The organism is Erwinia sp. 198 (assembly GCF_003937915.1).
Lineage (GTDB): Bacteria > Pseudomonadota > Gammaproteobacteria > Enterobacterales > Enterobacteriaceae > Erwinia > Erwinia aeris.
This window is the reverse complement of the sequence record NZ_RHUM01000001.1, coordinates 171101-227948: the sequence shown is the minus strand read 5'-3', so window position 1 is coordinate 227948 and position 56848 is coordinate 171101. Positions and strand designations below refer to the sequence as shown.

Here is a 56848-nt window from a genome sequence, read left to right as displayed (position 1 = left end):
GGTGCGATAGCACCGATAGTAGCCAGAAAACCGTTGCCGCGACCGGCGTGGCGGCTGAAGAAGGCAACGCGGCGCTCCAGACGAAACGAGGTGCGCTCTTTAATCCCCTCGTTGTCGGCGGACTGCTGCGACAGCTCCAGCTCGTTTTCGGCTTCTTTCAACAGCTGCGTGGTCACGCTGTTAGCGTTAAACGTGGCGCTGATATCGCTCGCCTCCTGCAGGGAACGAACGCCCGCCAGCGCCTGCTGCTCGCGCTTCAGGCGGCGTTTCGCCGAGCTGAGCTCCGCGCTTTTGCTGAAGAAGATGGCCCAGGTAACGACCGAAGCCAGCAGCAAACCGATCATTACCACTTTTACCACGATGTCCGCATGGTGATACATGCCCCAGACGGAGAGGTCCGTCTGCATCAAATCATTCGTCACGCTGTCTCTCCAACGTCAGTTACCGATAGCGAAAATACAGGGCGGATCATACCAAATCGAACCCGAATTGATAGTAGTTATCATTACTATTTACCCTTAACGCAATACTTTTTACACTTTTCCCCCTCTCTCCTTTTTATCGCCAGGGTTTTTCCTGAAACTTTGTCACGTAGCGGGATGACGAATTTCGCCCCGCCGCCAGCCGTGTTAACGTTAAGCGAGATCCTTAAACCGAGCAGACCGATGACCAGTAAACATATTGAAACGGCGTTAATCAGCGCCGGCCGCCGCAAACGCTATACTCAGGGCTCCGTTAACAGCGTTATTCAGCGCGCCTCCTCGCTGGTGTTCGACAGCGTGGCCGAGAAGAAACGCGCCACGGCCGGGCGAGCGGAAGGCGAACTGTTTTATGGTCGTCGCGGCACGTTGACCCACTTCTCGCTGCAGGAAGCCATGACCGAGCTGGAGGGCGGCGCAGGCTGCGTGCTTTATCCCTGCGGCGCGGCAGCGGTCGCCAATGCCGTTCTCGCTTTTGTTTCTGCCGGGGATAACGTGCTGATGGCCGGTTCCGTCTATGAACCAACCCAGGATTTCTGTAGCAAAATCCTCAGTAAAATGAACGTGACCACCACCTGGTTCAGCCATACCGCCGGCGCGGAAATCGGTGAATTAGTCAAGCCCGAAACGCGGGTCGTTTTTCTGGAGTCGCCGGCTTCCGTTACCATGGAAGTGCAGGATATTCCGGCGATCGTCGCGGCCGTACGGGCCAAAGCGCCGGAAGCGGTCATTATGGTCGATAATACCTGGGCTGCGGGCATTCTGTTTCGCGCGCTGGATTTTGGTATCGATATTTCCATCCAGGCCGGAACCAAATATTTGATTGGTCATTCCGACGCGATGATCGGCACCGCTGTCGCCAACCAGCGCTGCTGGGCGCAGCTGCGTGAAAACTCTTATCTGATGGGGCAAATGGTAGACGCGGACACCGCCTATATGGCCAGCCGTGGCCTGCGCACGCTGGCGGTACGTCTGCGCCGGCACGAGGAAAGCGGGCTGCGGGTCGCGCGCTGGCTGGCCGAGCGTCCGGAAGTAGCCGTGGTTAACCATCCGGCGCTGCCGCAGTGCAAGGGCCACGAGTTCTGGCGGCGGGATTTTACCGGCAGCAGCGGCCTGTTCTCCTTTGTACTGAAAGCGCGGCTGAGCGATCGGCAGCTGGCCGATTTTCTTGACCACTTTGAACATTTCAGCATGGCCTACTCCTGGGGCGGTTTCGAATCGCTTATTCTGGCGAGTCAGCCCGACGAGCTGGCCGCCATCCGTCCGGCTGGCGGCGTAGACTTCAGCGGCACGCTGATCCGGCTGCATATCGGGCTGGAAAACGTTGACGATTTGCTGGCGGATTTGACCGCCGGTTTCGCGCGCATCGCCGGATCGTTAAAAAATTAAACAAAAAGGCAACAGCTCTGGCCTGCGCCACGTTGTGACAGGCCATTTACGAGTACACTAGTGCTATTGATGCGGTAAACAGGATAAAAAATGGCGGTACTCCATGAGATTGTGCAGGCGCTTTGGCATCAGGATTTTGCTGCCCTCGCCAATCCCGATGTAATCTGGATCGTTTACGGAATAATGTTTCTCACGCTGCTGCTGGAAAATGGTTTGCTGCCCGCCGCCTTTCTGCCCGGCGACAGTTTGCTGCTGCTGGCCGGCGCGATGATCGCCAAAGGCGTGATGGGCTTTATTCCTACCGTCGCGATCCTGACGCTGGCGGCCAGCCTGGGCTGCTGGCTGAGCTACCTGCAGGGCCGCTGGTTAGGCAATACGCGCCTGGTCAAAGGCTGGCTGATGCACCTGCCCGCGCAGTATCACCAGCGCGCCTGGAGCCTGTTTCACCGGCACGGGCTGATGGCACTGCTGATTGGGCGCTTCCTGGCCTTCGTGCGGACGCTGCTGCCGACGATGGCAGGCATCTCCGGCCTGACGCAGACGCGTTTCCAGTTTTTTAACTGGCTCAGCGGCCTGCTGTGGGTCGGCATCCTGGTTTCGCTGGGCTATGCGATAAGCCAGGTACCCTTTATCAAGCGCCATGAAGATCAGGTAATGTCCATTCTGATGATCCTGCCGCTGGCGCTGCTTTGCATCGGCCTGATCGGCAGCCTCGCCCTGTTCTTTAAGCGGAAAAAAGCCGCTTAGCGCGACCTGCCTTGCGAGGGTCGTCCGACGGCCCTCTTATTCCATCTGACGCATTCTGCCGATCTCTTCCCCCGGCGTGACGCCAAAATAGCGCTTAAACTCGCGGGAAAACTGCGAGGCGCTTTCATAGCCGACCCGCATCGCCGCCGCGCTGGCTTTCAGCCCTTCATGCAGCATCAGCATTCGCGCCTGATGCAGTCGGTAGCTTTTAAGATACTGCAACGGCGAGGTGCTGGTGACGGCTTTAAAGTTGTGGTGAAAGGCGGAGACGCTCATATTCACCTCCGCCGCCAGCCGCTCCACGCTCAGGTTGTCGGTATAGTGATGCTCGATCCGCCGCAGCGCCCGCGCTATCTGGCTGAACTGTGTGTGCCGACTGACCAGCGCCATCAGCGCGCCACCGCACGGCCCCAGCAGCACATGATAGAGAATTTCCCGCACGATTTGCGGGCCAAGCACGCGCGCGTCGCGCGGATCCGCCATCGCATCCAGCAGGCGCTCCGCCGCACACAGCATAGGCTCGGTCAGCGGCGACGAGTGAATGCCGCGCGTCTGCGGCTGCGGCTGGAAGCTGTCGTCATCGCCAATATCAATCAGCAGATCCTGGAGCTTAACCGGATCGACATTCAGCAGCATGCCTGCCAGCGGCGCTTCCGGCGTGGCAAACGTTTCGCACTCAACCGCCAGCGGTACGGTCAGCATCAGGTATTCTGTCGCGTCGTAATGGAAAACATGGTTGCCCAGATAGCCGGTTTTTCTGCCCTGAAACAGGATTACGATGCCGGAGGAATAGAGTACCGGTGTACGCCCGCTGGGCTGGCTGGCGTGGAAAAGCCGGATATCGGGCAGCAGCGTCTGCACATCCGGTTTTGCGTCGATCAGTTGCACGACCTGGCGGGCAAGCCGGGCGCACAGCATAGTGCGATCCATGATGTTCACCTGAAAAAAAGCGGAGCTGGCATCATGCCGAAGCCTGCCGTAATCGTCCAGCCTCCTGGAGAAACAGGCAAGAAGAAAGCAGAAACGGGCAGGAGGTATGACGGGACTGGCCGTTACGCTGCCAACCGGCTCAATAATCCGAATTGCGCAAAGGGTTAATAATTTCAACTAAACTAACACCAGCAGTCGCAACCAGACTTAGCGTCACTTCCCGGCGCAGAGGCGTCGGCACTATAGCTGCAAAGGAGAGAACAATGGCAGAGCAACCCGTAATCAAGCTTCACGATGGCAATATGATGCCCCAGCTCGGCCTGGGCGTCTGGCAGGCAAGCATTGACGAAGCGCGTCAGGCTGCGCTGAAAGCGCTCGATGTGGGCTATCGCTCGATCGATACCGCCGCCATCTATAAAAACGAAGAGGGTATCGGTCAGGCGCTACAGGAAACGTCAGTCGCGCGTGACGATATCTTCGTGACCACCAAGCTGTGGAATGACGATCAGCTGAACGCGCCGCAGGCGCTGGAAACCAGCCTGAAGAAATTGCAGCTGGAAAGCGTCGATCTCTATCTGATGCACTGGCCTTGCCCGGCGAAGGACAACTACGTTGACGCCTGGAAAGCGATGATCGAGCTGCAAAAACAGGGGCTGACTAAAAGCATCGGCGTCTGTAACTTCCAGGAAGCGCACCTGAAACGGCTGATAGATGAAACGGGCGTGCGTCCGGTGATCAACCAGATAGAGCTGCACCCTATGCTGCAACAGCGCACGCTGCACGCCTGGAACGCCATGCATCAGATCCAGACCGAATCCTGGAGCCCACTGGCTCAGGGTGGTAAAGGCGTGTTCGATCAGGCCGTGATCAAAACGCTGGCGAAAAAATATGGCAAAACGCCTGCGCAGATTGTTATCCGCTGGCATCTGGACAGCGGCCTGGTGGTGATCCCGAAATCGGTCACGCCTTCCCGCATTGAAGAGAACTTTAAGGTCTTCGATTTCCGTCTGGAAAAACCGGAAATCAGCGAAATCGCCTCGCTGGATGCCGGCAACCGTCTTGGCCCTAACCCTGACGAGCTGAACTAAGCGCCCGGCCGCCCGTTGACAGAAAACAGACGGGCGGCCGCCTTTTTAACGCGCAGCCTGCCTTTATCAGGCATTAAAAAAAGAACTGTTTACGCAATGCTCTATTAATTTAAACCTCAGATAAACCACTTTCATTATTCTTGCTGAATAATGTTAATATAATTATTAAGCGCCAGCAGCGGCAAAGCTTTCACCCTCATCTGAAAAGTGAATAAATACAGCAAGGTAAATTTAGTTTGCTAATAAATATTTACGCCAATTTTAAAAAATAAGGCACTGATAGTGTTTATAATAGGTTTGGCTAATCAAAACGGTATTTATTATTATTAATAACCGAATTAAGTTATTCACAAAATCAGTATACTAAAGCCGTCAATATTTTTGAGGAATTAACTGGAGAAGCATAATGAAAAAGATTATTTCGGCTGCCCTGCTGTTGCTGATGACGGGTTCCGCTTTTGCCGCACAGATTGTGCCGCGTAACGAACTGGATAATTACGTAAAAAAAGAACGCGTATCCATTTCTAACGTAATGGGAGGGAAAGCAAAAGCGCTTGAGGCACTGCGTGCGGAAGTGGATAAAAAAGGCGGCGAATATATGTATATTACCTCGCTGGATCGTCCTGGCGATTCCAGCCACTGGCGCGGTACGGCTATCGTGCTGGAAAAGAAATAATCGTTCTCCAGCCCCCGGCCTTAATTCGCCCCGCCTTCTTTGGCCGCCGGCGGCGCGCCGACCGCCTTGATCCTTGCAAAACCTCGCTGGCTGGCCGCTCCGGTCAACCAGCGCTTTACGCTACGGCGCTGGCTGTACCTGCAGCTGGCCCGCCGTTCCACGATCGGCCATTTCCAGCGTCTGGCTATAGTAGACAAACGGGAAGTGGTCGGAAGAGGACTGCGTAAAGGAGACAAACAGCTCCACGCTGCCGTCAACCCAGACGGTATCCTTCCAGCCGCGATCTTCCGCCATCGGCTGTGCGCCGTTAACGTTCTTAATCAAAAACATCACGCCCTGCATATGAAACGCCTGCGGCATGTCGGCATGAATAATCCAGCGTTCAAAACTGCCCTGCTGCGCCTGGACGTCGATGCGGCCCAAATCCCACAGCGCGCCGTTGATACCCGGCTCCGAGTCGCCCAGACGGAATTCTCTCGTGCGGCTGACGCCGCCTTCAATGACCTGATCGGCCAGCAGACGCATCGGCAGCGTGTCGGTCACCAGCGGCAGCAGGCCGGTCGGACGCAGCGTCAGTACCAGCGTCGAGGTCAGAATGCTCGACGGCTCGAACAGCCCGCGCAGCCTGTCGACAATGCCTGCCGCCTGGCCCGCCGTTATCGACACCTCGTCACCCTGGCTCATATCCACCAGGATTTCCCGGCGCTCGCCCGGCGCCAGAGAAAGCTGCTGCACCGCCACGGGCGCAGGCAAAAATCCCTGATCGCTGGCGATGACGTTAAAAGGCCGCTTGTCGCTCATGGCTAGCTGGTAGCGACGCGAGTTTGAAGCGTTAAGCAACCGCAGGCGTACCCAGCCGCGAGAGACTTCCACATAGGGATTCTGCGTACCGTTCACCAGCAGGGTATCGCCCACAAAACCGCCGTTGGCTGGCGGGCTGTAGTCTGGCGAACCGAAGTTATCGATACGCTTGTCCTGAATAATCAGCGGAAAATCATCCACGCCGTAGTGGTTCGGCAGCGGCAGCGTTTTGCTGACCTCATCTTCCACCAGCCACATGCCCGCCAGGCCGTTATAGACATGCTCTGCCATATGATTAGGCGTGTTGGCGTGATACCAGCAGGTCGCGGCGGCCTGGCGCACCGGGATCACCGGCGCCCAGTCGACCCCAGGCGACATCATGCGCGCCGCGCCGCCAGCGAGCGCGCCCGGCACCTGAAGCCCGCCAACGGTCATCGCTACCGCTTCGTTCAGCCGGTTGCTGTAGATAAGCTTGACGTCATCGCCGCTCCAGACCCTGACCGTCGGCCCCAGGTAGAGACCGTTAAAGCCCCATACCTGGGCCTTGCTGCCGCTGGTAAACGACCAGTGGCTGCGTTGCAGCGTCAAAAAGATAGGCTGTCCACGGCGGGATTCGATAAGCGGCGGCACCGGCAAAGGATTACCCGGCCCCGCGGCGTATACGCGTGCAGGCAGCGCACCGGCGCACAACGCTATGCCCGATGCCTGAATAAACTGACGTCGACTGAAGGACATAAAAACTCCGTAACCCAAAATGCGGCCCGGCGGGCCGCTATCCATTTTTTATGATTGTTTGCCGTGTGCCGACCGCAAGGCGATCGGTTTACTTTTCGCCTGCGGCTTCCCGCGCGGCGACTTCCGCGTTGAGTTCAGCCAGCTTCTCCATCATCAGCTCGCGGCAGTGGGTCGCCAGCTTGCGCACGGATTGATCGGCGAAGGCGGCGGTATCGATCGGCGGCAGCATCTCGATAATCACCAGACCGTTATGCAGCCGGTTCAGCTTGATTTTATCGTGCGTATTGCTGACCACGATAGGAATAATAGGTACGCCTGCGGCCATAGCGGCGTGAAACGCGCCGGTTTTAAACGGCAGCAACCCGCGTCCACGGCTGCGTGTCCCTTCCGGGAACATCCAGAAGGAGATCTTCTTCTTTTTAAACTGCTCGATCAGCTGGTTAATCGTGCCGTGCGCTTTGTTGCGGTTGTCACGGTCGATCAACAGGTTGCCGGTCAGCCAGTAAAGCAGGCCAAAGAACGGGACCCACAGCAGCGTTTTTTTGCCGACCGTCACCGTGGTCGGCTGCACGACTTTTGCCGCCGTGATCATATCGTAGTTGTTCTGATGGTTAGCGATGTAGATCGCATTAGGATAGTTTTCCGACCCTGCCGGCTTGCGGATTTCCACCTTCAGACCAAACAGCGGCGACAGGCGACCGAACAGATGGCCAAACGTCGCCACGTGGCGGGGATTACGGGGACTGAACAAACACCAGATGCAGCCGAAAACGCACACCAGGATTGAATAAACGATCGTCACGACGATCCGAAAAATTGACAGCATCACATCCTCATTATTGCCGGGCCGGAGACGCCTTAAGGCAGGCGCTCCGGCATTACGCCTTATCGGGCGCGCCGGGTGAAGTATATCCTGAAATCAGCAGGCTATGCTGCTTTTCACCGCGCCGCGCGGCCCGGATCACTCTTCGCTTTCACTGGCCTCAGGCCGTGCAGGCCCGTCAACCTCTACCCGATCGATACGCTGCAGGCCACGCGGCAACAGCGTGCCGCGACGGCCGCGCTCGGCACGGAACTTCTGCAGATCTTCCGGCCGCAGCGTCAGCTTGCGTTTGCCGACGTGCAGCGTGATGGCGGTTTGCGGCGTCAGCAGCAGTAGCCAGGCCAGTTTGTCGTCGCCCGCCGCCGCTTCCGCCGCGGGGATCGAGACAATCTTGTTGCCCTTGCCTTTGGACAGCTGCGGCAGATCGGCCACCGGGAACATCAGCATCCTGCCCGCGGCGGTAATCGCCAGCAGCAGGTCGTCCTCGTGATGGATCGCCTGCGGCGTCATCACTTTGGCGTTCTGCGGCAGCGTCAGCAGCGCTTTACCGGCACGGTTGCGCGACACCAGATCGCTGAAGGTGCAGACGAAGCCGTAGCCCGCATCCGACGCCAGCAGCAGCTTCTGATCGTCCGCCTCCATCAATACCTGCTCCACTACCGCACCCGGCGGCGGCGTCAGCTTGCCGGTCAACGGCTCGCCCTGCCCGCGCGCGGAAGGCAGCGTCACCGGATCGAGCGTATAGCTGCGGCCGGTGGAGTCAATAAAGGCCACCGGCTGGTTGCTCTTGCCGCGCGCCGCCGCGCGATAGCTGTCGCCCGCCTTATAGCTCAGGCCGCCCGGATCGATATCGTGTCCCTTGGCGCTGCGCACCCAGCCCATCTGCGACAGCACAATGGTCACCGGCTCGGACGGCACCAGCTCGTTTTCGCTGATCGCTTTGGCCTCTTCACGCTCGCGCAGCGGCGAACGACGATCGTCGCCATAGGCTTCGCTGTCGGCCTGCAGCTCTTTTTTCAGTAGCGTGTTCATTTTGCGTTCTGAAGCCAGAATGCCCTGCAGCCGGTCGCGCTCTTTCCCCAGCTCGTCCTGCTCGCCGCGAATTTTCATCTCTTCCAGTTTGGCAAGATGACGCAGCTTCAGTTCCAGGATCGCTTCCGCCTGGGTTTCGCTGATGCCGAAACGTGAAACCAGCACCTGCTTCGGCTCGTCTTCGCTGCGGATAATGTGGATCACCTCATCAATATTGAGGAAGGCAACCAGCAGGCCTTCCAGAATATGCAGCCGCTTCAGCACTTTTTCCAGCCGGAAATTCAGGCGGCGGCGCACGGTGTCGCGTCGATAAACCAGCCATTCGCTGATGATTTCAAGCAGGTTTTTTACCGCCGGACGGTTATCCAGCCCGATCATATTCAGGTTAATGCGGTAGCTTTTTTCCAGGTCGGTGGTGGCGAACAGATGGTTCATCACCTGTTCCATATCCACCCGACTGGAGCGCGGCACAATCACCAGACGCGTCGGGCTTTCATGATCGGACTCGTCGCGCAGGTCCTCCACCATCGGCAGCTTTTTATTGCGCATCTGCGCGGCTATCTGCTCCAGCACGCGCGCGCCGGAAACCTGGTGCGGCAGCGCGGTAATAACCACGTCGCCCTCTTCTTTCTTCCACACCGCGCGCATACGCACGGAGCCACGGCCGTTCTGATAGATTTTGCGGATTTCGGCGCGCGGCGTAATGATCTCCGCTTCGGTCGGATAGTCCGGCCCCTGCACGATATCCAGCAGCTCATCAAGCGTGGTTTTCGGCGCATCGATTAGCTTGATGGCCGCGTTGGCGACTTCGCGCAGGTTATGCGGTGGAATATCCGTCGCCATTCCCACGGCAATCCCCGTGGTGCCGTTAAGCAGAATATTCGGCAGGCGCGCGGGCAGCATTGCCGGCTCCTGCATGGTGCCGTCGAAGTTCGGCACGTAATCCACGGTGCCCTGGCCCAGCTCGCCTAACAGCAGCTCGGCGTATTTTGACAGGCGTGACTCGGTGTAACGCATCGCCGCAAAGGATTTCGGATCGTCCGGTGCGCCCCAGTTTCCCTGACCGTCCACCAGCGGATAGCGGTAAGAGAAAGGCTGCGCCATCAGCACCATCGCCTCATAGCAGGCGCTGTCGCCGTGCGGATGATATTTACCCAGCACGTCGCCCACGGTACGGGCCGATTTTTTAAATTTGGCGCTGTTGTTCAGGCCCAGCTCCGACATCGCGTAGACGATACGGCGCTGCACCGGCTTCAGGCCATCGCCGATATACGGAAGCGCACGATCCATGATGACGTACATGGAATAGTTGAGATAGGCCTCTTCCGTAAACTTATGCAGAGCGCGACGCTCTGCCCCATCCTGAGTCAAATCGCTCATTACTTTTTGTTCCTCACATCATGGCGTCACGGGCGCGCCACATCGGGGCCGTTTGGCGGGAATAGTACCTTATCCGGGCCGCTTCTGTCACAGATAACCGTGACGGCATACGCTTTCCTGCATGGCGTGATTATTGCTCACAGCGCAAAAGTATTGTGATCAAAAACTCATTTTTAACCCCTGCCTTCGCGCGTACACTGAGGCCAGTTTTGAATACTGGAGAAGAAGATGCGCATTTTTATTATTGATGCCGGAAAAACCTTTGCCCATTCCAAAGGCGAGCTGAACCATACGCTGACCGACGTGGCCGCGACTTACCTGCGCGAAGCCGGTCATCAGGTTGACGTTACCGTAGTGGACAACGGCTACGTGGTGGCCGACGAGATCCAAAAATACCTGGCCGCCGACACGGTTATCTATCAGATGCCGGGCTGGTGGATGGGCGAACCGTGGATCCTGAAAAAATATATCGATGAGGTCTTTACCGAAGGCCACGGCACCCTGTACGCCAGCGACGGCCGCACCCGCTCCGACGCCTCGAAGAAGTATGGTTCCGGCGGGCTGGTTCAGGGTAAAAAATATATGCTTTCCCTGACGTGGAACGCGCCGCTGGAAGCCTTTACCGATCCCGACCAGTTCTTTGAAGGCGTGGGCGTGGACGGGCTTTACCTGCACTTCCACAAGGCGAATCAGTTCCTGGGGATGGAAGCGCTGCCGACCTTTATCTGCAACGATGTGATCAAGCAGCCGGATGTCCCACGCGATATCGAGCGTTATCGGACACATCTGGGCCAGATCTTTGCTTAACTGTTAAGACTGTTCTCTTAAAAGGAAAGACCATGCTCACCGTGATTGCTGAAATTTGTGTCAGGCCTGGCCGCCGTAGCGCGGTCATGCAGGCGATTGAACAAGTAATCCCGACGGTGTTAGAGGAAGAAGGCTGCGGCAGCTACCGGATGCTTGTGGATCACCAGGCGCAGGTGCCGTGGAAACAAAACTCGCCCGATTCGGTGTTTATGGTCGAGCAGTGGGATTCTTTACGGCATCTGGAACGGCATCAGCAGGCCGCGCATATGGAGCAGCACCGCGGGCGCATTAAAGATGACGTGCTGGACGTAAGGATTTTCGTGCTGGAACCGGCGTAAAGTAGCAAGGGGGCGAACCGGGTTCGCCCCCTTTTTTTATGGCTGGCCAGCGTAGCGATAGCTGTGCCGTCAGCTTTATTATTGATACCGATCGGGCGCTGCCGCGCAAGGTAATGCGGGCGGCGATGCCTCCAGCTGCTCGCGGCTCCACTGCAGGAAATGGCTTACGCGGGGAAAGCGGGCAAAGCCGCGCGGCCAGACCAGATGATGCGCGTTTACCGGCAGGCTGTATTCGTCGCCAAACATCTTGACCAGCGTGCCGCTGCGCAAATACTCCGCCGCCAGCAGCTCGCTTTCAAACACCACCCCATGCCCCAATCTTGCCGCCTCCAGGCTCATATAAGAACGATCGAAGCGAAACAGCCAGTCTTTGGTCGGCTGCGCTAATTGCATCGCGGCAAACCATTGCGGCCACTGAATTAAAGGCGACTCGGAAAGGATCAGTGCATGATTAATTAATTCCGCTGGCGTCGCGATCGGATGCTTTATCAAATAATCGGGCGACGCGAATACCGACATTTTTTCATGGCGAATGGTTTTAATTTCCAGTGATTTCCAGTCGGGAAAGCCGTGGCGCACCGCGATATCAATATTGTCGCGGCTGAAAGAGAGATTTTCGTAGGAGCAGGAAAGCGTGACCTGTATTGCAGGATAGCGTTCGCGGAATTGATGCAGGCGCGGCAGCAGCCAGAGCAGGCCGAAGCTGGGCGCGCAGTGAATGCGCAGCGCGCTGCGCGCTTTCTCATTACCGAGACGGGTGCTGGCCTGGGTCAGTCCCAGCAGCAACGGGCTGATTTCTTTCAGATAGTTTTCACCGGCCAGCGTTAACGTCATGCCTTTGGGCGAGCGGTTGAACAGCAGGCAGCCCAGCTCTTTTTCCAGTTTTGCCAGCTGATGGCTGGCGGCAGAGGCGGTAATATTCACTTCTTCCGCCGCACGCGCCACGTTGCCATAATGCGCAACTTCTTCAAAAATCCTGAGCGATTTTATGGAAGGGCAAAAATCTGCGTTTTTTTCCATGCGGCTCCTTGAATGCGTTTTGTGACAGATGCCCGCTTTTTTCCGCGAGAAATGTTAACTGCATCAAATCCATCTTTCTATTCAGCATCGAATGAATTTTTTTGCATTGCCAGTTTAGCCGTAATTTCCAATTCTGAATGTGACCCTGCCGGTAGCGATACCGAACCACTAAAAAAGATTATTACGGAGTGGATTATGTTGCTGAAAAATAAAGTTGCGATTATTACGGGCGCCGCCTCTCAACGCGGTATTGGCCGTGCCACCGCCGCCTGTTTCGCCCGTCACGGCGCGCAGGTCGTTATTCTGGATCTGGATGAAAACGCGGCGCGATATGCGGCAGAAGAGCTGGGCGCTGGTCATCTGGGCCTGGCGGCCAACGTAACCGATCCCGCCGCGGTGCGTCATGCCGTTTCCCGCGTGGTCAGCGAGTTTGGCCGCATCGACGTGCTGGTGAATAACGCGGGCATTACGCAACCGGTAAAAACGCTGGAAATAAGCATCGAAGATTATAACCGTATCCTGGACGTCAATCTGCGCGGCACGCTGCTGATGTCGCAGGCGGTGATCCCGACCATGCAGCAACACGGCGGCGGCAGTATTGTTTGCCTCTCTTCCGTTTCCGCCCAGCGCGGCGGCGGCATTTTCGGCGGCCCGCACTACAGCGCGGCGAAAGCGGGCGTGCTGGGCCTGACCAAAGCGATGGCGCGCGAGTTTGGCCCGGATCGGATCCGCGTCAACGCCCTGACGCCGGGCCTGATCCAGACCGATATTACCGGCGGTCTGCTGCAGGACGAGCGGCGTCACGCCATTATCGACGGCATCCCGCTTGGCCGCCTGGGCGCGGCAGACGACGTGGCTAACGCCGTGCTGTTCCTCGCCAGCGATCTCGCCAGCTACCTGACCGGCATCACGCTGGACGTTAACGGCGGTATGTTGATCCACTGATCGGCTCCTTCCAGCAGGCTTCTTTCACTCCGGGAGTGAAAAGTATGACAACGCTTAATCTCAGCGCGACAACCGTCGCGCGCGATGCGACCTATCGCAAAATCGCCTGGCGGCTGATGCCGTTTTTAATGCTTTGCTATCTTTGCGCCTATCTCGATCGGGTCAACGTCGGCTTCGCCAAGCTGCAAATGATGGACGATCTGGCCCTGAGCGAAACGGTGTACGGCCTGGGGGCAGGCATTTTCTTTATCGGCTACTTCTTTTTTGAAGTGCCCAGCAATCTGATCCTGCATCGCGTCGGCGCACGACGCTGGATTGCCCGCATCATGATCACCTGGGGGCTGATTTCCGGCCTGTTCGCCTTTGTGGAAACGGCCTGGCAGTTCTATCTGCTGCGCTTTTTGCTCGGCGTGGCCGAAGCCGGACTGGCACCTGGCCTGCTGCTCTATCTTACCTACTGGTTTCCCTCGCATCGCCGTGCCCGCATGACGGTGCTGTGGTTTGTGGCTATCCCGCTTTCCGGCACGATTGGCGGCCCCCTTTCCGGCTGGATTATGGAGGCCTTCGCCGGTTTTCACGGCTGGGCAGGCTGGCAGTGGATGTTTGTGCTGGAGGCTATCCCCACCATGCTGATGGGCTTTGTGGTGCTGATGGTGCTCAAGGATCGCGTTGAGCAGGCGCCCTGGCTGGACGAGAGCGAAAAGCGCATGGTGCGTGCCGATTTGGATGAGGATAACCAGCAAAAAGCGCATCACGGCACGGTGAAAGCTTTTGTGGCCGACAAGCGGCTATGGCTGCTGGCGCTGATCTACTTTTGCGTGGTGATGGGCCAGTATGCGCTGACCTTCTGGCTGCCGACGCTGGTCAGGAATTCCGGCATCCGCGAGCCGCTGCATATCGGCCTGCTGACCAGCCTGCCCTATCTCTGCGCCATTGTTTTTATGCTGATGGCAGGCCGCAGCGGCGATCGGCATCGCGAGCGGCGCTGGCATCTGATCGTGCCCATGATAATCGGCGTGCTCGGACTGACGCTGGCGACGTCGCTGGGCCACAGCGTACCGGTCTCGCTGTTTTTCCTCTGCGCGGCCGCCGCCGGCATCCTTTCCGCCTCCTCCCTGTTCTGGATGCTGCCGACCAACCTGCTCGGCGGCGTCTCGGCGGCGGCAGGCATCGCCGCGGTGAACTGTATCGCTAATCTGGCGGGCTTCTTTTCACCGTGGCTGATCGGTTCTATCACCACCGCCACCGGCTCGCCCGCTTCGGGCATTTATTTTATTGCTGCTGTTTTGCTGCTCGGCGCGCTCTGCGTGCTGCGTATTCGCGCAGCAGACGTTAACCGCTAATCAGGAGATAAGATGAACAGCGTTTCTGCCACACTCACGCTCAAACAGCGCGCAAACAATATTCGTCGTCATGCGCTGTTAATGGGACAGGTTCAGGGTCAGGGCTATATCGGCCAGGCGTTAGGCGCCGCCGATTTGCTGGCCGTCAGCTATTTTCACGCGCTTAATTTTCGTCCTGAGGCGCCGGAATGGGAAGCGCGCGACCGCTTTTATCTCTCTATTGGCCACTACGCCATTGCGCTGTACGCCGCGCTGCTGGAGGCGGGCGTGCTGCCCGAAGCCGAGCGCGAAACCTATGGCAGCGACGACAGCCGTCTGCCGATGTCCGGTATGGCCGCTTACACCCCCGGCATGGAGATCACCGGCGGCTCGCTTGGGCACGGTCTGGGCATTGCGGTTGGCGCATGCCTGGGGCTGAAAAGCAAAGGCTCCCCCTCCTTTGTTTATAACCTGCTTTCCGACGGCGAGCTCAATGAAGGATCGACCTGGGAAGCGGCAATGTCGGCCTCGCACTGGCGGCTGGATAACCTGATCGCCCTGATCGACGTCAATAATCAACAGGCCGACGGCCACAGCTCGGCAATCCTGGCGTTCGAGCCGATTGTCGATCGCTGGCGGGCCTTTGGCTGGCACGTACAGCGCGTGGACGGCAACGATATCGCCGCGCTGACCGCCGCCTTTGACGCCGCCCGCGCCTGGGCGGAACCGCAGCCGCGCGTGATTATCTGCGATACCAAAATGGGTAAAGGCGTGCCTTTTTTAGAAACGCGCGAGAAAACGCACTTTATCCGGGTAGATGCCGATGAATGGGACAAAGCCCTCACCGCGCTTGAGCAAGGGGAATAACATGACTACCGCAACGAAGAAACGCCTGACCACCTCGGCCATGATCGCCTCCATCGCCGCAGAAGGCCAACCCGTGCAGTCGGCCCCTTTCGGCCATGCGCTGGTAGAGCTGGCACGCCAGCGCGCCGATATCGTCGGCTTAACGGCCGATCTGAGCAAATACACCGATCTGCATCTGTTTGCCGAAGCCTTCCCGGCACGCTTTTTCCAGATGGGCATGGCGGAGCAGCTGTTAATGAGCGCCGCAGCGGGCATGGCGCGGGAAGGCTTTACGCCTTTTGTCACCACCTATGCGGTATTCGCCTCGCGCCGCGCCTACGACTTTATCTGTATGGCGATAGCGGAAGAGAACCTGAACGTCAAAATCGCCTGCGCGCTGCCCGGCCTGACTACCGGCTACGGGCCAAGCCATCAGGCGACCGAGGATTTGGCTATCTTTCGCGGGATGCCAAACCTGACTATTATCGATCCCTGCGACGCGCTCGAAATCAGCCAGGCGGTGCCCGCCATAGCCGGGCATCATGGCCCGGTCTATATGCGCCTGCTGCGCGGCAAAGTGCCGCTGGTGCTGGATAAATACGGCTATCAGTATCGCCACGGCAAGGCGCAACGGCTGCGCAGCGGCAAACACGCGGTGATTATCAGCAGCGGGCTGATGACCATGCGCGCGCTGGAAGCCGCAGAAGAGCTGGAAAAAAGAGGCGTTGAGGTTGGCGTGGTGCATTCGCCGATGATCAAGCCTCTGGATGAAGCCACCATCCTGCGCGAGGCGGGCGAAGCGGTGAACGAGAACCGGCTGGTGATCGCGGCGGAAAACCATTCCATTACCGGCGGGCTGGGTGAAGCGATAGCGGCGACGCTGATGCGCCACGGCGTGACGCCGCGATTCAGACAGATTGCTCTGCCGGACGCGTTTCTGGCGGCGGGCGCGCTGCCGACGCTGCACGATCGCTACGGCATTTCGACGGCAGCGATGGTTACGCAGATTACAAACTGGCTGGAAGGGTAACGGAAAGCCCCGAAGCGCCGCATAAGCGCCGCGCTTCGGGATGGGGTGCAGAAGAAATTAAACCTCGATTTCCGCCATATGGCCTTTTTCCTGCAGCCAGTTGCGGCGATCTTCCGAGCGTTTCTTCGCCAGCAGCATATCCATCACTGCCAGCGTCTGTTCCACGTCGTCGTCGTCGATGGTCAGCTGCACCAGGCGACGAGTGTTGGGATCCAGCGTGGTTTCACGCAGCTGTAGCGGGTTCATCTCGCCCAGCCCTTTAAAGCGCTGCACGCCCGGCTTGCCCTTTTTACGCTTCAGCTGATCCAGAATGCCCGCTTTCTCTTCCTCATCCAGCGCGTAGTAAACCTCTTTACCCAAATCGATACGGTAAAGCGGCGGCATCGCCACGTAGACGTGACCATTTTTCACCAGCGTGCGGAAGTGCTTCACGAAAAGCGCGCAGAGCAGCGTGGCAATATGCAGGCCGTCGGAGTCCGCATCGGCCAGGATACAGATTTTGCCGTAGCGCAGCTGGCTCAAATCTTCGCTGTCGGGATCGATGCCGATAGCGACGGAAATATCGTGTACTTCCTGCGACGCCAGCACCTCGTCCGAAGAGACTTCCCAGGTGTTGAGGATTTTGCCTTTCAGCGGCATGATCGCCTGGTATTCACGATCGCGCGCCTGCTTGGCCGATCCGCCTGCGGAGTCTCCTTCCACCAGGAAAAGCTCCGTACGGTTCAGATCCTGCGCGCTACAGTCCGCCAGCTTGCCGGGCAGCGCCGGGCCGCTGGTGAGCTTTTTACGCACCACCTTTTTCGCCGCGCGCATCCGGCGCTGGGCGCTGGAAATCGCCAGCTCGGCCAGCATTTCCGCCGCCTGCACGTTCTGGTTCAGCCACAGGCTGAAGGCATCTTTCACCACGCCGGAGACGAAGGCCGCACACTGGCGAGACGAGAGACGCTCTTTGGTCTGACCGGCAAACTGCGGATCCTGCATTTTTACCGACAGCACGTAGGCGCAGCGATCCCAGATATCTTCCGCCGACAGCTTCACGCCGCGCGGCAGGATATTACGGTATTCGCAGAACTCGCGCATCGCATCCAGCAGGCCCTGGCGCAGGCCGTTGACGTGCGTGCCGCCCTGCATGGTCGGGATCAGGTTGACGTAGCTTTCCGTCAGCAGCTCGCCGCCTTCCGGCAGCCACAGCAGCGCCCAGTCCACCGCTTCGATATCGCCGGCGAAAGAGCCGACAAAAGGTTTTTCCGGCAGCGTCGGCAGGCCGTTAACCGCTTCCGCCAGATAGTCCGTCAGGCCGTCGGCGTAGCACCAGCTCTGCTCGGTGTTGTTTACTTTATCTTTAAAAACGATTTCCACGCCCGGACACAGCACCGCTTTCGCCTTCAGCAGATGGCTAAGGCGCGATACCGAAAAGCGCGGGCTGTCGAAGAACGACGGGTCCGGCCAGAAGCGTACGCGCGTGCCGGTGTTGCGTTTGCCGACCGTGCCGGTGACGTGCAGATCCTGCACTTTGTCGCCGTTTTCAAACGCCATCTCATACACTTCGGCATTACGGCGCACGGTGACTTCCACGCGCGTTGACAGGGCGTTTACCACCGAGATACCCACGCCGTGCAGGCCGCCGGAAAACTGGTAGTTTTTGTTAGAAAATTTGCCGCCCGCATGCAGGCGACAGAAGATCAGTTCAACGGCCGGTACGCCTTCTTCGGGATGGATATCGACCGGCATACCGCGACCGTCGTCAATCACCTCCAGCGACTGATCGGCGTGCAGGATCACTTCGACGCGTTTGGCATGGCCCGCCAGCGCTTCATCCACGCTGTTATCGATCACTTCCTGGCCTAAATGGTTAGGACGCGACGTATCGGTATACATGCCCGGACGGCGGCGAACGGGTTCAAGGCCGCTGAGTACCTCAATGGAATCAGCGTTATAGCTGGACTGAGTCATTGTATCAATCTTGATGGCTGTAAATGAGTGAGCCCCACGTCCCGCTTCAGGCAGCGAGGCCTAAAAAGTCCAGGATCGGGGAAAAATGGCGTTCGAATCCGATAAAAGCATGATTTCCGCCCTCTTCAACCGTCTGGCGGCAGGCGCTGTAGTAGCCTACAGCCTGGCGGTAATCGAGCACTTCATCGCCCGTTTGCTGCAGCAGCCAGAGCAAATCCGGCGACTCTAACGGGTCAATCTGCATCACTTTCAGATCGTAAATGTGGCGTGACTCTAACACATATTGCTGCCCGGTGTACGGGTTCTGATTCAGACCCAGATAATCCACCAGCAGCTCAAAAGGCCGCACCGCAGGATTGACCACCACCGCTGGCAGCATGAAGCATTGCGAGAGCCAGGTCGCATAGTAGCCGCCCAGCGACGAGCCGACGATCCCCACGGCTTCGCCCGATAATCCCATGATCAGGCTCTCCAGCATCAGCGCCGCGTCCGCCGGGTAAGGCGGCAGCTGCGGTACAATAACCTGGATTTCCGGATGCCGCGTGGCCAGCCACTGCCGGAACTGCGTCGCTTTAGCCGACTGCGGCGAGCTATTGAAACCGTGCAGGTAGATCAGCGTGGCCATCTCAGTATCCTTCGGAGTCGGGATCGGGGCTGAAGGCGCGTGTCGTCAGGCGCTCAACGCGGGTTTCCACCCGGCCATCCGTATACAGATCCAGCCAGCGCCAGCCCGGCGCTTCGGAATCGATAGTAAAGTTGGTGCAGTGCGGTCGGAACTGCACGCAGGTCGACGGCGTCGCCAGCAGGCGGCGCCCGTTCCAGTTCAGATCCAGATCCTGATGAATATGCCCGCAGAGCAGCGTCGACGCCAGCGGATAGCGCTGCAGCACGGCCTCCAGCATATGCGAATTGCGCAGGCTGTGCTGATCGAGCCAGGTGCAGCCCGACGGCAGCGGATGGTGATGCAGCAGCACCAGCGTATGGCGTTCCGGCGCCTTCGCCAGCGCTGTATCCAGCCATTCCAGCTGATAGTCGCTCAGCTCGCCGTGCGGCACGCCGAAAACCTGGCTGTCCAGCAGAACGATCTGCCACCGGTCGCCCAACAGCACATGCTTTTCGTCAGCGATTTTCGCTTCGGCCAGCGTGTTGAACATCGCAGGCTGAAAATCATGGTTGCCCGGCAGCCAGACGCACGGCGCGGGCAGACGCGCGATACCCTCAGCGAAATGCTGATAGGCTTCCGCGCTGTGATCCTGCGCCAGATCGCCGGTCGCGACGATCAGATCGAACGGCTCCTCACAGGCGGAAATGGCCTGCAGCACCGCATCGAAACTGGCCCAGGTATTCACGCCCAGCAGCGTTTCATGTTTACCGGCGAAAAGATGGGTGTCCGTTATTTGCAGTATTCTTGCCCGACCATTCGCCACAGGAAGTTTTAACAGGCTATCCAATCACAATCCTTAGGGTTAATGCCGTCACGGCAGAGGCTCACCACACCGGAACGGCCATTGCGCCATGCGCTAAACAGTAGCGCAGCCAGTCTGCAAGAAACTGGTTTATCTGATGCTTTTCGTCACGCTGATGCAGCTTTTTATTCGGATAATCATAGCGCGCTTTGAAGCGATAGATCTGCTGTGTCGAACACACTTCCGCCACCATTGCGTCATGGTAGAGCCGCACGGACATGGCGGGCAGGCTCCAGTAACTGACGGCGGGCGCGGTCTGTTTGATTTCCACCAGCGTAGTGTAACGCGTCGATTCCTGGATAGTCACCGTATAACTTGCCTCGTTGACCCGCCAGGTGACTGACTCACCCGCCCGATCTTCTTTCGGCAGCAGCCGACGCAGCTGCGCGAAATTGGTTTCGCACAGGCGCATCATTTCAGGAAAATCAGGCACGTAGCGCTTTATCATTCGTTTTTCCACTCGTCTCTTAGTTTTTTATGATGCAGCTCCAGCCATTGCAAAGCGATGACGGAGGCCGCGTTGTCTATTTTCCCCTCTTCCACCCAGCGGTAAGCCTGTTCGCGGCTGACCACATGTACAAGAATATCCTCATTCTCTTCCTCCAGACCGTGGTTTCCCTGCGCCACGCTGGCATCCACTTCGCCTACCAAAATCTCCAGCCGCTCGCTGGTGCCGCCGGGGCTGGCTAAATAGCTGAGCACCGGCTTCACGCGGGCTGGTTCGATCCCGGCTTCTTCTACCGCTTCGCGCCGGACGACATCTTCCGGCGTTTCGCCCGGCTCTATAATACCGGCCACCAATTCTAACAGCCAGGGCGTCGGGCTGCTGTCAAAAGCGGGAATGCGGATTTGTTCAATCAATACCACCCGATCGCTCACCGGATCGTAAGGCAGCAGGACGGCGGCATGGCCCCGCTCAAAAACCTCCCTGGTGACTTCTTTACTCATCCCACCGTTAAACAGCCGATGGCGAAAGCGATAACGAGTGAGTGAAAAAAAACCTTTATAACACGGCTCACGTGCAATAATTTCTACATCGTTTTTTGTGAAAGTCACCGGGTATTTTTTGTCGCTGCTCACGGTTTACGCTCCTGTAATGGTGGTGGCGAAAGCGGGAAAAGAGTGTCGAAATCCGCCCAGAGTGTAGTTCTTAATGATTAAATTGAGTAAATTGTGGCAACATGGCACTTTCAGCCAACTTATCTCTTTCATTTACTCTGGTAGAATCGGCGATAATTTTTTTGGCTTACGACAGCGCTACCATAGCAATATTGCTGCATAACAAGGAATGCAAATGAAGAAACTGCTCCCTTTACTTATCGGCCTGGGCCTGGGCGGCTTCAGCGTCGCCAGCCAGGCGGAAAACCTGCTGCAGATCTATCAGCAGGCCCGGTTGTCTAACCCCGATCTTCGCAGTTCTGCAGCCGATCGCGATGCCGCGTTTGAGAAAATCAACGAAGCGCGCAGCCCTTTACTGCCTCAGTTAGGTTTGGGCGCAGATTATACCTACAGCAACGGCTATCGCGACAGCAGCGGTCTGCACAGCACCGCGACCAGCGGCACGCTGCAGCTGACGCAGACCATTTTCGATATGTCGAAATGGCGCGCGCTGACGCTGCAGGAAAAAACGGCAGGCGTACAGGATGTTACCTACCAGGTCGCCCAGCAGAATCTGATCCTTAACACCGCTACCGCTTATTTTAACGTACTAAACGCCATCGACACGCTTTCTTATACCGAAGCGCAGAAACAGTCGATCTACCGTCAGCTGGATCAAACCACGCAGCGTTTCAACGTCGGCCTGGTGGCGATTACGGATGTGCAAAACGCGCGTGCGCAGTACGACAGCGTGCTGGCCAACGAAGTGACGGCCCGCAACAATCTGGATAATAATCTGGAAACGCTGCGTCAGGTCACGGGTAACTACTATCTGAGCCTGGCTTCGCTGAACGTCGATAGCTTCCGGACGGAAAAACCGCAGCCGGTCAACGCGCTGCTGAAGGAAGCCGAAAGCCGCAACCTCAGCCTGCTTTCCGCTCGTCTGAACCAGGACCTGGCGCGCGAGCAGATCCGCCTGTCGGAAACCGGCCATATGCCAACGCTGGATCTGACTGCGCAAAGCGGCCTGTCGAACAATAAATATGGTGGCAGCCGCGCCAACAGCGCAGCCTATCAGGACAGCATCAGCGGCAACAACCAGGTGGGCCTGAGCTTCACGCTGCCGTTATATAGCGGCGGCTCGGTCACCTCGCAGGTGAAACAGTCGCAGTACGCTTTTGTTTCCGCCAGCGAACAGCTCGAAAGCGCGCACCGTACCGCAGTACAGACCGTACGTTCATCCTTTAACAATGTTAATGCGTCCATCAGCAGCATCAATGCTTACAAGCAGGCCGTGGTTTCGGCGCAAAGCTCGCTGGATGCAATGGAAGCGGGTTATCAGGTGGGTACGCGCACCATCGTTGACGTGCTGGACGCGACCACCACATTATATAACGCCAAGCAGCAGCTTTCCAACGCGCGCTACAGCTACATGATCAACGAGCTGAACATTAAATCGGCTCTGGGTACGCTGAACGAGCAGGACCTGCAGATGCTGAACAGCCGCCTGGGTAAAGAAGTCCCAACTTCACCAGAAGCGGTAGCACCGGAAAACACTCAGCAGGATGCAGCGGCGAACGGCGCGCAAACGGCGGCCTCGCCTGCCGTGCAGCGTGCTGCGGCCCCGGCGGCGGCTCAGGCTTCCGCGCCGCACAGCGGTAACCCGTTCCGCCATTAAGCATTTTGGGGCAGCCTGGCTGCCCCTTTTACTTTCAAACGTATAGCTAAGTAAAGATCCCCTTCACATTGCCGCTCGTTGCTTCAATTTCCACCGCCGTTCCCCTATTCTAAGCATTACCTTTGGGCTCAGGACAGAATGTCATGAAACGGACAAAAAAAATTAATCATGCCTCCTTTCGCAAAAGCTGGAGCGCACGCCATCTCACTCCGGTAGCGCTGGCGGTAACCGCCGTATTTATGCTGGCCGGTTGCGAACAATCGGATGAAACCGTCTCGCTTTATCAAAATGCAGACGACTGCTCTACCGCCAATCCCGGCAAAAGCGAACAGTGCACCACGGCCTACAACAACGCCAAAAAAGAGGCGGAAAAAACCGCGCCGAAATACGCGACTCGTGAAGATTGCGTGGCGGAGTTCGGCGAAGGCCAGTGCCAGCAGGCGCCCGCGCAGGCTGGCGTCGGCACCACCAATGCTGAATCCCAACAGAGCGGCAGCTTCTGGATGCCGCTAATGGCCGGTTATATGATGGGTCGCCTGATGGGCGGTGGCGCAGGCTTTGCCCAGCAGCCGCTGTTTACCTCGCGCTCGCCAAACAGCCCGGCCAGAGGCCAGTTTGTTGACGCCAGCGGAAAAAGCTTTGGCACCGCGACGCCGGGCCGCACCATGACCGTGCCGAAAACCGCGCTGGCGCCGAAACCGGCCACCACCAGCACCGTGACGCGCGGCGGCTTTGGCGAAAGCGTGGCGAAGCAGTCCGCTATGCAGCGCAGCAGCGCAACGTCCGGCTCCAGCCGGTCTTTCGGAGGTTAAGCGTGCAGCGTCTGGCGATTGCAGAACGTCCCAACTGGCGTGAAAAAGCCACTGAATATGGCTTTCGCTTCCATACCATGCACGGCGAGCCTTACTGGTGCGAGGATGCTTATTATCAGTTTACGCTGGCGCAAATCGAGAAGCTGGAGGCGGTCACCGCCGAGCTGCATCAGATGTGCCTGCAGGTGGTGGACAAAGTGGTCAACAGCGAAGAGCTGCTGGCGAAATTCCGCATCCCGAAACATACCTGGGATTTTGTTCGCACCTCGTGGAAGACCAGCCAGCCTTCGCTCTACTCCCGGCTGGATCTGGCCTGGGATGGGCAGACGGATGCCAAACTGCTGGAAAACAACGCCGACACGCCGACCTCCTTGTACGAAGCCGCTTTCTTTCAGTGGATCTGGCTGGAAGATCAGCTTAGCGCTGGCAATCTGCCGGCCGGTAGCGATCAGTTCAACAGCCTGCAGGAGAAGCTGATCGACCGCTTTGCGGCGCTGCATCAGCAGCACGGCTTTAGCTGGCTGCACTTTGCCTGCTGCCGCGATACGGATGAAGATCGCGGCACCGTGCAGTATCTTCAGGATTGCGCGACGGAGGCAGGGCTACCAAGCGAGTTCCTCTATATCGACGAAATCGGCCTGGGCGAAAAAGGCCAGTTTACCGACGTGCATGACCAGGTAATCGGCAATCTTTTCAAGCTTTATCCCTGGGAGTTCATGCTGCGCGAGACGTTTTCCACCAAGCTGGCCGATGCCGGCGTGCGCTGGCTGGAACCGGCGTGGAAAAGCATTATTTCCAATAAGGCGCTGCTGCCGATGCTGTGGAAAATGTTTCCCAATCATCCTAATCTGCTGCCCGCTTATTTTGCTGAAGATAACGTGCCGGCGATGGCTAAATATGTGGTCAAACCGCTGTTTTCACGCGAGGGCGCTAACATCCGCATTGTGGAAAACGGCAAAGAAATCGCCCGCGTGGATGGCCCCTATGGCGAAGAAGGCATGATCGTGCAGCAGTTCCATCCGCTGCCGAAGTTTGGCGATAGCTATACGCTGATCGGCAGCTGGCTGATTGACGATCGGCCAGCCGGGATCGGCCTGCGCGAAGATCGCGACCTGATCACCCAGGATCTCTCCCGATTCTACCCGCATACCTTTATCGAATAGGTTCTGGCGGATCTTATCCTACCCGTACCGAAAGCATGCTGATTGCTGCCATTTCCAGCCCGTCTGCGGGCACGGAAATGGTTTCGCCCGGCTCCCGCGCGCCCAGAACGTAAAGCAGCGGCAGATAATGCTCCGGCGTTGGGTTAGCAAGCGCCGCGCCCTCATGCTGCATAAAATTAACCAGTGGATGATCTTCCACTGGCCCTTCCCAGGCCAGATGCTCACGCACGTAGTGATTGAATGACACAGCCCAGCCGTGCGGTTTCGCACTGTCGTCCCGACTTGCCATCCGCAGGTTATGCACCACGTTGCCGCTGGCGACAATCATGTAGCCGCGTTCGCGCATCGCGGTCAGCCTGCGGCCCAGTGCAAAATGGTAAGCGGCGGGTTTGGTGCCGTCCACGCTAAGCTGCACCACCGGGATATCGGCCTGCGGATACATTTTTATCAGCACGCCCCAGGCGCCGTGATCCAGCCCCCACGCCTGATCCTGCACCACCTCAACCGGCGCCAGCGCGTCCGCTATTTCTTTCGCCAGCGCAGGCGAGCCGGGTGCAGGATAGCGCGTATCAAACAGCGCCTGTGGAAAACCGCCAAAATCGTGGATGGTGCGCGGCTTTTCCATCGCGGTCACCGCCGTTCCGCGCGTATACCAGTGGGCGGAGACAGCAATAATTCCCTTCGGACGCGGCAAGTTCTGCCCCAGCTCGCGCCAGCTTTGCGTATAGGCATTTTCTTCCAGCACGTTCATCGGGCTGCCGTGGCCCAGAAAAAGCGCGGGCATCAGTGATTTCATAACTCTCTCCGGACATTAAAGCGATAACGAATACGTTACGCTCTTTTTAGCGCCGGGAAAGCCGGATAAGCATGATGAAGATCGTCAGGAAATTTGATGGATCGGAAATGACATTTCCTGACGTTGCACATACTTTTTCTCTGCTAATGTATAGCAAAGGCTATACTTTCTCGGGAACAGGAGAGATGATCGTGTCCATACCTTTACTGCTGACTCTGCTGGCCGGCGGCGCCACGTTTATCGGGGCCTTTCTGGGCGTTATCGGCCAAAAGCCGTCGGCGCGAGCGCTGGCTTTTGCGCTGGGCTTTGCCGCCGGTATTATGCTGCTGATTTCGCTGATGGAGATGCTGCCCGCTGCGCTGAAGGCGGAGGGAATGTCACCGCTGCTGGGCTACGGCATGTTTATCGTCGGGCTGCTGGGTTATTTTGCGCTGGACAGGCTGCTGCCGCACCATCATCCCCAGGATCTGATGGCGGGTAAATCACCGCAGGACCTGCGTCGTACCGCGCTGCTGCTGACGCTTGGCATCAGCCTGCATAATTTCCCGGAAGGTATCGCAACCTTTGTGACCGCCAGCAGCGATCTGGAGCTGGGTATGGGCATTGCGCTGGCGGTAGCCATTCATAATATTCCCGAAGGGCTGGCCGTCGCCGGGCCGATGTATGCCGCGACAGGATCGAAAAAGAAGGCGTTGTTCTGGGCAGGGATTTCCGGCATGGCGGAGATAGCCGGCGGCATTATTGCTTTCATGCTGATGGGGCCGTGGCTGTCGCCGCTGGTGATAGGCGCGGTAATGGCGGCCGTCGCCGGTATCATGGTGGCACTGTCCGTTGACGAACTGATGCCGCTGGCGCGCGATATCGCGCCGGATGTGAATCCCAGCTATGGCGTACTCTGTGGCATGACGGTAATGGGGCTGAGCCTGACGCTGTTGGAAAGCGCCGGCCTGAGCTAAAGACCAACGGTGAGGCAAATTTTTCCGCACGTGGAAACCAGCGCCCATCGGGCCAGCTATGCGAAAAGCAGACACTATCGGGCCAGCCGGGCGCTGTCAGGCCGGTGAGGCGGAGAACCGGGCGCGGAAAAAGCCGCAGCGCGAAAACTATCGCGCCGCGCGCCTGCACGACATTAGCGATGCGTACAGAAGCGCGGCAATGCGCCTAGCTTGCCTGACGCGTTTCGCGGCTGCGGCGGTAAGCGACCAGATCTTCGATGGTCACCACCGGCATCGCGTGCTGTTTCGCAAAGGCGATGGCTTCGGGCGCATGAGCCATGGTGCCGTCGTCGTTGGTCAGCTCGCACAGTACGCCTGCAGGTTTGAAACCGGCCAGCGTCACTAAATCAATAGTGGCTTCGGTATGGCCGCCGCGCGTCAGCACGCCGCCTTCACGAGCGCGCAGAGGAAACACGTGGCCCGGACGATGCAGATCGCCCGGTTTAGCATTATCGGCCACGGCCGCACGAATGGTGGTGATGCGATCCGCAGCGGAAACGCCGGTGGTCACGCCTTCCGCCGCCTCAATGGTAACGGTAAAGCCGGTGCCGAAAGAGCTGGTGTTGTTCTCTACCATCATCGGCAGTTCCAGCTGGCGGAGGCGTTCTTCGTTCAGGCACAGGCAAACAATGCCGCTGCCGTGACGAATGGTCAGCGCCATTTGTTCGACGGTCATGGTTTCCGCGGCGAAAATCATATCGCCTTCGTTTTCACGATCTTCATCATCCAGCACCATGACGCCACGGCCATTGCGCAGCGCGTCGATAGCGCGTTCCACACGCTGTTCAGGCGTGCCAAATTCAGAAAGAAGCGTCTGATTCATGGTAAATAATCCTTTGTGTAATATGGGTTACCAGAACCAGGGCGAGCTTAGGAGTGTCTTGCAGCGACAAAAAATAACGGCGTGGCGGGCGTAGACCCGGCAGGATACGTTACTCTCTCCCATCCGGACTTTAACCGTCGGCCCCGGAATTACACCGGATCTGCTGACCTTCAGACCAGGAAGATCTGAAGCGCTCGCGGGCTTTCAGCCGTAGCCGATTTACCGCCGGTGGGGAATTTCGCCCCGCCCTGAGAATAAGCCTGATTACTATAGCGCCGAAAAAAAAGCAGGGCAACGAACAAAATAAGCAAATCGTTAGCCATTTTGCCGCTTTCACGTTTTTGGGTTTAACCTTTGTAGTTATGGCATTACACTTAACGAAACTTTGTCGCTATCAGGAAGCCACCATGATTGACCCGAAAAAAATTGAACAACTTGCTCGTCAGGTTCATGACTCTATGCCAAAAGGGATCCGTGAGTTTGGCGATGATGTCGAAAAGAAAATCCGCCAGACCCTGCAGTCACAGCTGACCCGTCTGGATTTGGTTAACCGCGAAGAATTCGACGTGCAGACGCAGGTGCTGCTGCGTACCCGAGAAAAGCTGGCCGCGCTGGAAGCCCGTATCGCCGAGCTGGAAAGCCGTGGCGTGGATGTGCCGAAAGCGGATATGCCGAAAGAAGTGCTGAAAACGGAAGATATGCAGTAACGCCGAAGGCGAAACCGTTTAAAAAAGGCGCCGTGTTCAACCGGCGCCTTTTGTGGTTTAAGGACGGGCCTTTTTTGCCCGCGTCCTCATCAGCTTTTAGCCTGAATGGCCTTAATGATATTGCTGGTGGAGATGCCATCTTCAAAGTTCAGCACGCGCACTTCGCCGCCGTTTGCCCACACCTCTTTGCTGCCCGCGATCTCTTCCGGCTTGTAATCCCCACCTTTTACCAGCAGATCCGGCAGGATATCGGCAATAACCCGCTGTGGCGTATCTTCTTCAAAGGCCACCACCCAGTCGACCGCTTCCAGCGCGCCCAGCACGATCATGCGGTTTTCCAGCGGATTGACCGGACGGCTCTCGCCTTTCAGCCGTTTGGTGGACGCATCGCTGTTGACCGCGACGATCAGGCGATCGCCCAGCTTGCGCGCGTTGGCCAGATAGGAGACGTGGCCGGCATGAAGAATATCGAAGCAGCCGTTGGTCATCACCACTTTTTCGCCGCGACGACGCGCCAGCGCCACCGCCTCTTTCAGCTGCGCCTCGCTCATCACGCCGAAACCGGCCTCGGGCCGTGCACGAATAGCGTTTTCCAGCTCGACTGGCGAAACCGTTGACGTTCCCAGCTTGCCCACCACCACGCCTGCGGCGGCGTTAGCCAGGAAGCAGCTCTCTTCCAGCGTGTTGCCTGCCGCCAGCGCGGCGGCCAGTACGCCGATCACCGTATCGCCCGCGCCGGTCACGTCATAGACTTCCTGCGCCTGGGTTGGCAGATGCACCGGCTCTTTGCCCGGCTGCAACAGCGTCATGCCGTTTTCAGAGCGCGTCACCAGCAGCGCCGACAGCTCGAACTGCTGCATCAGCGCCATGCCGCGCCCGACAATCTCCGCTTCGTCTTTGCACTTACCGACGACGGCTTCAAACTCGGAAAGGTTCGGCGTCAGGATGGTTGCACCGCGATAGCGCTCGAAATCGGTTCCTTTTGGGTCGACCAGCACCGGTACCTTCGCCTCGCGGGCGATGGCAATAATGCTTTCCACGCTGTCCAGCGCGCCTTTAGCGTAATCGGAAAGCACCAGCGCGCCTGCGGAGGGCAGCGCCTCGCGGATCCGCTGATGCAGCGGCTCAACGTCGATCCCCCCGAAACCCTCTTCAAAATCCAGACGGATCAGCTGCTGGTTGCGCGACAGCACGCGCAGCTTGGTGATGGTAGGATGCGTGGCGACGGTAACAAAATCACACTGCACGTTAACGCCGGTGAGCGCGTCGTTCAGCGCGCGCGCCGCATCATCCACGCCGGTCAGGCCGACCAGGCGGGAACTGGCGCCGAGCGAAGCGATATTCATCGCCACGTTGGCCGCCCCGCCGGGACGCTCTTCCACGTTGTCCACCTTAACCACCGGCACCGGCGCTTCAGGGGAAATACGGCTGGTTGGGCCATACCAGTAGCGATCCAGCATCACGTCGCCAACAACCAGAACACCCGCACGGTTAAAATCGGGCAGCGTCATTTTCATTCCAGATACTCCAGGCTGCAGTCAGTCAAAAAATAGTGCGCGCGATGATAGCACATGCCGGCAATCGCGCCCATTGCGCCACGATCACGCCTCCAGCCAGCGCTGCCAGCTGGCGTTGACCACCGACTGCTCCGCGCTGAACGCCTCCGGCGCAAGCTGGCCCGGTAAAGCCTGAAGCGCCAGCCGGTGCAGCTCATTACGCAGCGTAACGTAAGCGTGGGTCAGCGAATACGCCTCCTCCTCGCTCATTCTGCGGTGGCGCGCCAGCAGCGCCAGGATGCGTACGTTATCCGACCAGCTCGTCAGCTCTGGCTCCGTCGCGGCATAGCGTAAGACCAGATATTGCGTAATGAATTCAATATCGGTAATGCCGCCGCGATCCGCTTTGATATCCCAACGCCCTTTTTGTCTGTTGCCCAGATGCGCGCGCATCTTCTCGCGCATTTCCCGCACTTCCGTTTTCAGCTTTTCCGGCTCGCGTGGTAAACACAGAATGCTTCGGCGGATCCCGGTAAAGCGCTGGCTTAACGCCGCGTCGCCAAAAACGATGCGCGCCCGTACCAGCGCCTGATGTTCCCAGGTCCAGGCTTCATGACGCTGATAATCATCAAAAGCCGCGAAGGTGCTGACCAGCATGCCCGCCGCGCCGGAAGGGCGCAGCCGTGCGTCCACCTCGTATAAAATGCCGGACGAGGTGCGGGTGCTGAACAGGTGCATGATGCGCTGCGCAAGCCGCAGATAAAACTGGCGGCCATCAATGCTGCGCTCGCCGTCCGTCACCGCTTCTGCCGGACAGTCGTGCAGGAACACCAGGTCGAGATCCGAACTGTAGCCCAGCTCCCAGCCGCCCAGCTTGCCGTAGCCGATGACCGCGAAGCCGCGCGCCTGCGGCTCGTTAAGATGCGAAGGCCGCCCGTAGCGCTGCACCATCATCTGCCAGGCCTGCTGCACCACCTGTTCCACAATGGCTTCCGCCAGCCAGGTAAGATGATCGCTGACCTTCATAACCGGCAGCGTGCCCGCAATATCGGCCGCGGCGATGCGCAAATGCTGCGCCTGCTTAAACTGACGCAGCGCTTCCAGCTGCTGCTCTTCGTCCTCTTCCGGGATGCGCAACAGATACTGCCGCAGCTCGTCGCGATAGGCATCCGTGGCCGTGGGCTGGTAAAGCGTGGCGGGATCCAGCAGCTCGTCCAGCAGCAGCGGATAGCGCGCCAGCTGATCGGCCACCATTGGCGAGGCCGCACAGAGCCGGATCAAATGCTTAAGCGCACCCGGATATTCCGTCAGCAGTTCCAGATAGGTAGTGCGTGTCACTATGCCCAGCAGCAGCGGCGTCAGACGACCAAGCGTGACGTCGGCATCTTCACGCGGGCAAACCTCGGCCAACAGGCCCGGCATCAGCAGATCCAGCGCCTGGCGACCGCGTGGGCCAATGGTGCGTTTATCCACGTCCTGGCGGAAATCGCCAACCGCGCGTAGCAGCCGCTGTTGCGCTTCAGCGGTAAGATGAGGCACCAACGCCGCCAGCTCCGGTTCTTCCAGGCGATCCTGCCACAGGATGCCATAGTCGTCCGTGTCTTTGCTGTCGCCCGCTTCCGGCGCGTCATCGCCGATCAGCTCGTCGAAAATGGCCCGTACGGCGGCCATATGCTGTTCCAGCTGGCCGTACATCTGCGGCCAGCCCGTGGTGCCCATCGCCCACGCCAGCCGCGCACGGTTAAGATCGTCCGCGGGCAGCGTTTGCGTCTGTTCATCATTAATGCTTTGCAGCAGATTTTCCAGGCGGCGTAAAAACAGATACGCCTCCTGTAGCCGTAGCGCCTGCTCTCCAGGCAACAGATGCAGATCGCTGATGGCCTGAAGCGTGGGCAAAAAGGCCCGCAGCTGTAGCGAGCGCTCACGTCCGCCGCGGATCAGCTGGAAAACCTGCACGATAAATTCCGTTTCGCGGATGCCGCCCGCGCCCAGCTTGATATTGTCTTTCAGCCCGCGCCGACGCACTTCCCTGGCAATCATGCTTTTCATATTGCGCAGCGACTGGATCACGCTGAAATCGATATAGCGGCGATAGACAAAGGGCCGCAGCATTTGCTCCAGCTCCTGGCTCCAGCGATCGTCCGCGCCGCCCATCAGCCGCGCTTTCACCATCGCGTAGCGCTCCCAGTCGCGTCCCTGCTCCTGATAGTAATCCTCCAGCGCGGCGAAGCTCAGCACCAGCGGCCCGCTGTCGCCAAAAGGACGCAGGCGCATATCTACCCGATAAACGAAGCCGTCGATGGTCGGCTGATCGAGCACTTTTATCAGCCGCTGGCCCAGTCGGGTAAAAAACTGCGCGTTATCCAGCTCGCGGCGCCCGCCCTGGGTGACGCCGTTTTCCGGCCAGGTAAAGATCAGATCGATATCCGAAGAGAAGTTCAGCTCGCCGCCGCCCAGCTTGCCCATCCCCAGGATCAGCAGCGGCTGCGGCTCGCCCTGCGCGTTAACCGGGGTGCCCAGCTCGCGGCAGCAGGCCTGCCATAACCAGTCGCGCGCCGCCACGATCAGCGTTTCCGCCAGCACGCTCAGCTGCCGTAACGTTGCCTGGGTGCTGCTGAGCGACAGCGCCTGCATCCAGGCAATACGCGTCAGCATATGGCGGCGAAACAGGCGTAGCTCGCGCATAAGCGCGGCTTCGTCCGCGACCTGCGCCATCTCTTCCGCCAGCCAGTCGGCATAATGTCGCCACTCTTCCGGCTCCGGTGCCTTTTGCTGCAGTTCCTGCTGCCATTCAGGGTAGCGCGTCAGGTTTTCACTGATGAAATCGCTGAAGGCCATAGCGGCACGCAGCGCGGGATCGTCAGCGGTAACCGGTAGTGCGGCAAGCAGCGGCGGCAGAGGCGGTAAAGTCAAAGGCGACATAGGTAACTCCCTGTGAGGGCGGTCGAAATCAGGCGCCGCCGTTTTTCCAGAAAACCGGCTGCTTCAGCGCCTGATGGCGATACGACTCCAGCCAGGCTTCCTGATGCGTTTTAATCGCGTGGGCCAGCTGTTCCCACGCGCCCAGCCAGGCCGCCACGGCGGTTTCGTCATAGGCCCCGGCCAGCAGACGTGCGGCAAGCAGCTGGCGCTGCAAACGGGTCAGCTTGTCCTGATACTCACTGGTCTGACGCACGTGGGCAAACGTCTCTTTCAGATCGGCAGAAACGCGGCCCAGCATGATGTCGCAGAAGCGCTTAAAGGAGCCTTGCAGCCTGCTGTCGGTTTTGCTGTCGATAAACGGACGCCAGCCCTCGCTCGCTATCCAGTTAGTAAGCGCCAACTGGGTTTGTAGCCACAGCGGCGTAAAACAGAGCGACGGCTGCGGCTTTTTCTCCGCCAGCGTTTCTTCCAGCTCGTTCAGCTTCTGACGCAGTTCGCTGCTGGCCTTACGCGGCACCAGCGTGCCGAATAGAGCAAAACCCTGACGCAGCGTTTCCAGCGCTTCGTTGATGCCACGCAGCGCAGCCGGAGTGCCGCGCAGCCACAGCTCTTCATGATACTGCCACTGACTAAGCGCCAGCGTAAAAGCGCCCAGCATCCCCTCTTCAACCGTGGCTTTCGGCTTCACTTTCAGGATTGGCAGCGGGCGCAACTCGCGCTGGATCTGACCCTGCGCAAGGCCGTAACCGCGCGCGGCTTTGCTCAGGCTGCCCAAACGCAGTCCGCCCATGTCCGCCAGTTCAGCCGCAAAGGCCATAAGGTCGGCACGTTCGCCGGTTTTCAGCTCCAGCTCGATTTCATTCAACGGCTCGCTCAGCTCGCCCGCCTGCACTTCGCCGTGGTCAAAAGCCACTTCAATCTCGCTATTCAGGTAAGTAACCACCCACTTTTCCCGTATAAAATGAGTGCTGAACAGCGGCTGCAGCTGCGCCTGTAGCGCCGCCACATCACAGCCCTGCGGCCAGATTTCCGCCGGCAGCAGCGCGATGGCCAGTTCGGGCTTTTGCAAGGCTACATTGTATTCCGGGCGCTGATGCAGACCGCCGACGGTTTTCCCCGCCGTTTTCAGCGTCATTTCATAGCTGTCACCGAAGCCGCGAATACGCAGCCCCATATCCCAGCGACGCAGCTGGCGATCCGGCGTTTCAAAATAGATGTTGGTCAGTTTCTGCGGCGCGCTGTGCACGTTTGGCCAGGCCGCAAGACGAGCCGGCAGCTTTTCGGCACCTTCGGGCGTGGTAATGAACTTTAATTCAATTTCTATGGTCATATTTTCTTAATCAGATTAGCGGCACGGTCAACAAAGGCCAGATTATACCCTGCGGCCTCGGCTTTTATGCAGTGCGAAGTCGAAAACCGCTGGTAACGGGCAAGCCAGAGATGACGAAAAGAGTAATGCACAATCGCCCTGGTTGTCCCGCTTTTCCTGGCGCTTTGCGCATCAGGTCGAGTCCAGGATAGTTCTCATTCAGCTTTATGCGAGCCATCTCCAGACTGTGCCATTACTTTTTTTTCCGCACTCACAAAAAAGATACCGAATGAAAAAAACGCATTTACTTGGCCTCACTTTACTGACTTTCAGCGTTGCCGCCTCGCTTCATGCCGAAGAGAAGCGCTATATTTCAGACGAACTTTCCACCTGGGTACGCAGCGGTCCCAGCGACAGCTACCGCCTGACGGGCACGCTGAACGCGGGTGAAGAAGTGGCGTTGGTACAGACCAATAATGATACGCATTATGCTCAGATCCGGGATGCTAACGGCCGTACGTCATGGATCCCGCTGGCGCAGCTCAGTGAGCAGCCAAGCCTGCGCACTCGCGTCCCACAGCTGGAACAGCAGGTAAAGGATTTGACCGATAAGCTGGCCAATATCGACGGCAGCTGGAACCAGCGCACGGCGGAAATGCAGAAGAAAGTCGCGGGCAGTGATGACGTGATCAACGGCCTGAAAGCGGAAAATCAGAAGCTGAAAAACGAGCTCATCGTGGCGCAGAAAAAAGTCAGCGCTGCTAACGTGCAGCTTGATGACAAGCAGCGTACCATCATTATGCAGTGGTTTATGTATGGCGGCGGCGTAGCCGGGGTCGGTCTCCTGCTCGGTTTGCTGTTGCCGCATATGATCCCCAGCCGCAAGAAAAAAGATCGCTGGATGAGCTGAGGCTTTGCCGGGCATCTTGCGGTGCCCTTCTCCTCTTTTTGTCCACCGGCCAGGCGCTTCACAACGGTAGGAGAGCTTCTACACTTCACGTATGATGCCAGAAAAATTTAGTCCGGGAGCCTGTAGTGAAGAGTTATCTTGTCGGTGGCGCGGTACGCGATGCCCTGTTGAATTTGCCGGTCAAAGACAAAGATTGGGTGGTGGTAGGCGCTTCGCCTGCCGAGATGCTGGCGCTCGGCTTTCAGCAGGTCGGCCGCGATTTCCCCGTGTTCCTGCATCCTGACACGCAGCAGGAATACGCGCTGGCGCGCACCGAGCGCAAAAACGGCAGCGGCTATACCGGTTTTGTTTGCTATGCCGCGCCGGACGTGACGCTGGAGCAGGATTTGCAGCGTCGCGATCTGACTATTAACGCCATCGCTCAGGATGATGAGGGCCGCTATTACGATCCTTACAATGGCCGTGCCGATATCGAACAGCGCCAGCTGCGCCATGTTTCAGCCGCTTTTAATGAAGATCCGCTGCGCGTGCTGCGCGTGGCGCGCTTTGCCGCGCGTTTTGCTCACCTTGGCTTCGTGATTGCCGGTGAAACGCTGGCGCTGATGCGCTCAATGGCGGAAAGCGGCGAACTGAGCGAGCTGACGCCCGAGCGCGTCTGGAAAGAGACCGAAAAAGCGCTGGAAAGCCGCATGCCCCAGGTCTATTTTCAGGTGCTGCGCGACTGCGGTGCCCTCGCCGTGCTTTTTCCCGAGCTGGACAATCTTTACGGCGTGCCGGCACCGGCCAAATGGCATCCGGAAATCGATACCGGCGTGCATACGCTGATGACGCTGGCCATTGCCGCAGAGCTGAGCGATGAAGTGGACGTGCGTTTCGCCACGCTGTTTCATGACGTCGGCAAAGCGCTGACGCCGCCGGAAAAATGGCCGAGCCATCATGGTCACGGCCCGGCGGGCGTGCCGCTGGTGGAGCAGCTTTGCCAGCGCCTGCGCGTGCCGAACGCCATTCGCGATCTGGCGCTGCTGGTAACGGAGTTTCACGATTTAGTGCATACCGTCGAGCGACAAAGTCCGGAAACGCTGGTCGCCCTCTTTGATCGCATTGACGCCTGGCGCAAGCCCCATCGCGTGGAGCAAATTGCGCTGACCAGCGAAGCAGACGCGCGCGGCCGCACCGGATTTGAGAACAATGCTTACCCGCAGGGCGACTATCTGCGCAAGGCGTTTGCGATTGTGCAGAACGTGTCGACCAAAGAGGTGGTCGCGGCGGGTTACAAAGGCGTGGAGGTCAGGGAAGAGCTAACGCGAAGGCGTATTGCCGCACTGGCAGCCTGGCGGGCAGAGCCGCTTTAAAAAGAAGCCGGACAAACGTCCGGCTTTTTTTGACTAGACGAAAATCATGTAGACCGCAGCGGCCACAATAAAGCGGTAGATAGCGAAAGGAACGAAGGAGATACGCTGGATTAGCTTCAGGAAGACCTTGATAGCAATCAGCGCCACCACGAAGGCCGTGAGGAAACCTACGGCGAACATTGGCATATCGGCCATCGTCAGGAAGCCCAGGCTCTTATACAGATCCAGCACCGTCGCGCCCATCATCATCGGCACAGCCAGAAGGAATGAGAACTCGGAGGCCGCATAACGACTTACGCCCATCAGCATTCCGCCGGAAATGGTCGCGCCGGAGCGAGAAAAGCCCGGCCACAGCGCCAGACACTGGAAACAGCCAATCATAAAGGCCTGACGGTAAGTCATATCGTCAATCCCTACGGCTTTAGGCTGTTTGGGTTTGAGATATTCCGCCGCCAGCAGCAGAACGCCGCCAACGACCAGCGCGTACATCACGTTAATGGGATTGAAAAGCGTTTTAATTTTATCGTGAAAAATCAGGCCAATCACCACGGCCGGCACCATACCCAGCAGGATGTGGATCAGCGTCAGATGCCCTTTCCCTGTCCCTTCGTGCGGCACTTTGCCAAAGTGGATGCCAATCAGGCCAAACAGACGACGCCAGAACATCACTACCACCGCCAGGATCGATCCCAGCTGAATAACTACTTCAAATGTATCGGCTTTATCACCTTCAAAGCCCAACAGATGACCGACAATGATCATGTGCCCGGTGGAAGAAACGGGGAGAAACTCCGTTAACCCCTCAACAATCCCAAGGATTGCTGCCACCCATAGCTGATGAATATCTGCCATCAAATCTACCCCTATCCGTATCAAAGCCATTAAAAAGGCGGTCGCTGTACGCCACCGCCAAAATTGTGCCCGCAGAAAGGCGGGCCAATCCTCAGACAGCCCATAATGTGGTTTGGTTTCATCGTGATGGCAATCACATTGCGCTTATTTCGGAATAGTCCCTCGTTCGATGATTACACCAACCTGAAGCGCCTGCGCTACCGCGCCCGGCTTGCTCAGTTTGATCCGCACCCACGGCGACCGGAAACGCGTCAGCAGCAGGGTGGCAACTTCTTCTGCCACGCGCTCAACCAACGCGAAGCGACCGCCTGCGACATGGTTGATTATCGCTTCGGCTACGTCGGCATAGCTCAGACAGTCGTTGACGTCGTCGCTGGCCGCAGCTTTACGGTTATCCCAGGCCATTTCGACATCGAACACCAGCTTCTGCGAAATCGTCTGTTCCCAGTCGTAAACGCCAATAGTCGTGATAACCGACAGCTGTTCAATAAATACAATATCCATGATGCGAGTCTCTGTTTTTGCGGTTGCCGGATACCACTTCCGACGGATTATGCGTATTATCCACGGATGACGAGAACAAAACGACCCCCTGAAGACGGAACGGTGTTATGAGTGTATTCGCGCCCGGTATGATCCTTTTCGCGTATCTGTGCGGCTCCATTTCCAGCGCAATCCTGGTATGCCGACTGTTCAGATTACCCGACCCGCGGCAGAATGGATCCGGCAATCCCGGCGCCACTAACGTGTTGCGTCTTGGCGGTAAAGCGCCTGCGCTGCTCGTCCTGCTGTTTGATATCCTGAAAGGTATGCTGCCGGTCTGGCTGGCCTATCATTACGGACTTTCGCCCTTCTGGCTTGGCCTGATCGCTATCGCGGCCTGTCTGGGTCATATCTACCCGGTCTTTTTCCGGTTTAAAGGCGGTAAAGGCGTGGCGACGGCGTTTGGCGCCATCGCGCCGATTGGCTGGGATCTCACCGGCCTGATGACCGGTACCTGGCTGCTGACCGTCCTGCTGAGCGGCTATTCGTCGTTAGGCGCCATTATCAGCGCGCTAATCGCGCCGTTTTATGTCTGGTGGTTTAAACCGCAACTGACTTTTCCGGTAGCGATGCTTTCCTGCCTGGTGCTGTTGCGCCATCATGACAATATCCAGCGTCTCTGGCGCGGCCAGGAAACTAAAATCTGGAAGAAAAAGCGCAAATAAAATCACTTAACATCCTGTTAATTATATAAAAGCAGGATTAGGCCCTTTGGGTTAATTCAATAAGATCGTTAACCCGCACTTAAGATGCGGGTTTCTTTTTTATGACAGGAAAATGTGATGAAAGAATTAACACGGTATGAAGTAATGCAGATCGGCGGGATGATCGAAAGCGCTGTCGTCGGTATTCTCTGGTCGGCGGCTGGCTGAATGGCCTGATGGGCAACCGGTCGAATAACAAACCGCGCCATCGCCGTGAGCAATGGCGCTTTACCGTCTGTCGCGCTGTAGCGGCGGCGGTTCTGCAAGCTGTGCCGCTTTAACGTCAGTCGTTTTGCAGCGGCGACAGTTCCGCAAGCGGCCAGCGCGGACGGACGCTGACGCTCAGATCGTTACTGGTTCCGCCTTTGAGTCTGACCATCCCCGCATAGGCGATCATCGCGCCGTTATCGGTGCAGAATTCCGGCCTGGCGTAAAACACCTCTCCGCCCCGCGCTCGCATCACGTCGGCCATTCTGGTGCGCAGCGTACGGTTAGCGCTGACGCCACCCGCGATCACCAGACGGGTGAAGCCGGTTTGCTCCAGCGCGCGCTTGCATTTGATAATCAGCGTATCCACCACGGCATCTTCAAAGGCGCGGGCTACATCCGCACGCGTTTGATCGTCATTGGCGTTTTCACGAATGGTATTCGCTGCGAAGGTCTTCAAACCGGAAAAGCTGAAATCCAGCCCCGGCCTGTCGGTCATAGGACGCGGAAAGATAAAGCGCTTTTCCACGCCCTGCTGCGCCATTTTCGACAGCATCGGCCCGCCCGGATAGTCCAGACCCAGCAGCTTGGCCGTCTTATCGAAGGCTTCGCCGGCCGCATCATCCACGGATTCGCCAAGCAGCTGGTATTCACCGATGCCGGTGACGCTAATCAGCTGCGTATGACCGCCGGACACCAGCAGCGCGACGAAGGGAAACGCAGGCGGATTATCTTCCAGCATCGGCGCCAGCAGATGCCCTTCCATATGGTGTACCGGCACCGCCGGCACGTTCCAGGCAAAGGCCAGCGAACGGCCAATGGTCGCCCCGACCAGCAGCGCGCCAACAAGGCCAGGCCCTGCGGTATAGGCGACAGCATCTATATCTTGCGCCTGCAGGCCCGCCTCTTTTAGGGCAGCCTGAATTAAAGGCACGGTTTTACGCACGTGATCGCGCGAGGCCAGTTCCGGCACCACGCCGCCGTAGTCGGCGTGCAGTTTGACCTGGCTGTAAAGTTGGTTAGCGAGCAATCCGGCGTTATCGTCGTAAATCGCGATACCGGTTTCATCGCAGGAAGTTTCTATTCCGAGCACACGCATGGCATTTACCTCATTCTTGCGGCGCGCAGTGTAACATGAAGCCGCTTCGCGCTGCGGCAAATTTCCGCGTTATCCACCGATGGCCATGATCGATAAGAGGAAAATTTCATCGCCTCGCCTCTTCGAGTACGGTATACTCCTTGCCCTGAAAAAACCGGCAGCCGCACAGGCGCATCTGTTGGTGAGACATTATGCTATGGTGCTTTACAACGCAGCCTGTGTTGGAGTAAAATTCCGCACCATTTTGAAACAAGCTGGCACTGACGTCAGCAACAAAACCGAATTTATCGAGGTGAGAGTTACATGCCGGTAATTAAAGTACGTGAAAACGAGCCATTTGACGTAGCACTGCGTCGCTTCAAGCGTTCTTGCGAGAAAGCAGGCGTTCTGGCTGAAGTTCGTCGTCGTGAGTTTTATGAAAAACCTACTACCGAACGTAAGCGCGCTAAAGCTTCTGCTGTGAAACGCCACGCGAAGAAACTGGCTCGCGAAAACGCACGCCGCACTCGTCTGTACTAATTATTGAGGGCTTGCCCTCAGGCTTCACAGACCAGTAGTAGTATACAAGGCCGTGCTTTCCGAAAGGAATGCGCGGCTTGTTCTCGTTTATGAGCTGATAGGCCTATGGCTGGACGAATTCCACGCGTATTTATCAATGACTTGCTGGCTCGCACGGACATCGTGGATCTTATCGATGCGCGCGTAAAGCTAAAGAAGCAGGGCAAGAACTATCACGCGTGCTGTCCCTTTCATAACGAAAAGACGCCCTCTTTTACCGTCAACGGTGAAAAACAGTTTTACCACTGCTTCGGCTGCGGCGCACACGGCAACGCGATCGATTTTTTAATGAACTACGATCGGCTGGAGTTCGTCGAAAGCATTGAAGAACTGGCAACGCTTTATGGCCTCGAAGTGCCCTATGAGAGCGGTTCCGGCCCCAGTCAGTTAGAGCGCCATCAGCGCCAGAGTCTTTATCAGCTGATGAGCAGCCTGAATGATTTCTACCAGCAGTCACTTACGCAGAACCAGGCGGCTGGCGCGCGCGATTATCTTACCAAACGCGGTCTTAGCGACGATGTTATCCGGCACTTTTCGATTGGCTTTGCGCCTGCGGGTTGGGATAACGCGCTAAAACGTTTTGGTCGCAGTCAGGAAGATCGCCAGTCTCTGAGCGATGCCGGTATGCTGGTCACCAACGATCAGGGACGCAGCTACGATCGTTTTCGTGAACGCATTATGTTTCCTATCCACGATAAGCGTGGACGAGTTATCGGGTTTGGCGGCCGCGTGGTCGGCGATGCACTCCCTAAATACCTTAACTCGCCGGAAACCGAAATATTCCATAAAGGCCGCCAGCTGTACGGCCTGTATGAAGCGCAAAAGAAACATCCGGAACCCGCTAAGCTTCTGGTGGTGGAAGGCTACATGGACGTGGTGGCGCTGGCGCAGTTCGGTATTGATTATGCGGTTGCATCGCTCGGCACTTCCACCACCCCCGAGCATATCCAACTGCTTTTTCGCACGACCGATACGGTAATTTGCTGCTACGACGGCGACAGAGCGGGTCGGGAAGCGGCATGGCGTGCGCTGGAAACCGCATTGCCTTACATGAATGACGGACGTCAGCTACGCTTTATGTTTCTGCCGGACGGCGAAGATCCCGATACGCTGGTGCGGAAAGAGGGAAAAGACGCGTTCGAGGCGCGGATGGAGCAGGCGATGCCGCTCTCCGCTTTCCTGTTCGATACGCTGATGCCGCAGGTGGATCTGCGTTCCCCGGACGGCAGGGCACAGCTGAGTACGCTGGCGCTGCCGCTGATTAGCCAGGTACCAGGGGAAACGCTGCGTATCTATCTGCGTCAGGAACTGGGCAACAAACTGGGCATTCTGGACGATAGCCAGCTGGAAAAACTGCTGCCAAAGCAAAGCGAAGGCGCGAAGTTGCCCCAGCAGCCCCAGCTAAAACGCACAACCATGCGTATACTGATTGGATTGCTGATCCAGAATCCGGAGCTGGCGACGATGGTCCCTTCGTTGGAGGGGCTGAATAATTCGGAGCTTCCCGGGTTCCCGCTATTCGTAGAGTTAGTGAGTACTTGCGTGGCGCACCCTGGCCTGACGACCGGCCAGTTACTGGAACTTTATCGCGGCACAAAATTTAGCCAAAGCCTTGAAACGCTGGCAACATGGAACCACATGATAGTTGAGGATGAAGTGGAAACCATGTTCAAGGACTCGCTGGCCAGTATGTATGATGCGGCGCTGGAGCGCAGGCTGGAAGAGTTAATTGCGCGTGACCGCACGCACGGCCTGAATGCCGAAGAGCGTCGTGAATTCTGGACGCTCAGCCAGGCCCTGAAAAAACAGTAACAAACGGATTAACAGCGGCGATGAAAATATGATGAAGCGCATATCGTCGCAGCCGGTTTAAACGTTATCAGCAGACAAACCGGCAGGAAAAAGCTTCTGTCAGCATATCCGCGGCTTAAGTGCCGACTATCCGCCAGGTTGAGCCTGGCAGCCGCCACGATGGGCAGCGGCAATAATCCAACGCCCTCACTGTTATTGTTGGCTGCTTAAACTTAGCCGACCAACACCAATCTAATTTAACAGAAGTGTGGATACCGTCTTATGGAGCAAAACCCGCAGTCACAGCTGAAGCTGCTTGTCACCCGTGGTAAGGAGCAAGGCTATCTGACCTATGCCGAGGTCAATGACCATCTGCCGGAAGATATCGTCGACTCCGATCAGATCGAAGACATCATCCAGATGATCAACGACATGGGCATACAGGTTGTGGAAGAAGCGCCTGATGCCGACGATCTGATGCTGAATGAAAACAGCAGCGATACGGACGAAGATGCTGCCGAAGCGGCTGCTCAGGTACTCTCCAGCGTTGAATCTGAAATCGGACGGACTACCGATCCGGTCCGTATGTACATGCGCGAAATGGGTACCGTTGAACTGCTGACGCGTGAAGGCGAAATCGACATCGCCAAGCGTATCGAAGACGGCATCAACCAGGTGCAGTGTTCCGTTGCCGAATATCCGGAGGCTATCACCTATCTGCTGGAGCAGTACGATCGCGTCGAGGCCGGCGAAGCTCGTCTTTCCGACATGATCACCGGTTTTGTCGATCCGAACGCGGCAGAAGAGATTGCGCCTACGGCAACGCATGTAGGTTCCGAACTCTCTGAAGAAGAGCGCGACGACGACGAAGACGAAGATGAAGAGTCCGACGACGACACCGCTGACGATGACAACAGCATCGACCCGGAACTGGCGCGGGAAAAATTCACCGAGCTGCGTACGCAGTACGAAAAAACGCGTACGGTGATCAAGGCCAAAGGCCGCAGCCATGCCGACGCCGTCAGCGAGATCCAAAACTTGTCCGACGTCTTTAAACAGTTCCGCCTGGTGCCGAAGCAGTTTGACTACCTGGTGAACAACATGCGTACCATGATGGATCGCGTTCGTACTCAGGAACGCCTTATCATGAAACTGTGTGTTGAAATCTGTAAGATGCCGAAAAAGAACTTCATCACGCTGTTCACCGGCAATGAAACCAGCGAAACCTGGTTCAACGCCGCATTGGCAATGAACAAACCGTGGTCCGAGAAGCTCAAGGACGTGTCGGAAGACGTTCAGCGCAGCCTGATGAAGCTGGCGCAGATTGAAGAAGAGACCGGCCTGACGATTGAACAGGTAAAAGACATCAACCGTCGGATGTCTATCGGCGAAGCGAAAGCGCGTCGTGCGAAAAAAGAGATGGTCGAGGCTAACCTGCGTCTGGTTATCTCTATCGCTAAAAAGTACACCAACCGCGGCCTGCAGTTCCTGGATTTGATTCAGGAAGGCAACATCGGCCTGATGAAAGCCGTGGATAAGTTTGAATACCGTCGTGGCTATAAGTTTTCTACCTATGCTACCTGGTGGATCCGTCAGGCTATCACCCGCTCTATCGCGGACCAGGCGCGTACCATCCGTATTCCGGTGCATATGATTGAGACTATCAACAAACTCAACCGTATTTCTCGCCAGATGCTGCAGGAGATGGGTCGCGAACCGACGCCGGAAGAGCTGGCCGAGCGGATGCTGATGCCAGAAGATAAAATCCGCAAGGTACTGAAGATCGCCAAAGAGCCTATCTCCATGGAGACGCCGATCGGTGATGATGAAGATTCGCATCTGGGCGATTTTATCGAAGACACCACGCTGGAGCTGCCGCTGGACTCCGCCACCTCCGAAAGCCTGCGTTCAGCAACACACGACGTGCTGGCCGGCCTGACGGCGCGCGAAGCGAAAGTGCTGCGTATGCGTTTTGGTATCGATATGAACACCGACCATACGCTGGAAGAAGTCGGTAAGCAGTTTGACGTTACCCGTGAGCGTATTCGTCAGATTGAAGCCAAGGCGCTGCGTAAGCTGCGTCATCCAAGCCGCTCTGAAGTGCTGCGCAGCTTCCTGGACGATTAATCCAGCCTGCGTGACAAAAAGCCCCGGCCCAGGCCGGGGCTTTTTTCTGTGGCCCGGCAGTCCAAAACAGAAAGATCCTGCCCCCCGCAATATAGCGCGCTTTATCTGCCCCGCTGGTGCAATTGCCTGAACCTGGTACTGGATCTGTTTTTCCCAATCGTCTTAACGAGCGGCCAGAGCCAGCGCTAATTCTTTGTAGGCCGCTACCAGCTCTTCCTGCGACGCGCGGTTCAGCCCGCTGGGATTGGGCAAGACCCAAACTTCCGTCTCACCCAGCTTATGTGGCTGCCTGCCCCAGTCTACCTTACTGACGCCAAAAGCCTGCTTATAGGCCTGCTTGCCTAATACCGCCAGCGCCTCGGGCTGGTAGCGCATGATCTTATCGACCAACAGTTTGCCGCCGTCGCGCAGCTCCGTAGCGGAAAGCTCCGTAGCCTCACGGGTGGGCCTTTCCACCAGCATGGTGATACCGCAGCGCGTGGTCAGTAGCCGCTTTTCCTCTTCCGGCTTTAGCTGACGCTCGGTGAAACCCGCCTGCCAGATTGTTTTCCAGAAGCGGTTTCCGGGATGAGCAAAATGAAACCCGGTATGCGCAGAAGATTTTCCCGGATTGATCCCGCAAAAAATCACGCCAAGGCCGGGCGCAAGAATATCGTTGATACCATGTATCTCGGCTTCCATACTTTTTCTCCTGTCGTTCAGGGAAGAGTAAACCAGCTCAGCGCTTCACAGCCTCTTCCTGCTGATAAAGCGGCATCACTTGCAGGGCGACCGCCCTGCGCGTCTTTATCTTCGTGATCAATAGCTTTAAAGGTAGCTTACGACGCCGTGGCGCTTTTGCGTTGGCGGTCAAAAGCGTCGCGCAGCCAGTGTACGAATCCGCTTACCGCCCGTGGAACCTGAGCAGCCCAGGGACGGACGACGTAAAGATGTTCGGCAAAAGCGCCCGACGTTCGCCACTGCGGCAAAACCTCGACCAGTCTTCCGTCGGCAAGGGCACCCTGCGCGCTGAAATCAGGCAGCAGCGCGATGCCTAACCCTTCCAGCGCGGCATCCCTTATCGATTCGCTGTTATTGGTCGCGAACGGGCCGCTGACGTTAACCACCACCTTTTCGCTGCTGTTTTCCCGGCAAAAAGTCCACTGCGGCGTTTCCGTGCCGCGCGGATAGTAGAGGCATTGATGTTCGCTTAGCGCCTGCGGCGTTTGCGGTTGGCCGTACTGGCGCAGATAAATCGGTGACGCCACAACCAGCGCGCGCGTGGCGCATAGCGGTAGCGCTACGTGTGTATCGGGCAGCGTATCGCTATGGCGAATGGCAAGGTCGAACCCTTCGCTGGCCAGGGAAACCAACCGATCGGACACTTCCAGCTGTATACGAACCTGGGGATGTTTTTTCAGGAAGGCGGTGATATGCGGCACCAGCTGCTGTCGGGCAAAAGCGACCGGCGCGGTGACGCGGATCAATCCCCGCAGCGGCCCGGCCGAATCGCGCACGCTGAAAAAACTCTGCTCTATCTGAGCGAAAGGTGCGCGCAGCTCCTCAACCAGCTTTTCGCCCGCGCTGGTCAGCCGCAGGGTGCGGGTAGTTCTGGTTACCAACGGCACGCCCGCCTGCTGCTCCAGCTCTTTGATTTTCTGGCTCATGGCGGCCTTGCTGACCTCAAGCCTTTCGGCAGCGCGGGTAAAGCTGCCCTGCTCCGCCAGCACGGTCAGCCAGTAAAGATGTAGCCATAACGCATCGGTTTTTATAGCCATCGAGATTGTTCACTATAATAAATAATCATTTCAACTATAGCGCTTTTTCCCACGCGCTAATGCCCCTAAAGTAACCCCTGCCCTACAGGCGCCATTACACTCTATATCAAGGGGAAAACCATGCCATTACTGCAATTTGACGTAATTCAGGGTCGCTCGGAGTCGGAACTGAAAACGCTGCTGGATGCCGCACACCGCGCCGTGCTGACCGCTTTTAAAGTACCGGCGCGCGATCGCTACCAGATTGTTCACGAGAACAAGGCTTATCAGATGGTGTTTGAGGATACCGGCCTGGGGCTGACGCGCAGCGATAACCTGGTGATGGTACGGGTGTTTACCAGCCCACGCAGCGATGAACAGAAGCAATTTTTTATGGCGGAGCTGTGTCGTGAACTGCAGGAGAGCTGCGGTATTTCACCGGCCGACGTTATGATCAGCTTTATTACTAACAGCAAAGGCGACTGGAGCTTCGGTAACGGCGTGGCGCAGTATATGACCGGCGAGCTGTAAAGCGTGGGCGGTGAAACAATCCCCGGCCAAAGCCGGGGAAAGCGAGGATCAGAAGTCGTAACGCAGACGCACCAGGTTCATATCGCCCAGGTTATCGCTGCTTGAGGTAAAGACGTGTTCATAATCCACGCGGAAACCGTAGTCGAGCTGGAAGGTGATCCCCACGCCGTTATCGATACGCTGATAGTCGCGATCGTTAACGTATTCCAGACGGTCGCCCATCACATATGGCATAAAGGTTTTCAGGCCATAGTTGCCAACCGGGATGGTATAGCCCGCAAGGTACTCAATACCCCACGCATCGCCAGCAAAGTAGTTATCCACGCCTTTTTTCTTGCTCAGCAGATAGTTCTGGTAATAGCCGCCGCCAAGCGAGAAGGTCCAGCGGTCCGGCTTCCAGCTAAGGGAAGTCCCGTAAATGTTCTGGTTCCAGGTTTTATCGGCGCCGGTGCCCGGATTACGCATATCTGCACGGGTATAGTTCCACGCCGCGCCCCAGGTCAGCTCTTTGCTCAGATGATAATCCACGCCCAGCGAGCCGCCGCCCTGACGCTTGTAGCGCAGGCCATCGCCCGGCAAATATTCGTTATCGGCAAACAGATAAGAAGCCAGCACGTCCGCGTTACCGAAGGTGTTTTTATACTTCAGCATTTTGCGTGAACGGTAAGAACCGTCGTAGTCGCCGTTGATGCCGTTGCCTGGCGCCTGCGCCAGCATGTCGTAGTCCCAGATATCGGTTTTCGCGCCGACCACATCGTAATACACGCTGTTCTGCTGACCGAAGGTCAGTTTACCCCAGGTTTTGCTCTGGAAACCGGTGTAAAGCATACGGCGGCTGGTGTCATGCGCTTTGGCCGCATAATGGTTGTCCCAGTCGAACAGCGCCGGAATATTTACGCCCAGCTCGTAATACCCTACCCAGCTGACGTCGTCAAACAGGTAGTAATCGGCCAGGAAACGGAAACGGCTGGCGCCATCAAAGCCGTTACGCTTGTAGGCATTTTTACCGTCGTCGCCGGTCAGGTTATTGAACTGGGGACGGATACTGCCGCCAACGGTGAAATTCAGACGGCTCAGCGGATCGCCCGCCTGCGGATCCTGCTTGATCAACGTGACTTCAGCGTTTGCGGCAAAAGACGCCCCGCCCATCACCAGCGCCAGACCGACAGCCTGACTTAACACGCGCATTTTTGTTAACATTATGTAGCCCTGTAAAGCATTGCTAAAAAAAGAGAGAACGAAAAAAACAAAAAAACGTCACATAAAGCCGATTTTGCGCGCGATTATAGGGAGTAAACGCGGCAGTACAGCGGATAAAAAAGGCTTTTGTAAAATCTCTTATCTATTTTTGTTTTAGGATTGCTAAAAACTCATACCGATAAACGCCCGGGGCGATACGTTTTCTCATCCCCTGGCGACGCTGCGTCCCTGTTTGCCGATAACGCTGGAGAGCCTGACCAGGTTTTCGGCAGCGAAGGCCTTAATCTTTAATTAATTTATTTTTAGCAGTGACGACTGGTTAGCGTCCTTGTCCCTCGTTAAACGCGAAGTTAAACAGAACCTCAACGAAAGTTTATCCCCGTGACAGCGGTCATTTTTCTCGCCTGGCCGCTTATTGCCAGCCTTAATCGGCTGCGTTAAATTGGAAGATTCGCTACAAATTGGTGATTAATGCCGGCAAGGACTGCCTTTTTCGGGGAATATAAAAAATAATGGGATCTGAATCACTTTCACTGCTTCTTTTTATCGCTTCCGCCGCGCTGTACAGCTGGAAAGCCGGAAAAAACAGGCTGGGCTTTTCTGCCATTGTCGTGCTTCTGGGCATTTATATCGTGCTGAACGCTTCGCTGCTTGCCAGCAATTATTTTACGGGCGAAGGCATTAACGACGCGGTTATCTATACTCTCACCAACAGCCTGAGCGGCGCGGGCATCGGTAAATATTTGCTGCCTGCCGCAGGCATGGTGCTGGCGCTGCTGGTACTGTTCGCCCTGCTCGCCTGGATCTTACGACGCGGCCGAAAGCGTAGCGGCAGCAAGCTTTGCGGCCTGCTGGCGATCATGCTGGCGCTCGCCTCGATCAAAACCACGCCCGCTTACCAGCAGGTGGCCAATCTGCTGAAATCGCAGCTGGGCAAAGGCGACTCCGATTTTTACGCGCACTATAAAGTGCCCGGCACGCAGATACGCGGCGATAAACCAAATCTGGTTTATATCTATGCCGAGAGCCTGGAGCGCACCTACTTTAACGAAGAGGCCTTTCCCAATCTTGCACCGGAACTGAACGCCGTCAAAGCGGGTTCGCTGGATTTCAGCAACACCCAGCAGCTGCCCGGCACCGAATATACGATTGCGGGAATGGTTGCCTCGCAGTGCGGTATCCCGCTGTTCGCGCCTTTCGACGGCAACGCCTCCAGCTCGCTTTCAACCTTCTATCCGCAGAATGTCTGCCTGGGCGACATTCTGAAAGCGGCGGGTTATCAGAACTACTTTTACCAGGGCGCCAGCCTGAGCTTTGCCGGTAAAGATCTGTTCCTCTCCTCGCACGGATTCGACCATCTGTATGGATTTAATGAACTGAAAAGCGTGGTGAAAGATCCGAACTACCGTAACGACTGGGGCTGGTATGACGATACGGTACTGGATAGCGTTTACGATAAATATGTTGAACTGGCGCAGCAGGGACGGCCTTTCTCGCTGTTTGCCCTGACGGTGGATACGCACCACCCTGACGGTTTTATTTCGCGCAGCTGCCAGCGCAACAGCTATCTGTGGGAAGGCAAGCAGAACAAATCTTTCGCCGCCGTCGCCTGCAGCCAGCAGCATATTGCGCATCTGATAGAGCGGATCCGCGCCACGCCGTGGTTTAAAAATACGATTATCGTGGTCAGCTCCGATCACCTGGCAATGAACAATACCGCCTGGAAATTCCTTAACCAGCACGACCGCAGCAATCTCTTCTTTATGCTGCGCGGCGATAACGACGACGGTAAAGTCATTGCGGTTAAGCGCAGCACGCTGGACAACGGCGCGACGGTGCTGGACGCGCTGGGCGGCGATAACTTTATCGGCCTGGGACGCAGCAGCCTTTCTTCCTCTTCTCTTGCCGCGACTTACCTGAATATCAAAGAGAAGATCAACGAATGGAAGCCGGACGTGATCAAACTATGGAATTTTCCGAAGGCAATTGCCGATTATAAAACGGACACGGTGAACAACACCTTCAGCTTTGCCGGCGTGCATTTCAAACTGCCGCTGCTGCTCTCCGTTAAACCGGGAAAAATCGAGCCGAAGTTCGACGTCTATCTGGCGCCGCCGCTAAAACAACAGCTGGCTAATTTTGCTCCGGATGAGAAGTTCGTCTGGATCGATAGCTGCTTTAAAATGGGCGACGTCTGGGATGAGAAACTGGCGCTTAACAGGCAGTTATGCATTGCCGACGGCACGCTGAATTCACCGCCGACCCTCCGCGAGATCAAGCCCGGCGTGACGCAGGGCCGCGTGGGCTTCCGCCAGATTGGTCAGCAAAGCGAGGAGCGCTATCAGCAAACCGTGACCCGGCTGCGCATTGCCGATGAGGATTTACGCTATGCCTCCGACACGCTGCTGTTTGCCCTGCCCGGCCTGCCCAAACAGGTGCAGAAGGTCACCGGCCTTTCCTATATCGAACCCTGGGGCGGACGCTGGTCCGATGCCGGACTGCTGCCGGAAGTCACCCTTACCTGGCTGGAACCGCTGCCGGAAACCTTCGATCTGCTGCTGACGGCCCGCGCGTTTGGCGCCAATAGCCAGCGGCCCTTCGTTGTTAAAATTGGCGATAGCGAGCAGAGGTTCCGCCTGAGCCATAGCGACAGTACGGTCAGCATCCGCCTGTCCAACCCGACACGGCAGCGCACGCTGGTTATCAGAGCGCCGGTGCCGGAAACCACTGCCGAAGGCGCGGTGGCCGGTTTCACCGCCCGCCAGCTTGGCATTGGTCTGGTTAGTCTAAAAATCGTGCCTGTTCAGTAAATTGCCCTCTCCCCGGCCGCCCTGGCCGGGGAAGCCCGCCGCTTTCTTTTTCTTTTCCATCCATGTCTTATGCGCGATTTCGCTCACAATGCCATCAAGTTTTCACGCCTGCTGCCGATTTAATGCCCCTGTAATGCTAAAGGTTTCCTCAGTGACTCTTTTTTAAACAGCAAGGAACAATCCGGATGATTTCTGTAAAAAACTTGAAAGTCGGCGTGCGCCTTGGCGCAGCGTTTGCCCTGGTAATACTGTTATTAATCGTGGTCAGCGTAACGGCTATTGTAAAAATCGGCAGCATTAACGGCGCGGTGGATCGCATTATTAACGATCGTTATATCAAGGTAAGGCTGGCTTTTGACGCGCGCGACGGGGTTAACGATCAGATTAAATATCTGCGCGGGATGGTTATTGAGACCTCGCATCCGGAGAAAAACCAGAAGCGTTACGGCCAGCTGGACAGCGTGACGCAGCAAACCAACGACACGATAGACAAAATTGCCAAACTGCAAACAACCGAAGTCGGCATCAAGAAAATCCAGGCGGTAAAAGAGGCAGCGCAGCAGTTTGAAGCGGCCAAAAACGAGCTGCTTACTTTAATACGCGCCGGTAATCAGGATGTCGCCGCCGACTATGCGCTGATGAAAATGACGCCTTCCCAAACCGCCTATCTGGATATCGTAAAGCGTTTTGCCGACTCACAGTCCGGACAGCTGCAGGCGGAAGGCGCTAACGCCGTTGCCGATGGCGCTACCGCAATCCGCATTACGCTGATTTTCTCCACGCTGGCGGCGTTATTGGCGGTCGTGCTGGGCTATTTCCTGACCCGCTCTATCGTTGCCCCGCTGCGCGAAGCGGTTCGTATTGCTGAAAACGTGGCGGCGGGCGATCTGCGCACGCTGATCCGCGTAAATTCAACAGACGAAACCGGTCAGCTAATGCAGGCGTTGAAAACCATGAATGAAAACCTGCTGCGTATCGTGACCGAAGTTCGCTCCGGCACCGAGCTAATCGCTACCGCATCCGGCGAAATTTCACTGGGCAATATGGATCTTTCTTCCCGTACCGAGCAGCAGGCCAGCTCGCTGGAGGAAACCGCTTCCGCAATGGAGCAGATGACCTCTACCGTTAAGCAAAACGCCGACAACGCTCGTCAGGCTAACGAGCTGGCCGCGCTGGCCTCTAAAGTGGCGGTGCAGAGCGGCTCGGCGGTGAATCAGGTCGTCAGTACTATGGAGATGATCAACACCTCGTCGAAGAAAATTGTCGATATCATCAGCGTGATTGACGGCATCGCCTTCCAGACCAATATCCTGGCGCTTAACGCCGCCGTGGAAGCCGCCCGCGCGGGCGAGCAGGGTCGCGGCTTCGCCGTTGTCGCCTCGGAAGTCCGCAACCTGGCGCAGCGTTCGGCCTCCGCCGCTAAAGAAATTGCGCAGCTGATCCAGGATTCCGTCAATAAAGTGGACGAAGGCGGCAAGCAGGTTGCCAAAGCGGGCACCACGATGGAAGAAGTGCTGGCCAGCGTGAAGAGCGTGACGGAAATCATGGGCGAAATCTCTATCGCCAGCCACGAGCAGAGCACCGGCATCGATGAGATCAATATGGCGATTACCCAGATGGATCAGGTTACGCAGCAGAACGCCTCGCTGGTGAATGAATCCGCCGCCGCCGCGCAATCGCTGCAGGAACAGGCTGAACAGCTTTCCCGCGCCATCGGCATCTTTAAAGTAAGCCATAGCGCGGCCTGATGGCTAACGGCGGCCCGTAAAAAAGAGGGCCGCCGCCCTTTTTTCCTCTTCAGGAAAAAGATTAGTATAAGGGCACTTTTCCGTTCCCGATGGATATACGCACGTTGAAACCACTCCACCTGCTGGCGCTCTGCGTCCTTTTTCCGCTCGGCGCGCTGGCCGCAAGAACCTCTCCCGATCCTTTGCTGGCCTCGCAAATTGTCGATCGCTACGCGCAGAATATCTTCTACAACACCAAGGCGACCGGCATGGCGATGGTGGCGATTGACGCCAACCAGCGCGTCTTTACCAGCCTCGGCTCGGTGCGCCCCGGCAGCGGCGTCAGACCGCAGAAAACGTCCGTTATCCGTATCGCTTCGCTGACCAAGCTGATGACCAGCGAGCTGCTGGTTAAGCTCGCGGAGAAAGGCGTGGTGCGGCTTGACGATCCGCTAAGCAAATATGCGCCGCCGGGCAGCGCGGTGCCGGCCTATGCAGGCCAGACGATCCGCCTGATAAATCTGGCTACGCATACCAGCGGTCTGCCACGCGAGCAGCCCGGCGGCAAGCCGAACCGGCCTGTTTTCGTCTGGCCAACCGCCAGCCAGCGCTGGAGCTGGCTGAAAAGCGCGCAGCTGAAAGCCGCGCCGGGCACCCGCGCTGCCTATTCCAATCTGGCTTTCGATCTGCTGGGCGATGCGCTGGCTCGCGCCGCAGGCACCTCCTATCCGGCGCTGCTACAGCGTGAAATTACGCGGCCCTTAGGCATGAAGGATACAACTTTTACGCCCTCGCCCGAACAGTGTTCGCGCCTGATGATCGCGGAAAAAGGCGCCAGTCCCTGCACCAATACGCTGGCCGCTATCGGCAGCGGCGGCGTCTATTCGACGCCTGAGGATATGGGCCGCTGGATGCAGCAGTTCCTCTCTTCCGATCTGCAGGCGCGTTCGCCGCAGGCCGATCGTATTCAGACCATGATTTATCAGCGCGACCAGCTGACCAACGTCGAGGGAATGGACGTGCCGGGCAAAGCCTCCGCGCTGGGTATGGGCTGGGTTTATATGGCGCCGCAGGGCGGGCGGCCGGGCATTATCCAGAAAACCGGCGGCGGCGGCGGCTTTATTACCTATATGGCGATGGTGCCGCGCTATAGCGTCGGCGTGTTTATCGTGGTAACGCGCTCGCCGCAGACCCGTTTCACGCCGATGAGCGATGGTGTGAATAACCTGCTGACCGAATTAATCGGCAATACGCCGGACAGCGCGCAGCTGGCCGCATCCATTATGGAAAACGAATAATGTCAGGCTGCGCGGCCTGAGGGTTTTCCCGCGGCCGCGCTTATCAGACAGTATGAGCAAAAGGATTTTTATGCAAGAAACATCCGATCGGGAAAAGAGCAGGAAGCCACGCGAACCCAGGCGCCCCCGAGAACCACGCCAACCTCGTGAACCACGAACGCCCAGGGAACCCAGGACGCCGCGAGAAGCACGCCAAAAAAGCCATAGTGAGCCCCCTCACCCGGAGGCCGGAGTCAGCTGGTGGTGTAGGAAAAAAGAACGGCTTTCAGCGGGCATTAAGAAAATAAAGGGCATAACGCTTCTACATCTTTTTGTTCTGCAAGGTATTAACCGCTACGACTATCTTTTTTTTATTCCGGCAGGTCTGCTGATTACTGCTGTAATGTGGTTGACGGAGTGGCTCAATCCCAACGCTGGCTCGGTTATCTTTAATACACTGCTGACCGATCATATGCCGATGCTGACGATTAATATCCTCTTTTGGTTTCTCTTTTCGCTGGTCGTTATCCAGCTGGGCCTGAAGAAGGAAAGCCGTAAGCTGAGCGCATTTTTACGGGTTATCATCCGGCGCCTCCATCAGCTTGTTTCACCCATCCTGCTGATTTTAATCGGCATGACGCTCGGTTTATTTACACTCAGTACGCCGCTTTTTTTGCAGGACCATAACTACTACGGCTACGCCGTCGTCTGGCTTCACCTGCTCAAAATACCCTATGCCCTGATCGTATTCAGCAACCTGCTCGTCTGGTTTTCTCATTCGCATTACGCAACGGAAACACGGGATGCTTTAAAAAGCGTAGCGGCTCGTTTTCTGGTCATTGCCGCGGGCGTGCTCCTGTTTACAGGCGGGCTGTTTTATCTCTGTATTCAGCCGCCTTCGATAACCCTTAAGTTTAGCGATAAGGAGTTTGCTGAGGTCAAAAGGCAGGCCGCCGCCGCAAACGAAAAACCGGCAGAATATTTGAAGAAGCTTGCTCTTCACGCCTGCAAACAGCCATAGCGGGCGCGATCAGTTAACCCGCATATAATGACCGGCGGCGGAGACATTGTGGCCAAAACCGCAGTCGCCGGTTACGCTGGTTGTCAGAGCCATCGGGGTAAATTTTAGCGTCACGTCGCAGTTTCCCCACTCGTCGTTGCCGCCTTCACGCTGCCGAAGCACGCCGCGACCATTAACAATGGCGGCTTTCCCCTCCAGGCTGCCGATGTTGGGGCCGTAATACATCGCCGCCAGCCCCGCCCAGACGCCATCGAAATTCACTTTATACTCTTTGCCTGCGGCAGAAACGACATAGCTGTTCCACATACCTCTTCCCGCATATTCCCAATATTCGCCAACGGGCGTAGCTGGCTGGGGCAGCGAGGCGATTTTGTTTTTGATTAACGCCAGGTTGTATTGAGATTTGGCATCCTTCTCATCAATCAGCAGCCAGGCTTTAGCCTTCAGATAGTCACCCTGACGGATCCAGGTAAGCGCTACGTTATTATAGGCCGTAGCGATAAGGCTATCCGGCAGTTCACAGGTTTCGCTCCAGCCAACCTGCTCCGTATAGCTGTCGCGCGCTTTTTCGTATTGCGCTGCTTTATAGGCTTTATCGCCAGCGGCGGCATAATTTTTAATTTTCGCGCAGTCTGTTTCCGGATGATCCGCGTCGGCGGCCGCGATTGTCGAGAAAAGCCCCAGCGTGCTGGCAATAAAAATCCGTAACATGAATCTGACCTCAAACTGAAGAAAAGGCCATCAGCTTAACAGACCTGTCTGAGAACATAAGTACCCAAACGCCCGCCGCCGTCAGGCGAAGAGTCAACGCTACCTGATCTTAATCAATACTCATCCGGACATTCCTCCGCATATTTTCAGCCAGTGACAATAACGTTTGTGATTTTAAAAAATTTGAAACGAGTGGAGAAGATGATGCTACAAAGAATGATCCTGAATGAGACCTCCTGGTTCGGTCCCGGCGCCGTCTCGCAAATCGTCCATGAGGTCAGCCAGCGCAGCCTCAAAAAAGCGCTGCTGGTTACGGATAAAACGCTGCTTAAAGCGGGCGTAATCGAAAAGGTCACCGCGCTGCTGGATCGGCATCATCTTCCTTACGTCATTTATGACGAAGTGGTACCGAACCCGACTATTGATGTCGTCACCCGTGGCGTAGAAGCGTTTAAAGCCGCGCAGGCGGACTATCTGATCGCTATCGGCGGCGGCTCGCCGCAGGATACGGCAAAAGCTATCGGCATCATTATCAACAACCCTGAATTCGCCGATGTTCGTAGCCTGGAAGGCTTTGCCCAAACCAAAAACCCCTGCGTGCCGATTATCGCCATCCCGACCACGGCAGGCACGGCGGCGGAAGTGACCATCAACTACGTGATTACCGACGAAGAAAATCGCCGTAAGTTTGTCTGCATCGATCCGCACGATATTCCGGTCGTCGCTATTATCGACGCGGACATGATGGCGAGTATGCCGCCTTCGCTCAAGGCCGCCACGGGGATCGATGCGCTGACTCACGCTATCGAAGGCTTCACGACTAAGGGCGCCTGGGAGCTAACCGACGCGCTGCATCTGAAGGCGATTCAGATTATCAACCGCTCGCTGCGCGCTTCCGTGGCTGGCGACAAACAGGGCGTAGAGGATATGGCGCTGGGCCAGTACGTGGCGGGCATGGGCTTTTCCAACGTCGGGCTGGGCCTGGTGCACGGTATGGCGCACCCGCTGGGTGCGTTCTACAACGTGCCGCACGGCGTGGCTAACGCCATTATCCTACCGCACGTGATGGCGTGGAACGCCGATTTCACCGGCGAGAAGTACCGTGATATTGCCCGTGCGATGGGCGTCGCCAGGGTGTGCAGCATGAGCCTGAGCGAAGCAAGAGAAGCCGCTGTAGAAGCCGTCCGACAGCTTTCTGTCGACGTCGGCATTCCCGCCCGCCTGCGCGATGTGGGCATGAAAGAAGAAGATATTCCGGCGCTGGCGCAGGCCGCGCTGGATGATGTTTGTACCGGCGGCAACCCACGACAAGCGACGCTGGACGATATCGCCAGCCTTTACCGCAAAATCTATTGATCGCATCCTGTGCAGGCCGCTGCGCCTGCATGTTGCCCAGGCGGTGAAGCCGCCTGCCGGAACGCTGCCGAATATTCGCTTTAGCTCCCGTGCAGCACATTCATCTATATTCGTTACATGGTATTAGTAATGAAATGAATGTCGCTAAAAGGGATAATAAGCTGAGACGCTTGATCCTGAGTGCTTTAACAAAGGGTCTACCCCGAAAAAGGCTTCACGTCCGTTACCCGCGTGGGCAGATCCCAGGTGCCGCCAGCGTGAATATAACGGCACATGCCGGTCATGGCGTCGCGGCTTTTGCGGAAAGCCTGGCCGTCCCACACCCAGCTTTTCAGGCTCATGCAGTCTGCAATACCCCGGCCCCTCTGCACAAAGGTAATCACGCCTTTTTCATAATCCGAGCCGGATACGGTCACCAGCACCGGTTTGCCTTTTAGTTGGTTATCAATAACCCAGTAGCCATACCCCTCGTTATAAGCCGCGCGCCAGCAGAGCGCCGAAAGCAAAGCGTGGCCGTCATCCAGTGGCGTAAGGGTAAGCCCGTCGTTTTCCGGGAGCGTATTTTCGGCCGGTGAAACCAGGCTGTCGCACATGTCATCGTCATTTTGATTGACCGTCGCAAGCAGTCGGGGTTTCAGCGCGGCCATTTCTGGCGCGGTCAGCGAACGAGGCTCGCCGCTGCGGATTTTTGCTGCCTGAATAACCGGCGCGGGCACCGCCTGAGCCACGC

General features: G+C 57.2%; 51 protein-coding genes and 1 riboswitch (2 of these 52 cut by a window edge). Of the genes, 27 read left to right on the top strand and 24 right to left on the bottom strand.

All coding sequences use genetic code 11. The features are described 5' to 3' along the window. Nucleotides 1-422 carry the 5' portion of a tol-pal system-associated acyl-CoA thioesterase gene (gene exbB / locus EGK14_RS01085; RefSeq protein ID WP_125287225.1) on the bottom strand. Its footprint begins 304 nt before the window's first position, so only the first 422 of its 726 coding nucleotides appear in the window; the start codon lies at nt 420-422; the stop codon falls past the left edge of the window. 243 nt (nt 423-665) lie between these two features. Here exbB and metC point away from each other — a divergent pair, with 243 nt between their 5' ends. Both metC and EGK14_RS01075 read left to right on the top strand, forming a co-directional pair. Next, nucleotides 666-1868 (top strand): cystathionine beta-lyase, encoded by a 1203-nt coding sequence (gene metC, locus EGK14_RS01080; RefSeq protein WP_125287224.1) that lies wholly within the window; start codon nt 666-668, stop codon nt 1866-1868. Between the two features lie 90 nt (nt 1869-1958). After that, nucleotides 1959-2615, top strand: a complete 657-nt coding sequence (locus tag EGK14_RS01075; RefSeq protein WP_125287223.1) for a DedA family protein — start codon at nt 1959-1961, stop codon at nt 2613-2615. A gap of 36 nt (nt 2616-2651) precedes the next feature. Here the strand turns inward: EGK14_RS01075 and EGK14_RS01070 are convergent, their stop codons facing one another. Beyond that, nucleotides 2652-3545: an AraC family transcriptional regulator gene (locus tag EGK14_RS01070; RefSeq protein WP_125287222.1), complete on the bottom strand. Its 894-nt coding sequence runs from the start codon at nt 3543-3545 to the stop codon at nt 2652-2654. A 263-nt stretch (nt 3546-3808) separates the two neighbouring features. On the opposite strand from EGK14_RS01070, the gene dkgA reads away from it, so the two are divergent. Both dkgA and EGK14_RS01060 read left to right on the top strand, forming a co-directional pair. After that, nucleotides 3809-4633 carry a 2,5-didehydrogluconate reductase DkgA gene (gene dkgA / locus EGK14_RS01065; protein WP_125287221.1) on the top strand — a complete coding sequence of 275 codons (825 nt, stop codon included), beginning with the start codon at nt 3809-3811 and terminating at the stop codon, nt 4631-4633. Between the two features lie 406 nt (nt 4634-5039). Then, the gene (locus EGK14_RS01060) at nt 5040-5309 is read left to right on the top strand and encodes a DUF1471 domain-containing protein (protein ID WP_125287220.1); all 270 of its coding nucleotides are present in this window, start codon (nt 5040-5042) and stop codon (nt 5307-5309) included. Between the two features lie 120 nt (nt 5310-5429). Here EGK14_RS01060 and ftsP read toward each other — a convergent pair whose 3' ends face one another. From ftsP to parC, 3 genes are all read right to left on the bottom strand, one after another. Next, the gene (gene ftsP, locus EGK14_RS01055; protein ID WP_125287219.1) at nt 5430-6845 is read right to left on the bottom strand and encodes a cell division protein FtsP; all 1416 of its coding nucleotides are present in this window, start codon (nt 6843-6845) and stop codon (nt 5430-5432) included. Nucleotides 6846-6933: 88 nt separating this feature from the next. Continuing rightward, on the bottom strand, nt 6934-7671 hold the full coding sequence (locus EGK14_RS01050) for a 1-acylglycerol-3-phosphate O-acyltransferase (protein WP_125287218.1): 738 nt from the start codon (nt 7669-7671) through the stop codon (nt 6934-6936). Between the two features lie 135 nt (nt 7672-7806). After that, nucleotides 7807-10080, bottom strand: coding sequence for a DNA topoisomerase IV subunit A (gene parC / locus EGK14_RS01045; RefSeq protein WP_125287217.1), 2274 nt, complete (start codon nt 10078-10080; stop codon nt 7807-7809). A 228-nt stretch (nt 10081-10308) separates the two neighbouring features. On the opposite strand from parC, the gene EGK14_RS01040 reads away from it, so the two are divergent. Next, a complete protein-coding gene (locus EGK14_RS01040; protein ID WP_125287216.1) occupies nt 10309-10887 on the top strand; it encodes an NAD(P)H-dependent oxidoreductase in 579 nt (192 codons plus the stop codon). 32 nt (nt 10888-10919) lie between these two features. Beyond that, a complete protein-coding gene (locus EGK14_RS01035; RefSeq protein WP_125287215.1) occupies nt 10920-11225 on the top strand; it encodes a putative quinol monooxygenase in 306 nt (101 codons plus the stop codon). Between the two features lie 78 nt (nt 11226-11303). On the opposite strand, the gene EGK14_RS01030 is transcribed toward EGK14_RS01035, so the two are convergent. Then, on the bottom strand, nt 11304-12245 hold the full coding sequence (locus EGK14_RS01030; protein ID WP_125287214.1) for a LysR substrate-binding domain-containing protein: 942 nt from the start codon (nt 12243-12245) through the stop codon (nt 11304-11306). A 195-nt stretch (nt 12246-12440) separates the two neighbouring features. Between EGK14_RS01030 and EGK14_RS01025 the strand changes: the two genes are divergently transcribed. From EGK14_RS01025 to EGK14_RS01010, 4 genes are read left to right on the top strand one after another with little or no spacing between them, the layout of a single operon-like run. After that, complete coding sequence (locus EGK14_RS01025) at nt 12441-13190, top strand: SDR family NAD(P)-dependent oxidoreductase (RefSeq protein ID WP_125287213.1); 750 nt, start codon at nt 12441-12443, stop codon at nt 13188-13190. 44 nt (nt 13191-13234) lie between these two features. Continuing rightward, entirely contained in the window at nt 13235-14533 is a 1299-nt protein-coding gene (locus EGK14_RS01020) for an MFS transporter (RefSeq protein WP_125287212.1), read from the top strand. Between the two features lie 12 nt (nt 14534-14545). After that, nucleotides 14546-15379, top strand: a complete 834-nt coding sequence (locus tag EGK14_RS01015) for a transketolase (RefSeq protein ID WP_125287211.1) — start codon at nt 14546-14548, stop codon at nt 15377-15379. 1 nt (nt 15380) lies between these two features. Further along, a complete protein-coding gene (locus tag EGK14_RS01010; RefSeq protein WP_125287210.1) occupies nt 15381-16388 on the top strand; it encodes a transketolase family protein in 1008 nt (335 codons plus the stop codon). A gap of 57 nt (nt 16389-16445) precedes the next feature. Here EGK14_RS01010 and parE read toward each other — a convergent pair whose 3' ends face one another. Genes parE through nudF form a run of 5 tightly spaced genes read right to left on the bottom strand, consistent with a single transcriptional unit; the run spans nt 16446 to nt 20887 of the window. Further along, on the bottom strand, nt 16446-18341 hold the full coding sequence (gene parE / locus EGK14_RS01005) for a DNA topoisomerase IV subunit B (RefSeq protein ID WP_125287209.1): 1896 nt from the start codon (nt 18339-18341) through the stop codon (nt 16446-16448). A 46-nt stretch (nt 18342-18387) separates the two neighbouring features. Continuing rightward, nucleotides 18388-18966 carry an esterase YqiA gene (yqiA, locus tag EGK14_RS01000; protein WP_125287208.1) on the bottom strand — a complete coding sequence of 193 codons (579 nt, stop codon included), beginning with the start codon at nt 18964-18966 and terminating at the stop codon, nt 18388-18390. Nucleotide 18967: 1 nt separating this feature from the next. Further along, on the bottom strand, nt 18968-19792 hold the full coding sequence (gene cpdA / locus EGK14_RS00995; RefSeq protein ID WP_125287207.1) for a 3',5'-cyclic-AMP phosphodiesterase: 825 nt from the start codon (nt 19790-19792) through the stop codon (nt 18968-18970). A 37-nt stretch (nt 19793-19829) separates the two neighbouring features. After that, complete coding sequence (locus EGK14_RS00990) at nt 19830-20255, bottom strand: DUF1249 family protein (RefSeq protein ID WP_125287206.1); 426 nt, start codon at nt 20253-20255, stop codon at nt 19830-19832. Beyond that, nucleotides 20252-20887 carry an ADP-ribose diphosphatase gene (gene nudF / locus EGK14_RS00985; protein ID WP_125287205.1) on the bottom strand — a complete coding sequence of 212 codons (636 nt, stop codon included), beginning with the start codon at nt 20885-20887 and terminating at the stop codon, nt 20252-20254. The genes EGK14_RS00990 and nudF overlap by 4 nt, the downstream gene beginning before the upstream one ends. A gap of 214 nt (nt 20888-21101) precedes the next feature. On the opposite strand from nudF, the gene tolC reads away from it, so the two are divergent. The 3 genes from tolC to EGK14_RS00970 all read left to right on the top strand — a co-directional run bounded on the left by tolC (nt 21102) and on the right by EGK14_RS00970 (nt 24558). Continuing rightward, nucleotides 21102-22583 carry an outer membrane channel protein TolC gene (tolC, locus tag EGK14_RS00980; RefSeq protein ID WP_125287204.1) on the top strand — a complete coding sequence of 494 codons (1482 nt, stop codon included), beginning with the start codon at nt 21102-21104 and terminating at the stop codon, nt 22581-22583. Between the two features lie 143 nt (nt 22584-22726). Further along, nucleotides 22727-23395, top strand: coding sequence for a DUF1190 family protein (locus EGK14_RS00975; protein WP_125287203.1), 669 nt, complete (start codon nt 22727-22729; stop codon nt 23393-23395). A 2-nt stretch (nt 23396-23397) separates the two neighbouring features. Then, nucleotides 23398-24558, top strand: a complete 1161-nt coding sequence (locus EGK14_RS00970) for a glutathionylspermidine synthase family protein (RefSeq protein ID WP_125287202.1) — start codon at nt 23398-23400, stop codon at nt 24556-24558. Nucleotides 24559-24571: 13 nt separating this feature from the next. Here EGK14_RS00970 and ygiD read toward each other — a convergent pair whose 3' ends face one another. Beyond that, on the bottom strand, nt 24572-25354 hold the full coding sequence (gene ygiD / locus EGK14_RS00965; protein WP_125287201.1) for a 4,5-DOPA dioxygenase extradiol: 783 nt from the start codon (nt 25352-25354) through the stop codon (nt 24572-24574). A gap of 191 nt (nt 25355-25545) precedes the next feature. On the opposite strand from ygiD, the gene zupT reads away from it, so the two are divergent. Next, entirely contained in the window at nt 25546-26310 is a 765-nt protein-coding gene (gene zupT / locus EGK14_RS00960; RefSeq protein WP_125287200.1) for a zinc transporter ZupT, read from the top strand. A 205-nt stretch (nt 26311-26515) separates the two neighbouring features. Here the strand turns inward: zupT and ribB are convergent, their stop codons facing one another. Continuing rightward, nucleotides 26516-27172, bottom strand: coding sequence for a 3,4-dihydroxy-2-butanone-4-phosphate synthase (gene ribB / locus EGK14_RS00955; protein WP_125287199.1), 657 nt, complete (start codon nt 27170-27172; stop codon nt 26516-26518). Nucleotides 27173-27279: 107 nt separating this feature from the next. Beyond that, nucleotides 27280-27432: riboswitch (FMN riboswitch) on the bottom strand. A 147-nt stretch (nt 27433-27579) separates the two neighbouring features. Between ribB and EGK14_RS00950 the strand changes: the two genes are divergently transcribed. Beyond that, nucleotides 27580-27879, top strand: coding sequence for an accessory factor UbiK family protein (locus EGK14_RS00950; protein WP_125287198.1), 300 nt, complete (start codon nt 27580-27582; stop codon nt 27877-27879). A gap of 89 nt (nt 27880-27968) precedes the next feature. Here the strand turns inward: EGK14_RS00950 and hldE are convergent, their stop codons facing one another. From hldE to EGK14_RS00935, 3 genes are all read right to left on the bottom strand, one after another. Beyond that, entirely contained in the window at nt 27969-29396 is a 1428-nt protein-coding gene (gene hldE / locus EGK14_RS00945) for a bifunctional D-glycero-beta-D-manno-heptose-7-phosphate kinase/D-glycero-beta-D-manno-heptose 1-phosphate adenylyltransferase HldE (RefSeq protein ID WP_125287197.1), read from the bottom strand. 84 nt (nt 29397-29480) lie between these two features. Then, entirely contained in the window at nt 29481-32297 is a 2817-nt protein-coding gene (gene glnE / locus EGK14_RS00940; RefSeq protein WP_125287196.1) for a bifunctional [glutamate--ammonia ligase]-adenylyl-L-tyrosine phosphorylase/[glutamate--ammonia-ligase] adenylyltransferase, read from the bottom strand. 28 nt (nt 32298-32325) lie between these two features. Beyond that, nucleotides 32326-33627: an inorganic triphosphatase gene (locus EGK14_RS00935; protein ID WP_125287195.1), complete on the bottom strand. Its 1302-nt coding sequence runs from the start codon at nt 33625-33627 to the stop codon at nt 32326-32328. 268 nt (nt 33628-33895) lie between these two features. On the opposite strand from EGK14_RS00935, the gene EGK14_RS00930 reads away from it, so the two are divergent. After that, nucleotides 33896-34516, top strand: coding sequence for a TIGR04211 family SH3 domain-containing protein (locus tag EGK14_RS00930; RefSeq protein ID WP_125287194.1), 621 nt, complete (start codon nt 33896-33898; stop codon nt 34514-34516). A gap of 125 nt (nt 34517-34641) precedes the next feature. Then, nucleotides 34642-35868, top strand: coding sequence for a multifunctional CCA addition/repair protein (locus EGK14_RS00925; protein WP_125287193.1), 1227 nt, complete (start codon nt 34642-34644; stop codon nt 35866-35868). Nucleotides 35869-35901: 33 nt separating this feature from the next. Here EGK14_RS00925 and bacA read toward each other — a convergent pair whose 3' ends face one another. Together bacA and folB are read right to left on the bottom strand one after the other, a co-directional pair. Further along, a complete protein-coding gene (gene bacA, locus EGK14_RS00920; RefSeq protein WP_125287192.1) occupies nt 35902-36720 on the bottom strand; it encodes an undecaprenyl-diphosphate phosphatase in 819 nt (272 codons plus the stop codon). Between the two features lie 144 nt (nt 36721-36864). Further along, nucleotides 36865-37224, bottom strand: coding sequence for a bifunctional dihydroneopterin aldolase/7,8-dihydroneopterin epimerase (folB, locus tag EGK14_RS00915; RefSeq protein ID WP_125287191.1), 360 nt, complete (start codon nt 37222-37224; stop codon nt 36865-36867). A gap of 107 nt (nt 37225-37331) precedes the next feature. Here folB and plsY point away from each other — a divergent pair, with 107 nt between their 5' ends. Then, nucleotides 37332-37928 (top strand): glycerol-3-phosphate 1-O-acyltransferase PlsY, encoded by a 597-nt coding sequence (plsY, locus tag EGK14_RS00910; RefSeq protein ID WP_125287190.1) that lies wholly within the window; start codon nt 37332-37334, stop codon nt 37926-37928. Nucleotides 37929-38250: 322 nt separating this feature from the next. Here plsY and tsaD read toward each other — a convergent pair whose 3' ends face one another. Then, on the bottom strand, nt 38251-39273 hold the full coding sequence (tsaD, locus tag EGK14_RS00905) for a tRNA (adenosine(37)-N6)-threonylcarbamoyltransferase complex transferase subunit TsaD (RefSeq protein WP_125287189.1): 1023 nt from the start codon (nt 39271-39273) through the stop codon (nt 38251-38253). A gap of 303 nt (nt 39274-39576) precedes the next feature. Here tsaD and rpsU point away from each other — a divergent pair, with 303 nt between their 5' ends. From rpsU to rpoD, 3 genes are all read left to right on the top strand, one after another. Next, complete coding sequence (gene rpsU / locus EGK14_RS00900; RefSeq protein ID WP_001144069.1) at nt 39577-39792, top strand: 30S ribosomal protein S21; 216 nt, start codon at nt 39577-39579, stop codon at nt 39790-39792. A 105-nt stretch (nt 39793-39897) separates the two neighbouring features. Continuing rightward, entirely contained in the window at nt 39898-41643 is a 1746-nt protein-coding gene (dnaG, locus tag EGK14_RS00895) for a DNA primase (RefSeq protein WP_125287188.1), read from the top strand. A 261-nt stretch (nt 41644-41904) separates the two neighbouring features. After that, nucleotides 41905-43749, top strand: coding sequence for an RNA polymerase sigma factor RpoD (gene rpoD, locus EGK14_RS00890; protein WP_125287187.1), 1845 nt, complete (start codon nt 41905-41907; stop codon nt 43747-43749). Nucleotides 43750-43911: 162 nt separating this feature from the next. On the opposite strand, the gene mug is transcribed toward rpoD, so the two are convergent. Beyond that, nucleotides 43912-44430 (bottom strand): G/U mismatch-specific DNA glycosylase, encoded by a 519-nt coding sequence (gene mug, locus EGK14_RS00885; protein WP_125287186.1) that lies wholly within the window; start codon nt 44428-44430, stop codon nt 43912-43914. 137 nt (nt 44431-44567) lie between these two features. After that, nucleotides 44568-45506 carry a LysR family transcriptional regulator gene (locus EGK14_RS00880; RefSeq protein WP_125287185.1) on the bottom strand — a complete coding sequence of 313 codons (939 nt, stop codon included), beginning with the start codon at nt 45504-45506 and terminating at the stop codon, nt 44568-44570. A 120-nt stretch (nt 45507-45626) separates the two neighbouring features. Here EGK14_RS00880 and EGK14_RS00875 point away from each other — a divergent pair, with 120 nt between their 5' ends. Next, on the top strand, nt 45627-46016 hold the full coding sequence (locus EGK14_RS00875; protein ID WP_125287184.1) for a tautomerase family protein: 390 nt from the start codon (nt 45627-45629) through the stop codon (nt 46014-46016). A gap of 48 nt (nt 46017-46064) precedes the next feature. Here the strand turns inward: EGK14_RS00875 and EGK14_RS00870 are convergent, their stop codons facing one another. Then, nucleotides 46065-47216, bottom strand: a complete 1152-nt coding sequence (locus EGK14_RS00870) for a porin (RefSeq protein WP_125287183.1) — start codon at nt 47214-47216, stop codon at nt 46065-46067. Between the two features lie 512 nt (nt 47217-47728). Here EGK14_RS00870 and opgB point away from each other — a divergent pair. The 4 genes from opgB (at nt 47729) to EGK14_RS00850 (ending at nt 54051) form a co-directional block, all read left to right on the top strand. Beyond that, nucleotides 47729-50026, top strand: a complete 2298-nt coding sequence (gene opgB, locus EGK14_RS00865; protein ID WP_125287182.1) for a phosphatidylglycerol--membrane-oligosaccharide glycerophosphotransferase — start codon at nt 47729-47731, stop codon at nt 50024-50026. Nucleotides 50027-50211: 185 nt separating this feature from the next. Then, entirely contained in the window at nt 50212-51774 is a 1563-nt protein-coding gene (locus tag EGK14_RS00860) for a methyl-accepting chemotaxis protein (RefSeq protein ID WP_125287181.1), read from the top strand. An 89-nt stretch (nt 51775-51863) separates the two neighbouring features. After that, nucleotides 51864-53051, top strand: a complete 1188-nt coding sequence (gene ampH, locus EGK14_RS00855) for a D-alanyl-D-alanine-carboxypeptidase/endopeptidase AmpH (RefSeq protein ID WP_125287180.1) — start codon at nt 51864-51866, stop codon at nt 53049-53051. A 70-nt stretch (nt 53052-53121) separates the two neighbouring features. Further along, nucleotides 53122-54051: a hypothetical protein gene (locus EGK14_RS00850; protein WP_125287179.1), complete on the top strand. Its 930-nt coding sequence runs from the start codon at nt 53122-53124 to the stop codon at nt 54049-54051. A 9-nt stretch (nt 54052-54060) separates the two neighbouring features. On the opposite strand, the gene EGK14_RS00845 is transcribed toward EGK14_RS00850, so the two are convergent. Beyond that, nucleotides 54061-54762 carry a tetratricopeptide repeat protein gene (locus EGK14_RS00845; protein ID WP_233598408.1) on the bottom strand — a complete coding sequence of 234 codons (702 nt, stop codon included), beginning with the start codon at nt 54760-54762 and terminating at the stop codon, nt 54061-54063. A gap of 204 nt (nt 54763-54966) precedes the next feature. Here EGK14_RS00845 and fucO point away from each other — a divergent pair, with 204 nt between their 5' ends. Beyond that, the gene (gene fucO, locus EGK14_RS00840) at nt 54967-56118 is read left to right on the top strand and encodes a lactaldehyde reductase (RefSeq protein ID WP_125287491.1); all 1152 of its coding nucleotides are present in this window, start codon (nt 54967-54969) and stop codon (nt 56116-56118) included. 197 nt (nt 56119-56315) lie between these two features. Here the strand turns inward: fucO and EGK14_RS00835 are convergent, their stop codons facing one another. Further along, on the bottom strand, nt 56316-56848 hold the 3' portion of the coding sequence (locus EGK14_RS00835) for a DUF1176 domain-containing protein (RefSeq protein ID WP_125287490.1). The gene runs 499 nt beyond the window's last position; the window shows 533 of its 1032 coding nt (coding positions 500-1032); its start codon lies beyond the right edge, outside the window; its stop codon occupies nt 56316-56318.

What these genes read in the sequence shown, in the direction of transcription:
- metC (WP_125287224.1), top strand. Translation starts at nt 666, where the DNA reads ATGACCAGTAAACATATTGAAACGGCGTTAATCAGCGCCGGCCGCCGC.
- EGK14_RS01075 (WP_125287223.1), top strand. Translation starts at nt 1,959, where the DNA reads ATGGCGGTACTCCATGAGATTGTGCAGGCGCTTTGGCATCAGGATTTT.
- EGK14_RS01070 (WP_125287222.1), bottom strand. Translation starts at nt 3,545, where the DNA reads ATGGATCGCACTATGCTGTGCGCCCGGCTTGCCCGCCAGGTCGTGCAA.
- dkgA (WP_125287221.1), top strand. Translation starts at nt 3,809, where the DNA reads ATGGCAGAGCAACCCGTAATCAAGCTTCACGATGGCAATATGATGCCC.
- EGK14_RS01060 (WP_125287220.1), top strand. Translation starts at nt 5,040, where the DNA reads ATGAAAAAGATTATTTCGGCTGCCCTGCTGTTGCTGATGACGGGTTCC.
- ftsP (WP_125287219.1), bottom strand. Translation starts at nt 6,845, where the DNA reads ATGTCCTTCAGTCGACGTCAGTTTATTCAGGCATCGGGCATAGCGTTG.
- EGK14_RS01050 (WP_125287218.1), bottom strand. Translation starts at nt 7,671, where the DNA reads ATGCTGTCAATTTTTCGGATCGTCGTGACGATCGTTTATTCAATCCTG.
- parC (WP_125287217.1), bottom strand. Translation starts at nt 10,080, where the DNA reads ATGAGCGATTTGACTCAGGATGGGGCAGAGCGTCGCGCTCTGCATAAG.
- EGK14_RS01040 (WP_125287216.1), top strand. Translation starts at nt 10,309, where the DNA reads ATGCGCATTTTTATTATTGATGCCGGAAAAACCTTTGCCCATTCCAAA.
- EGK14_RS01035 (WP_125287215.1), top strand. Translation starts at nt 10,920, where the DNA reads ATGCTCACCGTGATTGCTGAAATTTGTGTCAGGCCTGGCCGCCGTAGC.
- EGK14_RS01030 (WP_125287214.1), bottom strand. Translation starts at nt 12,245, where the DNA reads ATGGAAAAAAACGCAGATTTTTGCCCTTCCATAAAATCGCTCAGGATT.
- EGK14_RS01025 (WP_125287213.1), top strand. Translation starts at nt 12,441, where the DNA reads ATGTTGCTGAAAAATAAAGTTGCGATTATTACGGGCGCCGCCTCTCAA.
- EGK14_RS01020 (WP_125287212.1), top strand. Translation starts at nt 13,235, where the DNA reads ATGACAACGCTTAATCTCAGCGCGACAACCGTCGCGCGCGATGCGACC.
- EGK14_RS01015 (WP_125287211.1), top strand. Translation starts at nt 14,546, where the DNA reads ATGAACAGCGTTTCTGCCACACTCACGCTCAAACAGCGCGCAAACAAT.
- EGK14_RS01010 (WP_125287210.1), top strand. Translation starts at nt 15,381, where the DNA reads ATGACTACCGCAACGAAGAAACGCCTGACCACCTCGGCCATGATCGCC.
- parE (WP_125287209.1), bottom strand. Translation starts at nt 18,341, where the DNA reads ATGACTCAGTCCAGCTATAACGCTGATTCCATTGAGGTACTCAGCGGC.
- yqiA (WP_125287208.1), bottom strand. Translation starts at nt 18,966, where the DNA reads ATGGCCACGCTGATCTACCTGCACGGTTTCAATAGCTCGCCGCAGTCG.
- EGK14_RS00990 (WP_125287206.1), bottom strand. Translation starts at nt 20,255, where the DNA reads ATGATAAAGCGCTACGTGCCTGATTTTCCTGAAATGATGCGCCTGTGC.
- tolC (WP_125287204.1), top strand. Translation starts at nt 21,102, where the DNA reads ATGAAGAAACTGCTCCCTTTACTTATCGGCCTGGGCCTGGGCGGCTTC.
- EGK14_RS00975 (WP_125287203.1), top strand. Translation starts at nt 22,727, where the DNA reads ATGAAACGGACAAAAAAAATTAATCATGCCTCCTTTCGCAAAAGCTGG.
- ygiD (WP_125287201.1), bottom strand. Translation starts at nt 25,354, where the DNA reads ATGAAATCACTGATGCCCGCGCTTTTTCTGGGCCACGGCAGCCCGATG.
- ribB (WP_125287199.1), bottom strand. Translation starts at nt 27,172, where the DNA reads ATGAATCAGACGCTTCTTTCTGAATTTGGCACGCCTGAACAGCGTGTG.
- EGK14_RS00950 (WP_125287198.1), top strand. Translation starts at nt 27,580, where the DNA reads ATGATTGACCCGAAAAAAATTGAACAACTTGCTCGTCAGGTTCATGAC.
- hldE (WP_125287197.1), bottom strand. Translation starts at nt 29,396, where the DNA reads ATGAAAATGACGCTGCCCGATTTTAACCGTGCGGGTGTTCTGGTTGTT.
- glnE (WP_125287196.1), bottom strand. Translation starts at nt 32,297, where the DNA reads ATGTCGCCTTTGACTTTACCGCCTCTGCCGCCGCTGCTTGCCGCACTA.
- EGK14_RS00935 (WP_125287195.1), bottom strand. Translation starts at nt 33,627, where the DNA reads ATGACCATAGAAATTGAATTAAAGTTCATTACCACGCCCGAAGGTGCC.
- EGK14_RS00930 (WP_125287194.1), top strand. Translation starts at nt 33,896, where the DNA reads ATGAAAAAAACGCATTTACTTGGCCTCACTTTACTGACTTTCAGCGTT.
- bacA (WP_125287192.1), bottom strand. Translation starts at nt 36,720, where the DNA reads ATGGCAGATATTCATCAGCTATGGGTGGCAGCAATCCTTGGGATTGTT.
- folB (WP_125287191.1), bottom strand. Translation starts at nt 37,224, where the DNA reads ATGGATATTGTATTTATTGAACAGCTGTCGGTTATCACGACTATTGGC.
- plsY (WP_125287190.1), top strand. Translation starts at nt 37,332, where the DNA reads ATGAGTGTATTCGCGCCCGGTATGATCCTTTTCGCGTATCTGTGCGGC.
- tsaD (WP_125287189.1), bottom strand. Translation starts at nt 39,273, where the DNA reads ATGCGTGTGCTCGGAATAGAAACTTCCTGCGATGAAACCGGTATCGCG.
- rpsU (WP_001144069.1), top strand. Translation starts at nt 39,577, where the DNA reads ATGCCGGTAATTAAAGTACGTGAAAACGAGCCATTTGACGTAGCACTG.
- dnaG (WP_125287188.1), top strand. Translation starts at nt 39,898, where the DNA reads ATGGCTGGACGAATTCCACGCGTATTTATCAATGACTTGCTGGCTCGC.
- rpoD (WP_125287187.1), top strand. Translation starts at nt 41,905, where the DNA reads ATGGAGCAAAACCCGCAGTCACAGCTGAAGCTGCTTGTCACCCGTGGT.
- mug (WP_125287186.1), bottom strand. Translation starts at nt 44,430, where the DNA reads ATGGAAGCCGAGATACATGGTATCAACGATATTCTTGCGCCCGGCCTT.
- EGK14_RS00880 (WP_125287185.1), bottom strand. Translation starts at nt 45,506, where the DNA reads ATGGCTATAAAAACCGATGCGTTATGGCTACATCTTTACTGGCTGACC.
- EGK14_RS00875 (WP_125287184.1), top strand. Translation starts at nt 45,627, where the DNA reads ATGCCATTACTGCAATTTGACGTAATTCAGGGTCGCTCGGAGTCGGAA.
- EGK14_RS00870 (WP_125287183.1), bottom strand. Translation starts at nt 47,216, where the DNA reads ATGTTAACAAAAATGCGCGTGTTAAGTCAGGCTGTCGGTCTGGCGCTG.
- opgB (WP_125287182.1), top strand. Translation starts at nt 47,729, where the DNA reads ATGGGATCTGAATCACTTTCACTGCTTCTTTTTATCGCTTCCGCCGCG.
- EGK14_RS00860 (WP_125287181.1), top strand. Translation starts at nt 50,212, where the DNA reads ATGATTTCTGTAAAAAACTTGAAAGTCGGCGTGCGCCTTGGCGCAGCG.
- ampH (WP_125287180.1), top strand. Translation starts at nt 51,864, where the DNA reads ATGGATATACGCACGTTGAAACCACTCCACCTGCTGGCGCTCTGCGTC.
- EGK14_RS00850 (WP_125287179.1), top strand. Translation starts at nt 53,122, where the DNA reads ATGCAAGAAACATCCGATCGGGAAAAGAGCAGGAAGCCACGCGAACCC.
- EGK14_RS00845 (WP_233598408.1), bottom strand. Translation starts at nt 54,762, where the DNA reads ATGTTACGGATTTTTATTGCCAGCACGCTGGGGCTTTTCTCGACAATC.
- fucO (WP_125287491.1), top strand. Translation starts at nt 54,967, where the DNA reads ATGCTACAAAGAATGATCCTGAATGAGACCTCCTGGTTCGGTCCCGGC.